The sequence below is a fragment of the Microbulbifer sp. 2205BS26-8 genome, assembly GCF_030731025.1.
In the GTDB taxonomy this organism is placed as follows: domain Bacteria; phylum Pseudomonadota; class Gammaproteobacteria; order Pseudomonadales; family Cellvibrionaceae; genus Microbulbifer; species Microbulbifer spongiae.
On the sequence record NZ_JAVAMR010000010.1, the window covers coordinates 1 to 57,671 of the forward strand.

The 57,671-nt window shown below is 56.7% G+C and carries 47 protein-coding genes, 3 tRNA genes and 1 pseudogene (1 of these 51 running past the window's edge); 24 read left to right on the plus strand and 27 right to left on the minus strand.

Features of this window, described 5'->3' with window-relative positions; all coding sequences use genetic code 11:
• Window positions 1–399: 399 nt before the first annotated feature.
• From ubiM to Q5Y71_RS05245, 12 genes are all read left to right on the plus strand, one after another.
• Complete coding sequence (gene ubiM, locus Q5Y71_RS05190) at window positions 400–1,566, plus strand: 5-demethoxyubiquinol-8 5-hydroxylase UbiM (protein ID WP_306040649.1); 1,167 nt, start codon at window positions 400–402, stop codon at window positions 1,564–1,566.
• A gap of 337 nt (window positions 1,567–1,903) precedes the next feature.
• Window positions 1,904–1,980: transfer RNA gene (locus tag Q5Y71_RS05195), tRNA-Met, on the plus strand.
• Between the two features lie 41 nt (window positions 1,981–2,021).
• Window positions 2,022–2,098: transfer RNA gene (locus Q5Y71_RS05200), tRNA-Met, on the plus strand.
• A 39-nt stretch (window positions 2,099–2,137) separates the two neighbouring features.
• Window positions 2,138–2,214 (plus strand) — tRNA-Met (locus Q5Y71_RS05205).
• A 134-nt stretch (window positions 2,215–2,348) separates the two neighbouring features.
• Window positions 2,349–2,813 (plus strand): ribosome maturation factor RimP, encoded by a 465-nt coding sequence (gene rimP / locus Q5Y71_RS05210; RefSeq protein ID WP_301414648.1) that lies wholly within the window; start codon window positions 2,349–2,351, stop codon window positions 2,811–2,813.
• A gap of 43 nt (window positions 2,814–2,856) precedes the next feature.
• The gene (nusA, locus tag Q5Y71_RS05215; RefSeq protein WP_306040650.1) at window positions 2,857–4,359 is read left to right on the plus strand and encodes a transcription termination factor NusA; all 1,503 of its coding nucleotides are present in this window, start codon (window positions 2,857–2,859) and stop codon (window positions 4,357–4,359) included.
• A 63-nt stretch (window positions 4,360–4,422) separates the two neighbouring features.
• Window positions 4,423–7,176: a translation initiation factor IF-2 gene (infB, locus tag Q5Y71_RS05220; RefSeq protein ID WP_306040651.1), complete on the plus strand. Its 2,754-nt coding sequence runs from the start codon at window positions 4,423–4,425 to the stop codon at window positions 7,174–7,176.
• A gap of 94 nt (window positions 7,177–7,270) precedes the next feature.
• Window positions 7,271–7,669: a 30S ribosome-binding factor RbfA gene (gene rbfA, locus Q5Y71_RS05225; protein WP_301414645.1), complete on the plus strand. Its 399-nt coding sequence runs from the start codon at window positions 7,271–7,273 to the stop codon at window positions 7,667–7,669.
• A gap of 2 nt (window positions 7,670–7,671) precedes the next feature.
• Entirely contained in the window at window positions 7,672–8,613 is a 942-nt protein-coding gene (gene truB, locus Q5Y71_RS05230) for a tRNA pseudouridine(55) synthase TruB (protein WP_306040652.1), read from the plus strand.
• Window positions 8,614–8,758: 145 nt separating this feature from the next.
• Window positions 8,759–9,028, plus strand: coding sequence for a 30S ribosomal protein S15 (rpsO, locus tag Q5Y71_RS05235; RefSeq protein ID WP_091386577.1), 270 nt, complete (start codon window positions 8,759–8,761; stop codon window positions 9,026–9,028).
• 257 nt (window positions 9,029–9,285) lie between these two features.
• On the plus strand, window positions 9,286–11,412 hold the full coding sequence (pnp, locus tag Q5Y71_RS05240) for a polyribonucleotide nucleotidyltransferase (protein WP_306040654.1): 2,127 nt from the start codon (window positions 9,286–9,288) through the stop codon (window positions 11,410–11,412).
• 135 nt (window positions 11,413–11,547) lie between these two features.
• On the plus strand, window positions 11,548–12,201 hold the full coding sequence (locus Q5Y71_RS05245; RefSeq protein WP_306040655.1) for a hypothetical protein: 654 nt from the start codon (window positions 11,548–11,550) through the stop codon (window positions 12,199–12,201).
• 92 nt (window positions 12,202–12,293) lie between these two features.
• On the opposite strand, the pseudogene Q5Y71_RS05250 reads toward Q5Y71_RS05245, so the two are convergent.
• Window positions 12,294–12,984: pseudogene (locus Q5Y71_RS05250) on the minus strand (IS6 family transposase).
• Window positions 12,985–14,173: 1,189 nt separating this feature from the next.
• Here Q5Y71_RS05250 and Q5Y71_RS05255 point away from each other — a divergent pair.
• On the plus strand, window positions 14,174–15,142 hold the full coding sequence (locus Q5Y71_RS05255) for a zinc transporter ZntB (protein ID WP_306040656.1): 969 nt from the start codon (window positions 14,174–14,176) through the stop codon (window positions 15,140–15,142).
• Window positions 15,143–15,375: 233 nt separating this feature from the next.
• On the opposite strand, the gene panB is transcribed toward Q5Y71_RS05255, so the two are convergent.
• The 9 genes from panB to dksA form a co-directional block, all read right to left on the minus strand.
• Entirely contained in the window at window positions 15,376–16,188 is an 813-nt protein-coding gene (panB, locus tag Q5Y71_RS05260) for a 3-methyl-2-oxobutanoate hydroxymethyltransferase (protein ID WP_306040657.1), read from the minus strand.
• Between the two features lie 5 nt (window positions 16,189–16,193).
• On the minus strand, window positions 16,194–16,877 hold the full coding sequence (locus Q5Y71_RS05265; RefSeq protein ID WP_306040659.1) for a deoxynucleoside kinase: 684 nt from the start codon (window positions 16,875–16,877) through the stop codon (window positions 16,194–16,196).
• Between the two features lie 108 nt (window positions 16,878–16,985).
• Window positions 16,986–17,462: a 2-amino-4-hydroxy-6-hydroxymethyldihydropteridine diphosphokinase gene (gene folK / locus Q5Y71_RS05270; RefSeq protein WP_306040660.1), complete on the minus strand. Its 477-nt coding sequence runs from the start codon at window positions 17,460–17,462 to the stop codon at window positions 16,986–16,988.
• Window positions 17,462–18,841, minus strand: coding sequence for a polynucleotide adenylyltransferase PcnB (pcnB, locus tag Q5Y71_RS05275; RefSeq protein ID WP_371876999.1), 1,380 nt, complete (start codon window positions 18,839–18,841; stop codon window positions 17,462–17,464). The genes folK and pcnB overlap by 1 nt, the downstream gene beginning before the upstream one ends.
• Before the next feature lie 1,339 nt (window positions 18,842–20,180).
• A complete protein-coding gene (locus Q5Y71_RS05280) occupies window positions 20,181–21,572 on the minus strand; it encodes a sigma-54 dependent transcriptional regulator (protein WP_306040661.1) in 1,392 nt (463 codons plus the stop codon).
• Between the two features lie 127 nt (window positions 21,573–21,699).
• The gene (locus Q5Y71_RS05285; protein ID WP_306040662.1) at window positions 21,700–24,660 is read right to left on the minus strand and encodes an ATP-binding protein; all 2,961 of its coding nucleotides are present in this window, start codon (window positions 24,658–24,660) and stop codon (window positions 21,700–21,702) included.
• Complete coding sequence (locus Q5Y71_RS05290; RefSeq protein ID WP_169337099.1) at window positions 24,650–24,826, minus strand: hypothetical protein; 177 nt, start codon at window positions 24,824–24,826, stop codon at window positions 24,650–24,652. Before Q5Y71_RS05290 ends, Q5Y71_RS05285 begins: the two co-directional genes overlap by 11 nt.
• 131 nt (window positions 24,827–24,957) lie before the next feature.
• Window positions 24,958–25,830: a tRNA glutamyl-Q(34) synthetase GluQRS gene (gene gluQRS / locus Q5Y71_RS05295; RefSeq protein WP_306040668.1), complete on the minus strand. Its 873-nt coding sequence runs from the start codon at window positions 25,828–25,830 to the stop codon at window positions 24,958–24,960.
• Window positions 25,831–25,908: 78 nt separating this feature from the next.
• Window positions 25,909–26,346: an RNA polymerase-binding protein DksA gene (dksA, locus tag Q5Y71_RS05300; protein ID WP_306040669.1), complete on the minus strand. Its 438-nt coding sequence runs from the start codon at window positions 26,344–26,346 to the stop codon at window positions 25,909–25,911.
• Window positions 26,347–26,603: 257 nt separating this feature from the next.
• On the opposite strand from dksA, the gene sfsA reads away from it, so the two are divergent.
• Window positions 26,604–27,302 (plus strand): DNA/RNA nuclease SfsA, encoded by a 699-nt coding sequence (gene sfsA, locus Q5Y71_RS05305; RefSeq protein WP_306040672.1) that lies wholly within the window; start codon window positions 26,604–26,606, stop codon window positions 27,300–27,302.
• A 24-nt stretch (window positions 27,303–27,326) separates the two neighbouring features.
• On the opposite strand, the gene Q5Y71_RS05310 is transcribed toward sfsA, so the two are convergent.
• The 4 genes from Q5Y71_RS05310 to Q5Y71_RS05325 form a co-directional block, all read right to left on the minus strand.
• On the minus strand, window positions 27,327–27,671 hold the full coding sequence (locus tag Q5Y71_RS05310; protein ID WP_306040674.1) for a Rieske (2Fe-2S) protein: 345 nt from the start codon (window positions 27,669–27,671) through the stop codon (window positions 27,327–27,329).
• An 82-nt stretch (window positions 27,672–27,753) separates the two neighbouring features.
• On the minus strand, window positions 27,754–28,809 hold the full coding sequence (locus Q5Y71_RS05315) for a S1C family serine protease (RefSeq protein ID WP_306040676.1): 1,056 nt from the start codon (window positions 28,807–28,809) through the stop codon (window positions 27,754–27,756).
• 202 nt (window positions 28,810–29,011) lie between these two features.
• Complete coding sequence (gene htpX, locus Q5Y71_RS05320; RefSeq protein ID WP_301414630.1) at window positions 29,012–29,896, minus strand: protease HtpX; 885 nt, start codon at window positions 29,894–29,896, stop codon at window positions 29,012–29,014.
• A 202-nt stretch (window positions 29,897–30,098) separates the two neighbouring features.
• Window positions 30,099–30,383 carry a TfoX/Sxy family protein gene (locus Q5Y71_RS05325; RefSeq protein WP_301414629.1) on the minus strand — a complete coding sequence of 95 codons (285 nt, stop codon included), beginning with the start codon at window positions 30,381–30,383 and terminating at the stop codon, window positions 30,099–30,101.
• A gap of 245 nt (window positions 30,384–30,628) precedes the next feature.
• Between Q5Y71_RS05325 and Q5Y71_RS05330 the strand changes: the two genes are divergently transcribed.
• The 4 genes from Q5Y71_RS05330 to Q5Y71_RS05345 all read left to right on the plus strand — a co-directional run bounded on the left by Q5Y71_RS05330 (window position 30,629) and on the right by Q5Y71_RS05345 (window position 32,828).
• On the plus strand, window positions 30,629–31,345 hold the full coding sequence (locus Q5Y71_RS05330; RefSeq protein ID WP_306040679.1) for a M15 family metallopeptidase: 717 nt from the start codon (window positions 30,629–30,631) through the stop codon (window positions 31,343–31,345).
• A complete protein-coding gene (locus tag Q5Y71_RS05335; protein ID WP_306040681.1) occupies window positions 31,339–31,488 on the plus strand; it encodes a hypothetical protein in 150 nt (49 codons plus the stop codon). The genes Q5Y71_RS05330 and Q5Y71_RS05335 overlap by 7 nt, the downstream gene beginning before the upstream one ends.
• Window positions 31,489–31,553: 65 nt before the next feature.
• Window positions 31,554–32,312: a serine O-acetyltransferase gene (cysE, locus tag Q5Y71_RS05340; RefSeq protein ID WP_306040752.1), complete on the plus strand. Its 759-nt coding sequence runs from the start codon at window positions 31,554–31,556 to the stop codon at window positions 32,310–32,312.
• Window positions 32,313–32,327: 15 nt separating this feature from the next.
• Window positions 32,328–32,828, plus strand: coding sequence for a hypothetical protein (locus tag Q5Y71_RS05345; RefSeq protein ID WP_306040683.1), 501 nt, complete (start codon window positions 32,328–32,330; stop codon window positions 32,826–32,828).
• A 115-nt stretch (window positions 32,829–32,943) separates the two neighbouring features.
• Here Q5Y71_RS05345 and ppa read toward each other — a convergent pair whose 3' ends face one another.
• A complete protein-coding gene (gene ppa / locus Q5Y71_RS05350) occupies window positions 32,944–33,480 on the minus strand; it encodes an inorganic diphosphatase (RefSeq protein ID WP_306040685.1) in 537 nt (178 codons plus the stop codon).
• Between the two features lie 160 nt (window positions 33,481–33,640).
• On the opposite strand from ppa, the gene Q5Y71_RS05355 reads away from it, so the two are divergent.
• The 6 genes from Q5Y71_RS05355 (at window position 33,641) to Q5Y71_RS05380 (ending at window position 43,912) form a co-directional block, all read left to right on the plus strand.
• Window positions 33,641–35,014 carry a glutamine synthetase family protein gene (locus Q5Y71_RS05355; RefSeq protein WP_306040687.1) on the plus strand — a complete coding sequence of 458 codons (1,374 nt, stop codon included), beginning with the start codon at window positions 33,641–33,643 and terminating at the stop codon, window positions 35,012–35,014.
• A gap of 169 nt (window positions 35,015–35,183) precedes the next feature.
• The gene (locus tag Q5Y71_RS05360; RefSeq protein WP_306040689.1) at window positions 35,184–36,599 is read left to right on the plus strand and encodes an aldehyde dehydrogenase family protein; all 1,416 of its coding nucleotides are present in this window, start codon (window positions 35,184–35,186) and stop codon (window positions 36,597–36,599) included.
• A gap of 293 nt (window positions 36,600–36,892) precedes the next feature.
• Window positions 36,893–38,077 carry an iron-containing alcohol dehydrogenase gene (locus tag Q5Y71_RS05365; protein WP_306040691.1) on the plus strand — a complete coding sequence of 395 codons (1,185 nt, stop codon included), beginning with the start codon at window positions 36,893–36,895 and terminating at the stop codon, window positions 38,075–38,077.
• Window positions 38,078–38,141: 64 nt separating this feature from the next.
• On the plus strand, window positions 38,142–38,720 hold the full coding sequence (gene msrA, locus Q5Y71_RS05370; protein WP_306040693.1) for a peptide-methionine (S)-S-oxide reductase MsrA: 579 nt from the start codon (window positions 38,142–38,144) through the stop codon (window positions 38,718–38,720).
• Window positions 38,721–39,044: 324 nt separating this feature from the next.
• A complete protein-coding gene (locus Q5Y71_RS05375) occupies window positions 39,045–40,778 on the plus strand; it encodes an SLC13 family permease (RefSeq protein ID WP_306040694.1) in 1,734 nt (577 codons plus the stop codon).
• A 614-nt stretch (window positions 40,779–41,392) separates the two neighbouring features.
• On the plus strand, window positions 41,393–43,912 hold the full coding sequence (locus tag Q5Y71_RS05380; protein WP_306040696.1) for a TonB-dependent siderophore receptor: 2,520 nt from the start codon (window positions 41,393–41,395) through the stop codon (window positions 43,910–43,912).
• Between the two features lie 234 nt (window positions 43,913–44,146).
• Here Q5Y71_RS05380 and Q5Y71_RS05385 read toward each other — a convergent pair whose 3' ends face one another.
• From Q5Y71_RS05385 to nuoC, 12 genes are all read right to left on the minus strand, one after another.
• Entirely contained in the window at window positions 44,147–44,605 is a 459-nt protein-coding gene (locus Q5Y71_RS05385; protein ID WP_306040697.1) for a hypothetical protein, read from the minus strand.
• 84 nt (window positions 44,606–44,689) lie between these two features.
• On the minus strand, window positions 44,690–46,231 hold the full coding sequence (locus Q5Y71_RS05390; protein ID WP_306040698.1) for an NADH-quinone oxidoreductase subunit N: 1,542 nt from the start codon (window positions 46,229–46,231) through the stop codon (window positions 44,690–44,692).
• Complete coding sequence (locus Q5Y71_RS05395; protein ID WP_306040700.1) at window positions 46,228–47,826, minus strand: NuoM family protein; 1,599 nt, start codon at window positions 47,824–47,826, stop codon at window positions 46,228–46,230. The genes Q5Y71_RS05390 and Q5Y71_RS05395 overlap by 4 nt, the downstream gene beginning before the upstream one ends.
• Window positions 47,823–49,661, minus strand: a complete 1,839-nt coding sequence (gene nuoL / locus Q5Y71_RS05400) for an NADH-quinone oxidoreductase subunit L (protein ID WP_306040702.1) — start codon at window positions 49,659–49,661, stop codon at window positions 47,823–47,825. Before nuoL ends, Q5Y71_RS05395 begins: the two co-directional genes overlap by 4 nt.
• Before the next feature lies 1 nt (window position 49,662).
• Window positions 49,663–49,980: an NADH-quinone oxidoreductase subunit NuoK gene (nuoK, locus tag Q5Y71_RS05405; RefSeq protein WP_301414615.1), complete on the minus strand. Its 318-nt coding sequence runs from the start codon at window positions 49,978–49,980 to the stop codon at window positions 49,663–49,665.
• Window positions 49,970–50,494, minus strand: coding sequence for an NADH-quinone oxidoreductase subunit J (gene nuoJ, locus Q5Y71_RS05410; RefSeq protein WP_306040704.1), 525 nt, complete (start codon window positions 50,492–50,494; stop codon window positions 49,970–49,972). The genes nuoK and nuoJ overlap by 11 nt, the downstream gene beginning before the upstream one ends.
• 86 nt (window positions 50,495–50,580) lie before the next feature.
• Window positions 50,581–51,099: an NADH-quinone oxidoreductase subunit NuoI gene (nuoI, locus tag Q5Y71_RS05415; RefSeq protein WP_301414611.1), complete on the minus strand. Its 519-nt coding sequence runs from the start codon at window positions 51,097–51,099 to the stop codon at window positions 50,581–50,583.
• A gap of 40 nt (window positions 51,100–51,139) precedes the next feature.
• Window positions 51,140–52,096, minus strand: a complete 957-nt coding sequence (gene nuoH, locus Q5Y71_RS05420; RefSeq protein ID WP_306040705.1) for an NADH-quinone oxidoreductase subunit NuoH — start codon at window positions 52,094–52,096, stop codon at window positions 51,140–51,142.
• A 7-nt stretch (window positions 52,097–52,103) separates the two neighbouring features.
• Window positions 52,104–54,950: an NADH-quinone oxidoreductase subunit NuoG gene (gene nuoG, locus Q5Y71_RS05425; protein WP_306040706.1), complete on the minus strand. Its 2,847-nt coding sequence runs from the start codon at window positions 54,948–54,950 to the stop codon at window positions 52,104–52,106.
• Window positions 54,951–54,992: 42 nt separating this feature from the next.
• Entirely contained in the window at window positions 54,993–56,267 is a 1,275-nt protein-coding gene (nuoF, locus tag Q5Y71_RS05430; RefSeq protein WP_306040707.1) for an NADH-quinone oxidoreductase subunit NuoF, read from the minus strand.
• Entirely contained in the window at window positions 56,245–56,811 is a 567-nt protein-coding gene (gene nuoE, locus Q5Y71_RS05435; RefSeq protein ID WP_306040708.1) for an NADH-quinone oxidoreductase subunit NuoE, read from the minus strand. Before nuoE ends, nuoF begins: the two co-directional genes overlap by 23 nt.
• Before the next feature lie 146 nt (window positions 56,812–56,957).
• Window positions 56,958–57,671, minus strand: the 3' end of a protein-coding gene (gene nuoC, locus Q5Y71_RS05440; RefSeq protein ID WP_306040711.1) for an NADH-quinone oxidoreductase subunit C/D. The gene runs 1,092 nt beyond the window's last position; the window shows 714 of its 1,806 coding nt (coding positions 1,093–1,806); its start codon lies off the right edge, out of view — the gene reads right to left on this strand; it ends in the stop codon at window positions 56,958–56,960.

Consider the following 57,671-nt stretch of genomic DNA (forward strand, 5'->3'; position numbering starts at 1 on the left):
ATCCTCTACTTCACCAAGCTGCACGGGGGCTTCTGCAACGGTAGTAACAGGACAGCGCTGTTCAGCTGCGTATGAAGAGTTGGATGCAGCTTAAACTGACTGGAAAAGCTGTCTTGCCAATGGGGTCCACTTAACTGGTTCAATATCCTGTACGCATTGTATGCGCGAATAGTCACTGTGCCCTGGGCGTAGTAACTGTGGTTATTGGCCCTTAAGTAGGTAAAAGGGTGAGATGAATGGAGAAGTCTGTTGATCTGCCACAGAGTCTACCTGTTTCCTGATCTGCGTCAGTACCCGGTATTATTCCTTTCTTTAAGGTCCCCTGCAGCTCGGCGGCTGCAACCGAAGGCGCCAGTGTGGAAAATGGTTTGGCGGTGGGCTTGTCGCCAGGGGGCAGAAATGTTGCAAGCAGATGTGGCAATTGTTGGGGCCGGGCCTGCGGGGCTGGCGTTGGCGGTGGCGCTGGCCAGGCGGAATTGCCGGGTAGTATTGCTGGAGCGCCAGAGCGAGCAGCATGTGCTCAGTCCCGGTGATGACGGGAGAGAGATTGCACTCACCCATAAGTCTGTGCGGATATTGGAGAGTCTGGGGGCCTGGCAGCGGCTGCGCGACGATGAGATCGGCATACTGCAATCCGCACAGGTTGTGGACGGATACGCCCCGGCCAGTTTGAATTTTGAGACCCGCGGCTGCGGGCCCCTTGGATTTATTGTCTCTAATGCAACTCTGCGCCGGGTACTCTGTGAGGTGGCACGGGAGCACAGTAATATCCAGCTCCACAGCGGCTGTACGGTAACTGGTACCAGGCAGGAATCGGACCGGCGTGTGGTGTGTTGTGGGGAGGGCGAAAGTATTACTGCGGGACTGGTGGTGGCGGCGGACAGCCGTTATTCCGAGGTGCGGCGAATGGCCGGTATCGGTGCAGATATGCGCGACTTTGGTCGCGTGGCGATTGTGGGGCAGGTGCGCACTGAGCGGGCGCACGATGGTATCGCACGGGAATGTTTTCGCTATGGTTCTACCCTGGCGCTGCTGCCCTTGGCGGAGAGTCACACCGCCTCGGCAGTGGTGACCGTGCCTGCCAGTTGCGCTGAGACGATTATGCAGTTGAGTGATACAGCGTTTGCCGCCCGGGTGCAGGCGGAGAGTGTTTCGCAGCTCGGCGGAATCGAAGCCTGCGGCCAGCGTTACAGCTATCCACTGGTTGCCGTGTATGCACACCGGTTCCATGCCGAGCGCTTTGCCCTGGTGGGGGACGCCGCCGTGGGTATGCACCCGGTGACGGCGCACGGCTTTAATCTCGGGCTTGCCGGTGCGGACACCCTGGCGCGGCAGTTGCAAGGAGTTGCGCGCCTGTACCAGCCCGCGCGGCTCGGTCGCGCACTGTCTCGCTATCAATTCCAGCACCGCTTGGAGTCCCGCCCGATTTACTCAGGAACCAATCGGGTGGTGGACCTGTTTACCAATGATCGCCTGCCCGCAAAATTGCTGCGTAAGGCAGTGCTGCGTGTGAGTAATCACTTCCCACCAATTCGCCGGGCTATTGTGCATCAGCTGACGCGCTAAAAAGGACGTTGACGGAAAGGCTGTATCAGGTCTGCAGGTTTTCAGAAAGCTAAAAAGGCAGTAGCCGGCAGCGGCGGGATCGGCCCTGCGCGAGCCGGTGTGATGATGGCTCGGTGTGGGTAGCCAGCGGTGGAGAAGGGCCCCTTGCGGGAATTTCTTCCTTTTCTATACTGATCTGCGGAATAGGGAAAGTGGCTTCCCGGCCAGAGTAAAAACAAATGCCAATTACGGCTTGACTCACTTGGGCCGCAGCCCTAGAATTCGCAGCCTCTTGAGTGGTTGGGTCAGCCCCGCCGCAGGGAAACCAAGATTGCCAGGCTTTGTTTCCTGGAGTTGTTGCGGGGTGGAGCAGCCTGGTAGCTCGTCGGGCTCATAACCCGAAGGTCGTAGGTTCAAATCCTGCCCCCGCTACCAATTTCTTCTTGATACAATGGCTTTGAATGCGCATGTATTGTTGCGGGGTGGAGCAGCCTGGTAGCTCGTCGGGCTCATAACCCGAAGGTCGTAGGTTCAAATCCTGCCCCCGCTACCATCTCGCCTGATACAAAGGCTGTTAATGCGTATTCGTTGTTGCGGGGTGGAGCAGCCTGGTAGCTCGTCGGGCTCATAACCCGAAGGTCGTAGGTTCAAATCCTGCCCCCGCTACCAAATTTGCATTCGCGTATACTGACTGCGCGAATGTGCGGTCAAAGCCCCGTCAGGGGCTTTTTCGTATCTGCAAAGAAAATTGCAGAGGTTTTCGAAGTGGGCCGTAGGCCCATTTTTTGTATGTGGTGACGTGGATGGCGGGCAAGCGCGAATTGCTGGAAGACCTTTTGGCGCCGGTGGTGGCATCGCTGGGGTGTGAGCTTTGGGGTATTGAATACCAGACCCATGGACGAAATGCACTGTTGCGTATCTATATCGACTCTGAAAACGGCATTGCCGTGGAAGACTGCGAAAAAGTAAGCCGCCAGGCCAGTGCAGTGCTGGATGTGGAAGACCCTATCAGCGGTCGGTATACGCTTGAGGTCTCTTCGCCGGGACTCGACCGTCCCCTGTATACCCTGGAGCAGTATGCGCGTTTTGCCGGCGCCCAGATCGAGGTCCGCCTGCGATTGCCCCTGGCTGGCCAGCGCAAATGGCGCGGTCTGCTGGCCGGTATAGAGGGAGATGAAGTGGTGCTGCGTGTGGACAGCGAAAATGAGTATCTGCTGCCAATCGACAGTATCGAAAAGGCAAATATTATTCCCCAATTTACCAAGTAACCTGTTAGGCGCCTGAACTCAGGCGATTTTGAGGCACAGTTACATGAACAAAGAGATCTTGCTGGTAGCCGAGGCGGTATCCAACGAGAAGGGCGTTGACCAGGAGATTATATTCCAGGCCATCGAAGCGGCACTGGCAACGGCCACCAAGAAACGCTACGACGAAGATTCAACCATTGAGGTGATCATTGACCGCCGATCCGGCGACTACGAAACGTTCCGCAGTTGGGAAGTCGTGGATGACGATACCCTGGCCGAACTGGGTACCCAGTTCACCCTGGAAGAAGCCCACGAGAAAGATCCGCAACTGGGCGCCGGCGATTGTTATCGCGAGCAGGTGGAAAATGTAGAGTTCGGCCGTATCGCCGCACAGACTGCCAAGCAGGTGATTGTGCAGAAAGTGCGCGAAGCCGAGCGCGCCAAGGTTGTGGATGAGTACCGCGACCGCGTTGGCGAAATGGTGAGCGGCACTGTCAAGAAAGTAACGCGTGATTTTATTGCCGTGGATCTCGGCAATAACGCCGAGGCGCGCCTGCCACGGGACCAACTGGTCGGCCGTGAGATCTTCCGTTTGGGAGACCGGGTGCGTGCCATTTTGCTGGAAATCCAGCCGGAAGCCCGCGGCCCGCAGCTGGTGCTGAGCCGCTCCTGCCCGGAGATGATTATCGAGCTGTTTCGCATCGAAGTGCCGGAAATTGCTGAGCAGGTGATCGAGATCAAAGGTGCAGCCCGCGATCCGGGCCTGCGCGCGAAGATTGCAGTGACCACCAACGATGGCCGTATCGATCCGGTGGGCGCCTGTGTGGGTATGCGCGGTGCACGTGTACAGGCGGTATCCAATGAGCTGTCCGGTGAACGGGTGGACATCGTGCTTTGGGATGAGAACCCGGCCCAGTTTGTCATCAATGCCATGGCGCCGGCGGAGATTGAATCCATTGTGGTCGACGAAGACACCAGCGCCATGGATGTGGCGGTGGCCGAGGAAAACCTCGCCATGGCCATTGGCCGCAGTGGCCAGAATGTGCGCCTCGCCTCTGAGCTGACCCAGTGGCAGATCAATGTCATGAGTTCCGATGAGTGGCAAAGTAAGCAGAAAGCGGAATCCAGCTCCATCATGCAGGTGTTTATCGATCGCCTGGATATCGATGAAGATGTGGCCACGGTACTGGTGGATGAGGGTTTTACTTCCCTCGAAGAGGTGGCCTATGTGCCTATCGAGGAGATGCTCGAGATCGAAGGCTTCGATGAAGACATCGCCGAAGAGCTACGCGCCCGTGCCAAGGACTCCCTGTTGACCCAGGCGCTGGCCTCCGAGGAGAAGCTGGACGCTTCCGAGCCCCAGGAAGACCTGCTCACGATGGAAGGTATGGAGCGTCACCTGGCCTTTCAACTGGCGAGCCGCGGCATCGCCACTATGGAAGACCTGGCGGAACAGGCGGTGGACGACCTGCTCGATATCGACGGTCTCGACCAGGAGCGCGCTGCGGCGCTGATTATGAAAGCGCGTGAGCCCTGGTTTGCCGATGACAGCGGTGAGCAAACCTAGGTGCACAGGCACAAGACAGACAAATAAGTACCCCCTCCGACCAAGTGACTTTTAGGAGAGAGAATGGCCCAAGTAACAGTTAGCGAACTCGCCAAATCGGTAGGTGCCACCGAAGACCGTCTGCTCAAGCAGATGAAGGAAGCGGGTTTGTCTCACACCTCTGCGAGCGCGGTGGTGTCAGATGAGGAAAAGCAGGTCCTGCTCAACTTCCTGAAAAGCAGTCACGGGGAGCAGGGTGCCAGCCCGCGCAAGATCACCCTGAAGCGCAAGACCACCACGACGCTGAAAACCGGCTCCGGCACCGGCCGCAAGACTGTGAATGTGGAAGTGCGCAAAAAGCGCACCTATGTAAAGCGTCCCCAGGCCGATCTTGCCGCGGAAGCCGGCGAGAGCAGCGCTGCCAAAGCGGAGCGGGAGGCCCAAGCAATCGAGCAGGAGCGACTGCGCGCCGAGGCGGAAGCGGAAGCTGCCCGCCTTGCGGAGGAAGCACAGCGCAAAGCCGAGGCGGAAGCCAAAGCCGAAGCTGAAGCTAAGGTCGCCGAGCAGGCGGAAATTTCGCAAGACACAATAGAGGACAACACTGCACAAAGTGTGGTGAAACAAGCGGAGCCCGCGGCACCGGTTCGCTCCAGCTATGTGGATGATATCGAAGCCATGCGCATCGCCGCGATGGAACGCCGCAAGCAGCAGGCCAAGCAGGAAAAGCTGGAACTCGATGAGAAAAAAGCGAAAGTAGAGGCTGAGCGGCAGCGCACCGCACAGAAAAAAGCGGAGACCGCCACCAAGGCCAAATCCGCGAAAACCGATGAGGTGAAGCCGTCCCTGCGCCGCAAGCTGGAGGCTGTGCCGAGCGATGACGATCGCACTGAGGAGCAACCGCGCAAGCGTCGAGGTCGCCGTTCCAAGTCCGGTCCGAAGAAATCCAGCAAGACCGCTCTGTACGAGCAGGCGCTGGAAGTGTTTGAAGAGGATGAAGCGGAGAAGCGCAGTACGCGCTCCCTGTCCCGACCCACCCTGACCATTAAACCCACCCACGGCTTTAAAAGGCCCACGGCGAAGCAGGTATACGAAGTGCAGCTGGGCGAAACCATCACCGTTGGTGAACTGGCCAAACAGATGAATGTGAAGGCCGGTGAGTTGATCAAGCGCCTGATGAAAATGGGCGAAATGGCCACCATCAACCAGAGCCTGGATCGCGAAACCGCGCAGCTGATTGCCGAGGAAATGGGGCATGCAGTGGTCATGCGCTCCGAGAGTGAACTGGAAGAGCGCCTGGTGGCAGAGTCCCAGGCCCAGGAGGGCACTGAGGTTGCACGAGCACCAGTGGTTACCGTCATGGGGCATGTAGACCACGGTAAAACCTCCCTGCTCGACTACATTCGCAAAACCAAAGTGGCCTCCGGTGAAGCCGGCGGGATCACCCAGCACATCGGCGCTTACCGTGTGAAAACCAACCAGGGCGAGATCGCTTTTCTGGATACCCCGGGACACGCCGCCTTTACCGCCATGCGCGCCCGCGGCGCCCAGGCTACCGATGTGGTGATCCTGGTGGTTGCCGCCGATGACGGTGTCATGCCGCAGACAGAGGAAGCGGTGAATCACGCCCGCGCTGCCGGTGTACCGCTGGTGGTGGCGATCAACAAGTGTGATAAGGAAGCGGCCGATCCGGACCGCGTAAAGAATGAACTGGCTGCAAAGGATGTGATCCCGGAAGACTGGGGGGGCGATACCCAGTTTATCAATGTCTCCGCGCACACGGGCCAGGGCATCGATGACTTGTTGGAGGCTGTCTCCCTGCAAGCGGAGATTCTGGAGTTGAAAGCCAGGATCAATGTGCCGGCCACCGGTGTTGTGGTGGAATCCCGCCTGGAAAAGGGCCGCGGCGTGGTTGCTACCCTGTTGGTGCAAAACGGCGAGCTGAAGCGCGGCGATATCATTTTGGCAGGCCAGAGCTACGGGCGCGTGCGCGCCATGACCAATGAGCACGGCAAGCAGGTGAAGGAAGCGGGCCCCTCCACCCCGGTGGAACTGCTGGGCCTGGATTCAGCCCCAAATGCCGGAGACGAATTCCTGGTCGTGGCGGATGAGCGCAAGGCCCGCGAAGTGGCCGAACAACGTGCGCACAAAGAGCGCCGGGAGCGTATGCAGCGCCAGCAGACCGCCAAGCTGGAAAACATGTTTGCGAATATGGAAGCCGGTGAGAAGAAGGTATTGCCGGTTGTGATCAAAACCGATGTGCGCGGCTCTCTCGAGGCGATTCTGGGCGCATTGGCGGATATCGGCAACGAAGAAGTGTCTGTCAATGTGGTGTCCAGTGGGGTCGGGGGTATTGCCGAGAACGATATCAATTTGGCCCTGACATCCGGCGCTATCGTACTGGGCTTCAATACCCGTGCCGATGTTGCCGCGCGCAAAGTGGCCGAGACTGAAGGGGTGGAGATTCGCTATTACAGCGTGATTTACAACCTGCTCGACGAAGTGAAGCAGGCCCTGTCCGGTATGCTGGAGCCCGAGGTGCGCGAAGAGATCGTGGGGATTGCCGAGGTGCGCGATGTGTTCCGCTCGCCGAAGTTCGGCGCCATTGCCGGCTGTATGGTCACCGAGGGTACCGTATACCGCAACAAACCGATCCGCGTACTGCGGGATAACATTGTTATCTACCAGGGTGAACTGGAGTCCCTGCGCCGCTTCAAGGACGACGTGCAGGAAGTGCGCAACGGCATGGAGTGTGGTATCGGGGTGAAGGACTACAACGACGTAAAGTCCGGCGACCAGATTGAAGTTTACGATATCATTAAAGTTGCCCGCGAACTGTAATACTCGCCGCCCGGATGAGATGAATCGCAAACCCGCCCGGCCACTGCCGGGCGGGTTTTCCTGTCTTTAAACCGCCATCCCCTATAGGTACAAAATGGCAAGAGAATTTCACCGTGCAGATCGCGTTGCCGATGCCATGCGCCGCGAGCTGGCCCAGCTGATTCAGCAGGAAGTGCGCGACCCGCGCCTGGGTATGGTCAATATCAACGACGTTGCAGTCAGTCGCGACCTGACTGTTGCCAAGGTCTTTGTCACATTTGTGGGCGAGGATGATCCCAGCCAGATCAACACCTCGATGAAGGTGTTGAACAAGGCTGCGGGTTTCCTGCGCAGACTGCTGGCGCACGCGATCCAGATGCGGGCTATTCCGCGTCTGCAATTCCACTACGATGAAACCTCTGTGCGCGGACAGGAACTTTCCACATTAATTGATAAAGCGGTGCTGGCCGATCGCAAACACCGCGACGACAATAGCGACGCTGGTGAAGATTGACGATGGGCCGCAGACCGAAATGGGGCCGGCCGGTACACGGCGTGCTGTTATTGAACAAGCCCGCCGGCATCACCGCCAGTCATGCCCTGCAAAAAGCCAAACGACTCTTCTTTGCCAACCGCGCGGGGCACACCGGTGCGCTGGACCCAATGGCAACCGGTGTACTGCCGGTCTGTTTTGGCGAAGCCACCAAGTTTTCCCAGTACCTGCTCAATGCCGACAAACGCTATCGCAGCACCTTCTGCTTCGGCATGAGCACCACCAGCGGTGATGCCGATGGCGATGTGCTGGAAACCAGGGATGCCTCGGGCCTGACTGAGCGGGATGTGCTCAAGGCCATGGCGGAGTTCCGCGGTCTTATCCGGCAGGTGCCCTCCATGTTCTCTGCCCTCAAGCACAAGGGCCAGCCGCTGTACAGGCTGGCGCGCCAGGGGATTGAGGTGGAACGGGAGGCGCGTGAAGTGAAGATTTTTGAATTTGAGTTGCTGGGTTTTACGCCCGGCAAACAGCCCCGTGCCGAGGTGGTGGTGCACTGTTCCAAGGGGACCTATATTCGCAGTATCGCCGAAGATCTGGGCCGGGCCCTGGGCGTTGGCGCCTATGTGGCGGCACTGCACCGCAGCGCGGCCGGCCCCTATGACGAGGCTGGTGCAGTGACGCTCGATGCGCTTGCCGAAGAGCGCGGCGAAGGCAAAGCAGAAGAGCTGGACTATCATCTGCTACCGGTGGATTCCCCCGCCTCTTCTCTGCCGAAACTCACCCTGCCGAACGACTCCGGCTACTATGTGCGTCAGGGGCAGCCGGTAATGGATTTACAGGTCTATCGTGTCGGTGCAGAAGGTGATATGGTGCGCCTCTTCCTGGAAAGTGGCGATTTTCTGGGCGTAGGAGAGATTACCGACGACGGGTGCGTTGCCCCGCGGCGTCTGGTAACGGGCACTTGAGCGGCACTCGCTGTATCGGTGAAAACCGGTGGCGCTGCGCGTGAAGGTGTCCGGGCGGGCTTGCCCGCGATAGCGATTAGCTGGTCTGTAAATATGCACGGGCCAGCCGGATCTTTGAAAGCATATTACGATGAGGTCACACGTTATGGCACTGACTGCCACTGAAAAAGCAGCCATCCTGAAAGAGCACGGCCAATCCGAAGGCGATACCGGTTCCCCGGAAGTCCAGGTAGCCCTGCTGACAGCCAATATCAACAAACTGCAGGGTCACTTCTCTGCGCACAAGCAGGATCACCATTCCCGCCGGGGGCTGATCCGCATGGTAAATCAGCGCCGCAAGCTGCTGGATTACCTCAAGCGCAAGGATCTGAGCCGTTACGCACAGCTGATTGCCAAACTCGGCCTGCGTCGCTAAGACCCTGGAAAGCCCGCCTCTGGCGGGCATTCTTTTTCATGCATACTGAAAAGTGGCGCCTTGTCACTTTTCAGAAGTGACGCTGCACAGTCTCTCAGGCATTGTCGAGCTGTCGTGCGGCACCTGTGCCGGCCATCCCGGCCGGTGGCGGTACGCCCCCGTACCACCCTGGGCAAAGGGCTTGGAACCTGCGCCCGGGCAACCATTGTAGGGGTTACTGGAATGGGCCAGTAACCGTAAGGAAATAGGAAAAACTAGTGAATCCAGTAAGCAAAACCTTCCAGTACGGACAGCATCAGGTCACCATCGAGACCGGTCGCATCGCGCGCCAGGCCACCGGTGCAGCCCTGGTGACCATGGGTGAAACCGTTGTCCTGTGCACCGTTGTCGGCGCCAAGGAAATGAAAGCCGGACAGGACTTCTTCCCACTGTCTGTGCACTACCAGGAAAAAGCCTACGCGGCCGGCAAGATTCCCGGCGGCTTCTTCAAGCGGGAAGGTCGCCCGTCTGAAAAGGAAACCCTGACCTCGCGCTTGATCGACCGCCCGATTCGCCCGCTATTCCCCAAGGGCTTTATGAATGAAGTACAGGTGATGATCACGGTCCTGTCCGCGGAGAAGGATATGGACCCGGATATCGCCGGTATGATCGGTACATCTGCAGCACTGTCGGTATCCGGTATTCCCTTTGCCGGCCCGATCGGCGCTGCGCGCGTGGGCTACACCCAGCAGGATGGTTATCTGTTGAATCCGGGTTACAGAGCCCTGAAAACCTCCGAACTGGAGATGGTGGTAGCGGGTACCAAAGACGCTGTGCTGATGGTGGAGTCCGAAGCACAAGAGCTGCCGGAAGATATTATGCTGGGCGCTGTGCTGTATGCGCACCAGGAAATGCAGGCCATTATCCGGGTTTGCGAAGAACTCAAGGCGGAAGCCGGCAAGCCCCAGTGGAGCTGGCAGCCACCGGTGGAAAACACCGAGCTGAAAGCCGCCCTGGAGAGCCAGTTTGCCGGCAAGGTTGCGGAAGCTTACCGTATCATCGACAAGCAGGCCCGCAGCGCCCGTCTGGCTGAACTGCGCAGTGAAGCTGCCGAAGCACTCTCTAGCGAGGAAATAAGCGCAGATGAGGTAAAAGGCGCCTTTGGCAAGCTGGAGAAGCAGCTGGTGCGCGGTTCCGTGGTGCGCGGCGAGTCCCGCATCGACGGTCGCGACAACAAGACCGTGCGCCCGATTACTGTGGAAGTGGGTGTACTGCCGAAATCCCACGGCTCTGCCCTGTTCACTCGCGGTGAAACCCAGGCTCTGGTAGTGGCGACTCTCGGCTCTACCGGCGATGCCCAGATCATCGATGCCCTGGAAGGTGAACGCAAAGACTACTTTATGTTGCACTACAATTTCCCCCCTTACTCCGTTGGTGAAGCGGGGCGTGTAGGTGCTACCGGTCGCCGCGAAATCGGTCACGGCCGCCTGGCCCGCCGCGGGATTGCCGCTGTGCTCCCCGATCCGGACAGTTTCCCTTACACCGTACGCGTGGTTTCCGAGATTACGGAATCCAACGGTTCCAGTTCCATGGCCTCTGTGTGTGGTTCCAGCCTGGCACTGATGGATGCCGGCGTGCCCCTGAAGGCGCCGGTGGCCGGTATCGCCATGGGCCTGGTGAAGGAAGATGAGGGCTATGCGGTACTGACTGACATTCTCGGTGATGAGGATCACCTGGGTGATATGGACTTCAAAGTGGCCGGCACCGCTTCTGGTGTGACCGCACTGCAGATGGATATCAAGATCGAAGGGATCACCGAAGAGATTATGGAAACCGCCCTGGAGCAGGCCCTGCAGGCGCGCCTGCACATCCTTGCGGAAATGAACCGGGTGATTGACTCCTCCCGCGCCAGTGTGAACGAGAATGCGCCGCGCTATGCGACCCTGAAGATCCATCCGGACAAAATCCGCGATGTGATCGGCAAGGGCGGTGCGACGATCCGCTCTATCACCGAAGAGACCGGCGCCTCTATTGATATTGAGGATGATGGCACCATCAAGGTCTTTGGCGAGGATGGCGAGAGCCTGGAAAGCGCAGTGACCCGCATTGAGGAAATCACCGCGGAAGCCGAGATCGGGGCGATCTACGAGGGCACCGTGGTGCGTATTGTGGATTTTGGTGCGTTCGTTAATTTCCTGCCGGGCAAAGATGGCCTGGTACATATCTCACAGATCGCCGAAGAGCGTGTGAATGCGGTGACCGACTATTTGAGCGAAGGCCAGAAAGTGTTTGTGAGGGTGCTCGACGTTGACCAGCGCGGGCGTATCAAGCTATCCATCAAGGAAGCCAACGCCGATCGGGCGGCCGCCGCCGAGACAGCGGGACAGGGCAGCGGCGAAGTGTGAGTCTGCAAAGCTCGCAGGGAACCCGGCCTTGTGCCGGGTTTTTTTATGGCTTTTGATACAGGGGGAAGGGCCGGGGCATGGTCCCGTGCCCACAGATTTTCAGCTAGAATCTGGGCAAAAACAGGGAGACTAACCGTGCACAATCTTTGGCTTCTGGACCTGATGCTCGGTCTCACTGCCCTGTTGCTTGCCAATCAGTATTGGTATTTGACTCGCGCGCAATTTCAGTCGGCGGCTCTGATGCTGGTTGCTGCTCTTGCCCTTATTGCCCTCGCCGCGATTGCGGGCGCCTACCGCTACGGTATAGACCCCGGCGTGACTGAACTGCACCGGGCACTGACCCGTCTCTCCGGCTACGCCGCTTTCCTGCTCATCGGCATCGGCCTGCTCTGGGTGCGCCTGGGTTTGCGCTGGGGAGCAGACAGTCGCGCGCCGGCTTATGTGGTGGTGGCGGTGGTGCTCGCATCATCGATCGGTCTCGGAGAAAGCGGCCTGCTGGCGCCCCGGTGGGTAGTCGATCTGTACTCGACACTGGGCCTGCTGCTGTGGCTGCTGGTGGCGTTACTGGAATGGGTTTCGCCGCGCCGGCTGAGCCGCACACAGGCTTTCGTGCTGGGTGGCGGCGCTGTACTGGTGGCTGTTAACGTATTGTTTGTCGGCACCGGTGCCAGGCAGCTGCTGGGCCTGGCGCGCACCAACTGGTTCCATCTGCTGTTGGCTATTTCGGTATTTTCCCTTTTGAGTGCGCGTCCATTGTTTACCCGTACTGCGGACGGGCGACGGGCTTGAGGCGTTTGAAAAAGCGTGGATGACAGGGCAGGTAAGCTGGTTCTGTCGCAAACTTCTCGTTTGCCAGAAATACACCTATGGCCTGGACGCAATTATTCTGCGAGCGCCATGAATTGTTGATAGGTCGGGATACCCTCTTGGTTCAGCTGCCCTTTGCGAATCAAATGGCAGTTTCGATACCATCAATTGTGGCCTGAGCTGAATGAAACGCCTTGAAACCCATCATTGGCTTGGTTATCCGTTTAATGAATCGGTGATCTTGTTCAATGATATTGTTCAGGTATTTGACTTGCAGGATATCAATGAGCAAGAACCAGAAGCTGAAGAGGAACAGGCAAAAATTTATGTTTTTCAGTCCTGCTAGGTTTGCTCCGCTTTTATCCATGACTACTTTTTCAGGCAAGCCATTATTGCCGATAGCTCTATCAAAAAAGGCCGTAGCAGCCTGCTCATCTCGAGCTTCAGACAACATAAACTCAATGGTATTGCCGTGTTTATCAATGGCTCGATACAAGTAGACCCACTTACCTTTGACTTTGATGTAGGTCTCATCCATTCTCCACGAAGTAGCTACGCTACGCTTTTGTTTTTGCGCCTGTTCTGCAATCAGCGGAGAGTAGCGGACAACCCAGCGATTGATTGTGGCGTGAGCAACGGTGACGCCGCGTTCCTGCATGATCTCTCAAAGGTCTCGGTAAGAAACCGAATAACGCACGTAAAAAAAAAGACTGCGTACAGGATCACATCTTTTGGGTAGTGGGTACCTTTAAAATTGATCAAAATTCAAGCACTCAAAGCTAAGATTAAGAAAATAGGGTGTCTTTTTACTAGAGAAGCAAGGAGAGTACAATCTTTGCAACAGAACCCTTTGCTACAGCACCCCTGGCAAATGCACTCTGCTTGAAACCCGTCCAGGCCGGGTTTGCAGTGCCTTGGTCGGCCTTTCCTGGCCAGTGGTGCCACTAACGGGGGAAAGGCCGCAAGCGGGTTTTGGCTGAAAGCATTCACCCCAGGTGAAGCACTGAAAAACAAGATGCTCTTTAGAGGCGAATTGATACGGTGGTGGCTAAAGTTGCGCAATGGTCGATGGTGGCTTTGTAGCAACCGATAGTATGCAGTTGGCATTACCGATGAAGTCAAAGCTAACCATACCCTTTACTCCGGTGATGGCCAGCTTGTTTCTTGATTGATAGATATCCCCCTCCCTCCGCAATCAGGATGGTTGCAATACCCAGGAACACTATAAACTGATGTGGTGAACGCCTTCTGCCAGAGCCGGAATCACCCCCCAATAAAGCCGAGATGCCCACTTCCATTTCGGGTACAAATTGCAAGAACCACCATAGAAAAAAATGGAAAGAACCGTTACGCAACAGAATGTGTGCCATATGCCCGCAGCGTTTTAAACGGTATTTTAATAATCCAGTGGCTTGTATACATTCCTCTTTGGGTACACATAAGCCGGTCAGGAAACTGTAACAGCACCGAACCGGAAGGTAATAGCATGCCTGAGGAGCGGTTTCTGCTGAAATCCATCAGTTGCTAAGCCCTGGAACTCAAGGTGCTTCTATCGGGTCTCACCTGCCGGCCCTATATTCCCCGGCCCGCCTTTGTATTGAGCTGTGATCCTCTCCATCAACAACAGATCACCGATTAGTTTCAGCGTGAAATTTTGACGCTTATTTGCTCACCCTGGCCAAGCAGTCGACATAGCATCTGGTCAAGTGTTTATAAAGATTTTCAGGGCCGGATTACAGTGGTGTCCAAAGGGTATCTCTGAGTTCCAATCATACCTCTATGGGCAGGGCCGGTAGCAACCTGCGGCTGTGACGAAGCCGCTGGAGCCACTCCGGCTCCAACGGATATCACGTTTGGCGGCACTGGAACAAAATGGCGCTGGATTAAAACAACCTAACGCTTCCCCTTAGGTGTGCGCAGTCTTGGGAGGCGTTGTGAAGGCAGGCATATACCAGTGGAAGCGGAACAAGTTCATGCAACCCTGCTTGATCGAAAGGGCTCAGGGCGGGAAATGACCTGGCCTGAAGTGGAGGCCTGGCATCCTGGCCAGGGAGTGCTGTGGCTCCACTTTGATCGTGCTGAGGAAGCGGTCGTGCAGTGGATACGCACTGACAGCGGGCTGGCGCAAATCGTGGTGGAAGCCCTGCTGGCGCGACCGATGCGGCCCCGCACTCTCAGAGTGAATGACGGGCTCTTCCTGGCCCTGTGCGGGGTGGACCCAAAACACAAGTCGCGCCGAGAGGACCGGGTCTCGATCCGAGTGTGGGTAGAGGAAAATCGCGTTATCAGTACCGGCAAACGGCGCCTGCTGGCAGAGGAGGACCTGATAGCCCGTTTGGAGAGTGGCTGTGGCCCCCGGGGCGCCGCCGCGCTGGTGGTCTCCCTGGCGGATTTACTGGTATTGCGTATGAGCGACCGGGCCGAGGAGTTTGAAGAGGGGGTGGATGACCTGGAAGACCAGCTTCTGGAGCGCGGAGGGGAGGGCCTGGGAGTGAACCTGGTGCAGTTTCGCAAGAGAACGATTGCACTGCGCCGTTACCTGTGCCTGCAAAGAGAGGTACTGTCGCGCATGCAACAGGAAGCTATGCCCTGGTTCGACGAGGAGAGCCATGCTTTATTGGGTGATGTCAACGAGCGCCTGCAGCGGAATATCGATGATATCGATACCGTGCGCGAGCGCGCTGCGATTGCCCAGGAGGAAATTCTGAGCCGCAATTCCGACCAGCTCAACAGCCGTATGTACGTATTGTCTGTAGTCGCCGCTATATTCCTGCCCCTGGGATTTTTGACCAGCCTGTTTGGTATCAATGTCGGCGGTATTCCCTGGGAAGAATCCGCCGGTGGTTTTATCGCTTTCTGTGTTTTACTGGTGGTGGCCCTTGCGGGGCAATTAGTTTTCTTTCACTGGAAGAAATGGCTGTAGCACTTCTTACACGGAAGTCGGCGCACTGTGGGGGTAAAGGTTGTCACCACCAGCCTGGGGCCCGTGTTTCAGCCGGGATGCCGAAAATGCCTTACTCCAGAGGATGACACTGGCTGGCGGGGGCAGGAATTTTTCAAACAGACAGGCTGCCCAGGGCGCTGAACCTGGCGGGTCCCGGCTCAAGCCGATGTGCACTGTGGTGATGCCCAGGTCCGGAGGTCATTCCCGCCGTTTTATTTGAGGATGTGCGGGTCGCCGGGGAAGAGGCCGAGTTTGACGTCTTCTGCGTATTTGCGCAGTGCACCAGGAATATCCTCGGCTTCCACCAGAAAGTTTTTGGAGAATTTTGGCGGTTGCTCGGTGAGGCCGAGAATATCGTTGATAACCAGCACCTGGGCGTCGGTGTTGCGTCCGGCACCGATACCGATGGTGGGTATGGCAACCGATTCGGTGATGTTTTTGGCCAGGGTTGCGGGAACACACTCGAGCACCAGCAGGTCGGCACCGGCCTGGTCCAGTTGGATGGCATCATCCAGGATTTGTTTGGCGTGTTCGGCGTCGCGCCCCTGCACCCGGTAGCCCCCCAATTTGTGTACAGACTGTGGGGTTAGGCCCAGGTGGGCACAAACCGGAATACCGCGGTCAGTGAGCATCTTCACGGTTTCGGTAAGCCAGGCGCCGCCCTCAATTTTTACCATATGGGCACCAGCCTGCATGATACGGGTGGCGTTGGCGATGGCCTGCTCTGGTGTGGCGTAGGTCATAAACGGCATGTCGCCCATAATCAGGGACTTCTTGTTGCCCCGTGCCACCGCTTCCACATGGTAGATCATCTGCTCCATGGTCACCGGTACGGTACTGTCATAGCCGAGTACGGTCATGCCGAGGGAATCCCCCACCAGTACCGCCTCAACACCAGTCCTTTGGGCCATGGTGGCCATGGGGGCGTCATAGAGTGCAACGACAGTAAATTTCTCTCCCTGTTCTTTCTTTTTGCGCAGGGTCTGAGCTGTGACGAGCCGTTCTAATTCAAAGGATGCATACATAAGCCTTAACTCCCCGGATTGTAATAGTGTCGGCCGTTGGTGACAGTGAGCAGGTACTCGACCAGCTGGCGGTAATCTTCTGGGTGATTGGCAAAATCGATTTCCTCACTGTTGACGATAAGCAGAGGCGCCCTGTCGTAGTGGTGGAAAAAGCGGGTATAGGCTTCGTTGAGGGTGGCCAGGTATTCGTTGCCGATGGCGCGCTCTGCAGGGATGCCGCGATTGCGGATACGGTTTTGCAGTAACTCCAGGGGCGCTTGCAGGTAGATCACCAGGTCCGGTCTGGGTGCTTCCAGAGTGAGGTGCCGAAATACCTGCTGGTAGAGTGCGAGTTCATTTTTATCCAGGGTCACCTGGGCAAACAGCTGGTCTTTTTCAATCAGGAAATCCGCTACCCGGACCGGTTCAAAGAGGTCGTTCTGCCGCAACGCCTGGATTTGCTGGGAGCGCTGCAGAAGAAAGTGCAGCTGGGTCGGCAGGGCCGCACCTTTGGGATCGCGGTAGAAACGTGCGAGGAAAGGGTTTTCCTCCGGCCGCTCCAGCAGGGTGTCATAATTGAAGGTGGCGGCCAGCTTCTTCGCAAGCGTGGTTTTACCCACGCCGATATTGCCTTCTACGGCGATAAACTTGGGCAATGGCTTGCCCGGCAGGCTGAACTCACCCGGCGTTTCGCTGTTTTCGATAACCACGTATACGATTCCTAAGGCTGGGACGTCTTCCCCCGGTGGGCTACAGGCGCAAAAGTACTATCAAGTGGGGCGCGCAGTCGAGTACTTTTCAGGGGTCGGGGTGGTCGATCAGATTTTCTGCAGGCGATTGTGTGGGCAGTGCTGCAGCAGCTGTGCCAGTGTTTCCCCTGTGGGGAGTCGCAGATTGGGTGACAATTCGGCCAACGGTACCAGAACAAAGTTGCGTTCGAACATACGGGGGTGCGGCACCTGCAGGCGCAGGCTGTCAATGTATTGTTCGCCGAACAGCAGTATATCCAGATCCAGGGTGCGCGCTCCCCAGCGCAGGGAACGCTCGCGCCCGTGGGCCGCCTCGATGGCCTGCAGTTGGTCGAGCAGGGGCAGGGGGCAGAGCCCTGTGCGCAATTCTGCGACCGCATTGATGTAATCCGGTTGCCCGCTTGGACCAAGGGGCGCGCTGCGATAGAAACCGGAACAGCGCAGCAGTTGGCTTTGCGGCATATCAGCCAGTGCCACCAGGGCATTGCGCAGTTGTTTCCTGGGCTGCGCCAGGTTGCTGCCGAGCCCGAGATAGACAGTGTCCACTAGCCGGTTGTCCGGGGTTTGCGGTGGCGCCCACCGCGGGAGCCGCGGCCGCGATGACGGCTACCGCCATTGCGCTGCAGTTTGCGTACCATTTGCTGGCGCTGTTCGTCATCGGCCTGTTGGAACTGGGTCCACCACTGACCGAGTCCGGCCTCAATCTCACCGCACTCTTCGCGCAGTAGCAGAAAATCGTAGGCAGCGCGAAATCGGGGGTGTTCCATCATGCGCAGGGCACGGCTGCCACTACGCTGGGGCAGGCGGTATTGCAGGTCCCAGATTTCGCGCATGGGAATGGAGAAGCGTTTCGGGATGGCGGTGTGTGCCAACTGGGCACTTGTGATCTTTTGCGCAGCTTGGATCAGTGCCGGTACCGGAGGCGTTCCCTTCTCCACCAGCTTCTGCTGTTCCGCGTTTACCGCCGGCCAGAGCAGGGCTGCATACAGAAACGCAGGGGTGACCCGCATATCCGCGCAAATGCGCTGGTCGGTATTGCGCAGGGCTTGCCGGGTCAGCGCCAGGGCCGTGGGGCTGTTGCCGAGTTGGACGGCATTGTCCGGGAACAGATGCGGCCACAATTCGTAGCGTCGCAACAGTTCAAAGGTACTTTCACCCTGGCCGCTCATCAGCAGTTTTAGCATTTCGTCGAAGAGGCGGGCGGGGGCGATATTGCGCAGTAGTGGTGCCAGCTCCTTCAGGGGGGCCGCAGTTTTATTTTCTATGCTGAAGTCCAGTTTGGCGGCGAAGCGCACCGCGCGCAGCATGCGCACCGGGTCTTCCTTATAGCGCGTAACCGGTGTGCCAATCATGCGGATCAGGCGCCTGTCAATATCCTCTACACCACCGGTGTAATCGTGGATGGCGAAGCCATTGGTGGTGTAGTAGAGGGCATTGACGGTAAAGTCCCGGCGCTTGGCATCGCTTTCCAAATCTCCGTACACATTGTCTCGCAGCAGCATCCCGTGCTCCGATTGCCGGGCATTGTGCTCTTCACCATCTGTGTGGTGACCGCGGAAAGTGGTCACTTCTATGACTTCGCGACCAATACGGGCATGCAGGATACGGAAACGCCGCCCCACAATACGTGCGCCCCGAAACAGTACCTTGGCCTGCTCCGGGGTGGCATCTGTGGCGATGTCGAAGTCCTTGGGGTGGCCGCCGAGGATCAGGTCACGCACCCCGCCGCCGACAATAAAGGCTTGGTAACCCGCGTCCTGCAGGCGCTTCATAACGGTCAGTGCTGCACGGCTGATGTTTTGCCGTGAGATATTGTGGTTGTTGCGGGTGATGACCCTGGGGCCTTGCTTGGCCGGCTTGCGCCAGCGCTTCATACGAGTAATCAAATTGTTGAGCATACGGCTGTCTGTCTCGACTGCTGCCATTCGTGGATGACCGGAAAAACCCTGCTGCGCTTTGGCCACACGGCAGTGGGGGCAGGCTCTGTGCCCATGCTTTCCCACCCAGGAACCTGGGGGGTGGGGATACTGCTGGTCCTGTAGCCCCGGGCTGGCCAGGGTTGAAGTACAAATTCAGGCGCTCAAGTGGCACCTGTCTCCAGCGATCTGGATTTGCGGGCGCGATTCTAACATACCCTATGGAATGCACCCGCAATCTGCGGGTGTCGGGCATTTTGACAATGAAAATGGGAACTATTACAGCTTGGAAGATCCGGAAATCCTTCCCTGGCCAACGGGAAAATATACCCAGAGGCACAGGCATTTTTTTTATAGGGTTGTCTGTATCAGCAAACTGCGTCTTGGCTCCTGTCTGCACACCCGGTGCCGGGTTGCTGTGCCGTTTGGGCATTGCTTTTGTATCCGCACTTGACCGTACAAACAGTGGCATGTCGCCGCAGGCCAAAAAATAAGGCATGCGACCTGAGCTGAATGCAAGCGGGACAGCCATACGAAGAAGGGCCCGATAGCTCTGCGTACCCTGAGTGCCTGTGAAGATTGCACACCATTGCCCTGTAGGTGTAGCACTTATGTCAATGGCATAAGACCCGAGACCTGGTCCAGAAAACCCCATAAAAGTCCGCTCAGTAGGCTTGGGTATCCAGCAATGGTGGTACACAGCCCAATGACATGGTGGCGTGCACTCATCAGGAAAGTTGCTGGTAGACGGGGTGGAGGAAAGATCTTCTTGCGAGAAATGGGACTGGCAGAACACCTTCAGAACAACTGGTGACTGCCCGACCGAATGAGAATCAGTCTTATTTTCTTTATGAAGGTAGCGGCTTCCTTGCGCTCTCAATTTGCAGTCAAGCAAACACCCTATCCCAGGTACAATTCAGTCAGTTTCAACGCGCTTGTTGTTCTTCTTTTTTAGGATTTTTTCTTATTATTTATTGTTGTTGTTGCGGTTTTGGTCTCTCATTGCTCTTATTGTCGACCGCCCCATTATTGTTATTGTGTTTTGCCCACTTATTGTGAGTTGTTTTAGGGCCTGCAACGGCCATTTATTTTTATTGTTAGCCGTTTTCAATTTTTGTATCAAGAATAAAGCACTTTATGTGCCAACTTTAAAAAAATCTTATAAATCAACAAGTTAAAACATTTACATATTTTCACGGAACTTTTCACGGACTCTTCGCGTTACGGAAGGTGCGGGAATTGTTACTTGTGGATGGGTTGGGTAACACTTGCCTCAGTCAGCCTTGGCCGGGCCACGGCTGCCGGCGGGGGGAAGAGGAGGGGACTCTGAAGCGGATGGGAAAGAGGGTCAGGCCTCGGCGACGGCGCTGCGACGGGTCTTCTTGCGCGGAATCCCCAGTTTCTGCCGCCGCTCCCACAGGCACTTGCGACTGACACCCAGCTTCTTGGCCAGCTCGGTCTCACTCATGGTGTCCTGGTGTTCAATCACAAAGCGGGCGAAATAGTCTTCCAGGGACAGGTCCTCGCGGGGGTCTGTGTGCAAGCTGCGAGGGCGTGTTGAGCCCCTGGCCTCTTCCACGGGTACCAGGTCGAGATCAATATCCAGAATTTTATGATCGATTTCTTCACTACTCCTGTCGGTGAGAATCACCGCGCGCTGGATCGCGTTCTCCAGCTCCCGCACGTTGCCGGGCCAGGCGTAGGTGGTGATCGCCTGGATGGCCTCAGGGGACAGGCGCAGAAGCGGGCGCTCAATTTTTTGGCAAAATTTTTCCAGCAGGTGCTCTGCCAGTGCCAGTATGTCCCTACCGCGCTCCCGCAGGGGGGCGAGGGTTATCTGCACCACGTTGATGCGATAGTAGAGATCTTCACGGAATTTGCGATCCGCTGCCAGCTGGCGCAGGTTGCGATGCGTGGCTGCTACCAGTCGCACGTTCACCTTGCGCGATTCAATCGAGCCAATGGGGCGCACCTCTCCCTCCTGTATTACCCGCAGCAGGCGCGCCTGGGCCTCCAGGGGCAGTTCACCGATTTCATCGAGGAACAAGGTGCCGCCATCCGCGGCAGCTACCAGTCCTTCACGGGCACTCTGTGCCCCGGTAAATGCGCCTTTTTCGTAACCGAACAGTTCCGATTCGATCAGGGTTTCGGGGATGGCGGCGCAGTTCACTGATATCAGCGGTTTGCCGGCCCGGTGACTCTCCTCGTGGATTGCGCGGGCAACCAGCTCCTTACCGGTGCCTGTTTCGCCATGTACCAGCACTGTGGCATCGGTAGGAGCCACCTTGTGGATGCGGCCATACAGCTCACGCATTACCTGACTGTTACCAATCATGCCGGCGATGGCGTTGGTACTCTCTTTCTCCGCCGGGGCCTGGATGCGGCTCTGCTCGGCTTTGCCGATCACCCGGCGTATGGTGGTGATCATCTCGTCGTGATCGAAAGGCTTGGCGATGTAGTCCGCGGCCCCCATGCGCATGGAGTCCACGGCGGACCTGAGGCTGGCATAGCTGGTCATGATCAGCACGGGGATATCGCCGGCTGGCTTGAGTAAATCGGTGCCGGGTGCACCGGGAAGGCGCAGGTCCGAGATGATCAGGTCTACCGTGTTCAGGCGATACTTGTTGAGTGCTTCCCGAACGGAACCCGCCTCACTGACTTTGTAGCGGTGCCGCTCCAGAAGCTTGCGCAGCGCCGTTCGAATAATGGCTTCATCTTCGACGATCAGGATGTGGCTCATGTGTTACGCCTGGTTACAAAATACTCAGCAAGCGCCTAGTTTTACCTGTGCGCCGTTTCTATGCAACTCAAAAACGCAGAATTGAAGTGCATTTGCACAAAATTTAATCGTTTTGAGATTCCTTTACTTACCCCGCCAGGGGTAGCTGTACAATAAACTTTGCACCGCGTCCAGTTTCTTTATTGGCCGGACTGACCAGTTCCAACTGCCCACCATGCTCCTCGATAATGCTGTACACCATCGCCAATCCCAACCCGGTGCCCACTCCGGGCTCCTTGGTAGTGAAGAAGGGCTCGAGGATGCGCTCACGGTGCTTTGGGGAGATTCCCGGACCTTCATCGGTGATCGAAACACAGGCGCTGTTCCTGGAGATATGGCCTTCAATACGGATATGGCCCCCGTCGGGGCTGGCGTCACGCGCGTTGCTGAGCAGGTTGATAAATACCTGGATCAGACGCTGGTTGTCGCCGATGGCGATCAGGTCTTCCGGCACGGCGTTATCGAAGCGCACTTCCGTCTTGTCCCGCTGCAGCGACAACAGTTGTACCGCCTCCTGCACACAGGCATAAAGATCCACCGGAGCCCGTTCACTCTCCTGGCTGCCGGTGTGGGAGAAGCTAACCAGTGAGTGCACAATACGGCTGATACGCTGGGTCTGGCTAAGGATCTGGTCGGCGGTCTCCAGAACTTCCGGCTTGTCGCAGTCAAACTGGAGATTCTGTGCCAGGCAGGCGATACCGGTGACCGGATTGCCCACCTCGTGGGCGACACCGGCAGCAAGGCGGCCCACCGAAGCGAGGCGTTCACTGTGCATCAGCTCCTGTTCCAGAACCTGTGTCTCGGTAATATCTTCCAATAAAAGCATCTGGGCATCGCCGCGCTCGTTGTGGGTGCGGTTGTTGCGGTCGCGTTTTTGCCGAGTCTTGTGCAGGTTGAGCCAGTGGCTGTTGCCTCCCAGGTTGACCTGCTGTTTGAAGCGACTGGCATTGGCAGACTGGGCGAACTCTGTCAACAGGCCGCGCCAGGGTTCGGTCAGGTAATCCAGTTTGGAACCGATCACCCCGCTGGCAGTGATGCCGGTGAGGTCCTGCATGGCGTAGTTCCACAGCAATATCTCGCCGTCGCGGCCGAGTGAGCAGGCGGCCATGGGCAACTCTTCGAGCATCTGGCGGTGGTATAGGCGCAGATTGTTGAGTTCTGCGGCGAGTCCGGTGAGTTGGTGTTTGTAGCGTCCCAGGCGCGTCTCGATCAGGTGAATATCTTTATTGGCCGGTTGATCACCGTTCTTGAAGGGAAAGTGGCGGTCGATGATCTGCCCGGCCAGTACCCGCCCCAGCAGTCCCGAAAGGTTGGCTTCCAGCCGGTTGCGCAGCTGGCGCAGGGCGTAAGGGCGCCGTTCATTGTCCGGCAGGTTGAGCTGGCTGAGGGCGCGCTTGACCTCCAGGTTGGCGGTGGCTGCGCCGAGGCTTTCCGCCAGGCGCAGGCGAAAATCTGCGGCGGACTCCACATCGAGCCCCAGGCGCAAGGCCTGGGCGATGGTGTCATCGCTGCACAGGTCGGCGGCGTACTGTTCCAGGCTGCTGGCGCGGGTAAACAGCGACAGGCAGGCGAACAGCAGTATGTTGGCGCCCAGTGACAGGGTCGTGATCTGGGTCCAAATGGACATCCCCAGGGGTATCCGTATTGAAGTACCGGGGAGGACGATACCGGTCAGGCCGAGGATTGACGGTAGCAACAGGCAGCAGCCCCAGATCAGCATGCCCGCGAGCAGGCCGCCAATAAAACCGCGGCGATTGCCCCGCGGCCAGTGGATAACCGCAAAGATACCCGGCAGGAACTGCAGGGAACCGATAAATGCCAGCAGGGCCAGGTCCGACAGAGACAGGCGGTTGTCCAGCAGCAGATAAAAAGCAAAGCCGGCAACGAATAGCGCGGCAATCAGGGCGCGGCGCAGCCATACCAGTTGCCGGTACATGTTGTCCTCTGAATGCCAGCGGGTGCCCGGCAGCAGCCAGTGGTTCATCACCATGGTGGAGAGTGCCAATGTGATCATGATCAGTGCGCCGGTGGCGGCGGAAAGACCGCCGATAAACGCGAGCGCGGTGAGCAGTGCGGAGCCGCTGGTGCGGGGTACCGCCAGGGAGAAATACTGCACGGGCTCTGCCACGCCCAGGGCAAAGCCCGCCCACATGATTGGAAAGATCGGCAGGGCCATCAGCAGCAAAAACAGTGGGAAGCCCCAGCTGGCGGTGTGCAGTGCCTGCTTTGTTGGGCGCTCGGCGACACTCAGGTAGAAGATGTGTGGCATGGCTACGGCTGTGGCGATAAAGACCAACAGCAGCGTGTGCGAAGAGCCTTGGTCAATGGGGGTGTAGAGCCGCTGCTGCATGTCACTGTTTTCCAGCAACCACTGGTCGAGGCCGGCGAAGCCGCCGAATACACCGAACACCGCGTAGCCCCCAACGGCGGTCAGGGCAACCAGTTTAACCAGGGATTCCAGTGCCATGGCGCTGGCCAGTCCTTCCCCGCGCTCGTGGGTGGCGCCGTACATGCTGGTGAACACTGCGAGCAACACACAGTAGAGGAAGGCGATCAGGTTTTTGCTGGACACGTTGCTGTCCGGCAGGGCCAGGGCCGTGACGCTGTCATCGGACAACAGGGCCAGGGTCTCCGACACCGCCTGAATCTGCAGGGCCACCAGGGGCATCAGTGCCAACAGCATAAACAGTGTGGTGAGGATACCCGCCTGACGGCTATGGTAGCGGAATACCAGCAGGTCCGCGGGAGAGTACAGCTGGTAGCGTTGGGCCAGTCGCGCCAGGGGTTCCAGGGCCACCGGGGCGAACAGGAACATGGCGCCGGTGCCCAGATAGTAGGCCAGGACGCCGTAACCGTATTGCCAGGCCAGGTCGACAATGCCATAGAAGGTCCAGGCGGACAGGGAGACCCCCAGGGAGAGCACGTACACCAGGGGATGGCGCACCCAGCGCGACGGCATCCAGCCCTTGGATGCGGCAAAGGCAACAAAGAACAGGATGGCGATATAGGCGACGCCCACAAGGGCGATATGGGCTATTTCAAAGCTCATTCGATTTGCGCCTCCACTGGATAAAAATCGCCAGCAGGATCAGGACAAACCAGAGGATAAAGGGCCGGTACCAAGCGCCCACGGGGTTGATCATCCAGGTAAAAATGGTGGGGGAAAATACATAACCCACCAGCACGAGCAGAATCAGCAGAGTGCGGTTGCTCATAAGTCCCCTTGGAAACCCGCTTTGAAGTAGAAATACGCAGTTGCCAGGCCAGCTAATTATGCGCAGGGGTAAACCGGCTGTTGCCTGGGGCCGAGCATGACAGGCATAAAAAGGGTAATTGTCAACGCAATTCAGTGCAATTGCCGGTTGCGTCTATCGATCTGGTGGCGCTGCCAGTGGGCTGTGGCCCAGTTGAGAATGATTTCCGGCCTCTCCTGCGCCAGGGAGTCGGGCACATGAAAGCCGAGAAACGCCAGCGCGGCACAGAGATTGCCCGTTGCATTGGCATCATCGACAGCCGGGGCGTGATTTTGTTTGCTCAGCTTTTTCCGGCCTCCCGGTCCCATCACCAGGGGCAGGTGTCCGAATACCGGCGGTGCGGCGGAGAGTGCCCGGAACAGGCGTATCTGCGCACCGGTAGTGTCGAGAAGGTCCGCACCGCGCACCACATGGGTGATGCCCTGGGAGAGATCGTCAACCACCACGGCCAATTGATAGGCGTAGAGGCCGTCGCGGCGCTTGAGAAGGGTATCGTCGCGAATGTGCTGGTACTGTACTCCGTGCCAGATGTCCACAAAATGCTCTTCGCTGCCGGCACATACCAGGCGTAGGGCACAGGTACCCTTGCCGAGGTTTCCGGTGCGGCAGTTGATGTTGTCGTGCCCGCCACTGCGGCGAATCCGGCTGCGCGAGCAGTAACAGGGGTACAGCAGCCCCTGTTCATGCAACTGCTGCAGAGTATCCTCATAGAGCGGAGAGCGCTTACTTTGCCAGGCAACGGTACCGTGCCAATGCAAGCCGTGGGCTTCCAGGGTTTTCAGGATGCGGGTAGCGGCTCCTGGTTCTTCGCGAGGGGGATCCAGGTCCTCCATACGCAGCAGCCATTGACCGCCGTGGGCCCTGGCATCGAGGAAACTGCCGAGTGCGCACACCAGCGAGCCAAAATGCAGGGGGCCGCTGGGCGAGGGCGCAAAACGGCCAATATAGGGGTGAGCACTATCCAAAGTGATTGGCGGTGGCCCCGCAGACCGCCCTACCGGGCCGGGAGACCTCGGGCGCTTCGGGTTGCTGCCGGTTGGAAATTAACCGGAAATCTGCCGCTCCTTGATTTCCGCCAGGGTTTTGCAATCCACACATAAGGTGGCGGTGGGGCGCGCCTCCAGGCGGCGGATACCAATTTCAACCCCGCAGGCTTCGCAGTAGCCGTAGTCCTCCTGGTCAATCAACTCCAGGGTGGCATCAATTTTCTTGATGAGCTTGCGTTCGCGATCGCGGGTACGAAGCTCCAGGCTGAACTCCTCCTCCTGACTGGCGCGGTCGGCGGGATCGGGAAAGTTGGCAGCCTCGTCTTTCATGTGGGAAACGGTGCGGTCCACTTCCGCCATGAGCTCGGCTTTCCAGGCCAACAGCAAGTTGCGGAAATGCTCCTGCTGCTTCTCATTCATGTACTCCTCGCCCTTGGCTTCATGGTAGGGCTCAAAGCCGTGCAGAGAATCGGTGCTCGCAGCAGTTTTGGGCATAATCGGTGCCTCTCTTTCTATACGGGCCCCCGATAATGGGGGCGATACCACCAAATTCAATCTAGCCCAGACCGCAAACGTTTTGGGTGATGCGTTTATCACCGGTCAAAACAGCTGAGGTGGCAGGCTAATCCTTGCCTCGGTTGCCGATATCCCTCGGTGACCGAGAGCGTGGAAGCTATCAAATCTGCGCGATTCGCGCTACAAATAGTTGTCTGCTATTTTGTGGCGTTTAAAAGTACAGAAAAGCTTGGCCTGTGAAGTTTACCCCTCCGCTACAAAAGGCAACCCTGTTGCGACGCTACAAGCGTTTCCTGGCCGATGTGGAATCCCCGGAAGGTGAGGTTTTCACCATTCACTGTCCGAATACCGGTTCCATGAAGAACTGCTGGATTGTGGGAGGCCCCTGCTGGTACTCGGATTCCGGCAATCACAAGCGCAAGTATCGCCATACCCTGGAGATCACCGCCACGCCCGAGGGTGCCCTGGCGGGGGTAAATACCGGGCGCGCCAACGCCCTGGTGGAGGAGGCTGTGCTCGCCGGAACCATTCGCGAACTGCAGGGCTACGAGTCCCTGCGCAGGGAGGTGCGCTACGGCGAAGAGAAAAGCCGGATTGATTTTCTCTTGTCCGGCCGCGCCGGCGTTTGTTACGTCGAGGTGAAAAATGTCACCCTGGCAAAGGGGCGGCGGGGCTTCTTTCCCGATGCGGTCAGCGTCCGGGGCGCCAAACACTTGCGGGAACTACAGAAGCTGGCCGAGCGTGGCGTGCGCACGGTGCTGTTCTACTGTGTGCAGCACAGTGGCATTGAGAGTGTGGAGGCGGCGCGGGAAATTGATCCCGGCTATGCAGAGGCACTCGATAGTGCGGTGTCTACAGGGGTAGAAGTACTCGCCTACAAGGCGCGACTGAGCGCGGGGGAGATAACCCTGGCGGAGAGGCTGCCGCTTACCTGAGTGTCTCGCTCGATTGGGGCTGCTTTATTCCGGCAGCAGGACGTAGAGCCCGTCCTGGGCATACTCCACCGGTACCGGGGTCAGGGCATCGCCGCTACAGGGACCGGCAATGCACTCACCGGTTTCAATCAGGAACAGGGCACCGTGGGACGCACACTGGATCAGTGCGCCGTCTGGATCGAGAAACTGGTTTTTCTGCCAGTCGAGATTAATGCCTCTGTGCGGGCAGATATTACTATAAACATATATTTCACCCCCTTTCATCACTGCGAACACATTGTCGGTGCCGGTGGTGTTGTCGCCAAGGGAGAAGCCCTTGGATTGCCCTTCGCTCAATGCATCGTAGCGGCACAGGAAGTATTTCTGCATACATATCCGACTCTTGGGGGTAGTGGTCCATTGTGGCACAGTCCGCCAGTTGGGACCTTCTGCGCACAGGCTTTACTTGCCGTTACCGGGGCGCGGCGAGTGTAATGGCGGTGTAGCGTATGATGCCATCGCGCATGACCCCGAGGGTGACCTCATCCCCGGCGCGGTGTTTTTCCAATGCGTTGAGAAGATCGTCGTAGCTGCGAATGGGCTGGCGCTCCATTTCCACAATCACGTCCCCCAGTTGCCAGCCGCCCTGGCGGGTGCGGTGGATACCGCGCAGGCCGGCTTTTTCTGCAGGCATCCCCGGTGCTGTGCGCAGTATCGCCACCCCTTCGAATCCGTAGCGATTGTTCCATTGGTCAGGCGCGGACTCAATGCCGAGAACTGGGCGTACCAGACGGCCGTGTTTGATCAGTTCCGGTACAATTTTCTTGACCGTATCAACCGGAATGGCGAAGCCGATACCCACGCTCGCGCCACTGGGGCTATAAATGGCGGTGTTGACACCGATCAGGCGGCCCAGGGAGTCCAGCAGCGGGCCGCCGGAATTCCCCGGGTTGATGGCGGCGTCGGTCTGAATCACGTTGCGGATGGTGCGGTTGTTGGTCGCTTCAATCTCGCGCCCAAGGGCGCTGACCACCCCGGTGGTCAGGGTGGTATCGAGGCCGAAGGGGTTGCCGATGGCGAGTACCTTGCGCCCTACCGACAGGTTGCCGGACGTACCTGCCACCAGCGGCTTCAACAGTGCTCTGGGGGCCTCGATCTGCAGCACCGCGAGGTCTTTTTCCGGCGCCGAACCCACCAGCTTTGCCGGCCATTCACTGCGGTCCTGCAGGGTGATGGTCACCTTGCGCGCCCCCTCAATCACATGAAAATTGGTGACTACATGACCGTCTTGATCCCAGATAAAGCCGCTGCCGGCGCCTTTGGGCACTGCGTGCAGCCGCAGGGTTCTGCGATCGCGCACCAGGGTTTCATTGGTGACATACACCACCGAGGGGCTGGCGAAATTGAACACCTGCATGGTGTTGCGCTCGTCGTCGGTGGCAAAGTCCTGTACCTGCGCAAACAGCGGGGCAGCGAAACAGAGTAGTAACGTGAAGAGGGGGGCTGTCAGTGTGTTCAGCGGTGTCATGGATGGCAGTTTTTGTTTTGCGACCGAGGGGGTAAGTTTACCGTGCCCGCAGCAGAGGCGGGAAGATCTGACTTCTGCTTCAGCTGTGTTTATTGCCAGGGTGCCTGGCCCGACCCGGGTCGATGCCCGGGTCCTGTGGGCCGAAGCTCTGGCAGGTGCTGAGGGTAGCCTCCAGGCGACGGGTTCGGTTTGTTACTCGAAGCTATTTGCGGAAGTTTTGCAGTGCGAGGATGCGGTCGGTCAGGGGCGGATGAGTGGCCATCAGTGCGCCCATATTGCCGAAGATACCAAAGGCTTTCATATTGCCTGGCAGCGGTTGCTCATGGCCCCGCTCGGATTCCACCTTGAGTGTCTCCAGGGCGGCGATCATGGCGTTGGGGCCGGCCAGGGTGGCGCCGGCATGATCCGCCCTGTATTCCCGGCGACGGCTGAACCAGGCCACAACCATCATGGCGAAAAACCCGAATACAATATCCATCACGATGGAAGTGATGTAGTAGCCGATGCCCAGGCCCTGTTCATTGCGCAGTATCACCCGGTCCACAAAGAAACCCACCAAGCGCGCAAAGAACATGACAAATGTATTCACCACCCCCTGGATCAGTGCCAGGGTCACCATATCGCCGTTGGCTACATGACCGATTTCGTGTCCGATCACTGCCCGCGCCTCTTCGCGCCCAAAGCGCTGTAACAGTCCGGCGCTGACAGATACCAGAGCGTTGTTGCGGTTCCAACCGGTGGCGAAGGCATTGGCCTGGGGCATGGGGAATATACCGACATCTGGCATGCCGATACCGGCTTTGCGCGAGAGTTCCCGCACGGTTTCCACCAACCACTGCTCATCGGCGCTGCGCGGTTCGGTGATCACCTGGGTGCGGGTGCTCATACGTGCGATGGTCTTGGAGAGAAACAGCGAGATAAAAGAACCACCAAAGCCGAACAGGGCGCACAGGAGCAGCAGGGCACCCAGATTCAGGTCTACCCCGTTGGCCTGAAGGATGCCCCCGATACCAAAAATATTGAAAATAATGCCAACCAGGACCAAAACAGCCAAATTGGTCAGCAAGAATAGCCCAATGCGCAACATCGGTGCTCTCCTTCTGAGTTGTTCACAGAGAAGTTTAGATAGCGCCGGGTAGGGCGTATACCCACAGGGAGACAAGCGGACCCGGACCCTAAACTACAGGCAACTCTACCCAGTTGCGCCAGCTTTTCAAGGGGCAAAACCCAATAGAGCGGGGGTGGTCTACCGCTTGACAAGGCATATGAACTGAGGACTGTCTGTTAAACTATTCGGGGTTTTGCGTGGCGAGCAGCCGGTCGACTTCGCTGGCCAGTTGCTGCTTGAGGTTGGGGTCCAGGTCGTTCCAGTGCACATCCATCAGCGCGCCCTGCAGGGCGTAGAGCATGACTCTGGAAGCGTTGATGCCACGGTTGCGAATACTGATAAATGCCTCTACCGGGCCTATGCGGTGCAGATCGTCGTAGGAACGGATACCGATAGAGTGCAGAATATTGACAGAGGCCAGGCCCAGGTTCTTCAGTTTCAGTAGTTCTGATTGGCTCGGATGCATTCAGTTTTCCCTACTAGGTTTAACGTCCAGGTAATGCGATCACTCCCTCAATCGCGCGACTGAACTTAACATACTTCAACGCTCCGCCAATAAACATTATTGCCGACGCACAGCGGACAGCGTCTGTTACACCTCCCGGCAAAGACTGGCGGACCCGCATATTTTGGGACCCCCTTGGGTAAAGTGGGCAGCGGAGTTTGTTTACTTTAGCCCGCAATGTAAAAATAGGCTGCTATGGAACACTAATGTTAGACGTATCTCTTCGGCGTATCCTCTTTGGTCTCGGTGATACGCATGTCATCCTCGATCCCGAATCCGGGCAACTGCTGCACCCCGAGGCCCTGGTGGCCTTCCAGCGCCTGTGCAGGGATGCCCGGGATGCGGGTTTCGCCCCCCGGGTTGTCTCCGGTTTCCGTGACTTCAAGCGCCAGCGCACTATCTGGAACAGCAAAGCTCAGGGGGTGCGGCCGGTTCTCGACAGCCGCGGGTTGGCCTTGGACATTTCTCGCCTGGCGCCGAGGGATCTGGTATTTGCCATCCTGCGCTGGTCTGCACTGCCCGGTGCTTCCCGCCACCACTGGGGCACGGATTTCGATATTATCGATGCTGCTGCAGTACCGGAGGATTATCGCCCGCAACTGACACCACAGGAAGTGGCCAGCGATGGGGTTTTCGGCCCCTTCCACCAGTGGCTGGATACGCGTATTGCCTCAGGTCGGAGTTACGGCCTGTTTCGCCCCTACGCCAAGGACTTCGGCGGCGTAGCCCCGGAGCGCTGGCATCTCAGCTATGCACCATACGCCTGGGAACTGCAGCAACAACTTACACCGGGGCGCTTGGACGAACAGCTGCGCCGCAGCAATCTGGCCCTCTGCGACACGGTGTGTGAGCAGCTCCAGGAAATCTATACGCGCTTTATATGGGTCCCGGATCACTGTTACCCAGGATTTTCACAGTGCTGAGGCGAGCGGTGTTTATTATCTGGTCCACCGGTTCTGATTACCGGGGGCGGTGGTTGCAAGTGCCCGCTATCCCTGCCAAGCTGCGCTGGCAAAAGGGTCCTGACGTACGCACCCGCTACAGCCTGAGGGACATTGTGGAATAGTGGATACAAAAGGCGGGAAGTTTATTATCAATAGCCAAGCCAATCCCCGTGATGTGTGGGGCTCCATGCGCGCGGAGGCCGCTGCAGCGGCCAGTGGCGAGCCGATTCTGGCGAGCTATTTCCACAATACCATTTTGCGCCACCGGTCTCTCGAGCACGCCATTGCCGACCAGCTTGCCACCATCCTAAACCACAGTGCCCTGACGGCTGCTTCCCTGCAGGAAGTGATCGCCGCAGCCCTGCAAAGCGATCCCGAGATCGCCCGTTGCATGCTCGCCGATATTTGTGCCTGGTACGACCGGGACCCAGCCTGTAACCAGTACCTGATTCCCTTTCTTTACTTCAAGGGCTTCCACGCCCTGCAGTCGCACCGGATTGCCCACTGGCTTTGGCAGCAGGGACGCTCCACCCTGGCTCTGTACTTCCAGAGCCGGGTATCGGAGCAGTTCTCTGTGGATATCCACCCGGCGGCGACATTTGGCAGCGGTATCATGATCGACCACGCGTCCGGGCTGGTGGTGGGGGAAACCTGTGTGGTGGGTGACGACGTTTCCCTCCTGCACTCAGTCACGCTGGGTGGCAGTGGTCGCGGTTCGGGGGATCGCCATCCAAAAATCGGTCGCGGAGTGATGATCGGTGCGGGTGCCAAGGTACTGGGGCCGGTACGGGTGGGGTCGGATGTGAAAATTGCCGCCGGTAGCCTGGTGTTGCAGGATGTCCCGGACCACACTACGGTGGCGGGGGTACCGGCGCGCCCGGTTGGTGGCCGAACCGGGGAAGCCCCTGCCTTTACCATGGATCAGACCCTGGACCCAGATGTATAACAGAGGGATCAAGGGATGCCAGAAGCCACGTACAGTCTGATCTTTCGCGGTGACCTGATTGAAGGATTTACCGCCAATGAGGTAAAAACCCGTATGGCCCGCCTTTTCAAGAGCCAGGCACAGTCTGTTGAGCATCTGTTCAGTGGGCGACCGTTAATTTTGAAAAAAGGGCTCAGCCGCGCCCATGCTGAGCAGTTCCAGGTCACCCTTGGCAAACTCGGCGCGCAGGTGACCATCAGAAATGAATGCAGCGGCGAAACTATCCAGGTTGGCTCCGCAACCAAGTCACAACCCGCTGACGGGCTTAATACCTCCACTGTGCAGGCACCCAACTGGACGCTCGCGCCAATGGAGGGGAATCTGGTCAGGGATCACGAGCGCAAGGAGGTGGCGCCAGTGCGGGTTTCTGTGGGGCATATCAGCCTGCGTGCAGCGGAGGGCTTCCTGCTCGATGAAACGGAGCGGGACCGGGGCGAGATCTTACCGGTACAGGTTCCGCAGTGGGATATCCATTGAGCAATTCTGACGCGGCACTGTTACCCTGGCGAGATGCAAATCACTACCGGCTACGGGCCGGTAGTGTTGTCTTTATCCCAACGTTTATTTGCCGGGGCAGTCGGCAGCGGCCCGCTCAGCCTTCTTTTTTTTGGTAGCGCTCGCGAGAAGCCAGCACCTCTCTGCGCGCAGCTTCCCTATTGGCCCAGCCTTCCACTTTCACCCACTTGCCGGACTCCAGTGCCTTATAGTTCTCAAAATAGTGCTCAATCTGCTTGATCAACAGCTCCGGCAGGTCGCTGATTTCCTCAACATGATCATACAGCTTGGTGAGTTTGCTGTGCGGTACGGCCAACAGTTTGGCATCAACACCAGATTCGTCGGTCATGTTCAGCACGCCGACCACACGAGAGCGGATAACGGCACCAACCATGACCGGATAGGGTGCTACCACCAGCACGTCCAGGGGGTCTCCGTCTTCAGACAAAGTCTGGGGTACATAGCCGTAGTTGGCCGGATAGAACATCGGGGTGGCAACAAAGCGATCTACAAAAACTGCGTCCGAATCCTTGTCAACCTCATACTTTATGGGATCGTGGTTGGCAGGAATCTCAATGATTACGTTGATATCGTTGGGCAGGTCAATTCCTGCGGGGATTTTGTCGAAGCTCATTGCTGGTCCTGACTGGGTAAATGGAAAATTTTGGAGCGCGGATTATATACGCTGGTCAACCGTGCGGAAAGCTGCGACCTTCTGGCAATGCGTTGGCGTCGAAGGCGTTCGGCGGGTCTATCCTGTAATGCATTGATAACAACAATGGGGCAGACCCGTCATGGTAAAAGCTCGGGAGGTAAAAACCCTGCAGGAGGCCCGCGCAATTGTGGAGAGGCGCGGTCTCAGTCATGTCAAAGTGGGCCTTTTCGATATCGACGGAGTATTGCGCGGCAAGTATATGAGCCGTGACAAATTCTTTTCCGCACTGGCTAAAGGCTTTTCTTTTTGCGATGTGGTGCTGGGCTGGGATGTGAAAGACCAGCTCTACGACAATGTCCGCTACACCGGCTGGCATACGGGCTACCCGGACGCACCGGTACGTATCCTGCCTCACAGCTGTCGTGATGTTCCTTTCGAGGACAATATGCTGTTGTTTTTGGCGGAATTTGACGGTCGTGCCGAGGCATTGTGCCCGCGTGCAGTTCTGCGCCGAGTGGTGGAACGCTGCCAAGCCATGGGGTTTGCGCCTTTTGCGGCGCTGGAGTATGAGTTCTTCCTGTTTGATGAAACGCCGGAATCGGTACGCAGCAAGGGCTTTCGCAACCTCAAACCCTTCACTCCGGACTGGTTTGGCTATTCGGTACTGCGCAACTCGGTACATTCGGGACTCTATCGGGAAATCCTCGATCTGGGTGAGCGCATGGATTTCCCGCTGGAAGGGTTGCATACGGAGACGGGTCCGGGGGTTCTGGAGGCGGCCATCGCTGTGGATAGTGCCGAGGCAGCGGCGGACAAAGCCGCTCTGTTTAAAACTTTTATCAAGGTGCTGGCCCAGTGCAGGGGCCTGATGGCGACTTTTATGTCCCGCTGGTCCAGTCACTATCCCGGACAGAGCGGCCATATTCACTTATCCCTGTGTGATACCCGCAGCGGGGACTCCGTCTTCGTCGATTCGCGTCAGGCCCAGGGTATGAGCGAGACCATGTGCCAGTTCCTCGCCGGGCAGCAGCGCCTGATGCCGGAATTTCTGGCACTGCTCGCTCCCACAATAAACAGTTATCGCCGCCTGGTACCCGGCTTCTGGGCACCCACCGGTGCCAATTGGGGTGTGGAAAACCGCACCACCGCCCTGCGCGCCATTCTGGGCAATAGCCAGTCCCAGCGTATTGAATACCGGCTGGGTGCCGCTGATGCCAATCCCTATCTGGCTCTGGCTGCCGCTCTGGGTTCCGGCCTTTACGGCATCGTGCAGCAGTGGCAGCCCAGTGACCCCATTGAAGGCAATGCCTATGCGCTGGCCCCGCAGGCCCAGCAGGCACTGCCCACTACCCTGTGGGATTCAGCGCAGAGTCTGAAAAAATCCCAGGCGGCGCGCGAATTGTTCGGCTGCGAGTTTATCGATCATTTTGCTGCGAGCCGGGAGTGGGAGGAGCGTGAGTACCGGCGACATGTGAGTGACTGGGAACTGGACAGGTATTTCGAAATCATCTGATCCGGAATAGTGATGCGCGTCCTATATCCGGTGGTGAACCCGGTTACAGGCCAGTGCCGAGCAGAAAAATGCCAGTTGGACGATGTTTTCGCACCGACAGTTTTCCGGTGGCCAAGCGTTGGGTTGGGGAGAGCTATCGCGGTGCAAATAAAAAAAGGGTTTTTTGAGCATGCGCTATCTGCAATGTATTTCACCGATTGATAACAGTGTGTATCTGGAGCGGGCTCTGGCTGGCGAAGCGGAAATTCGTGTGGCCCTGGACAGAGCAGCGTCTGCCCAGCGGGCCTGGCGACTGACACCAATAGCCGAACGCATCGCCGTAGTGCATCGGGCGGTGGAATGTTTCTGTGATCGCAAGAAGCGCCTCGGCGAGGAACTCTGCTGGATGATGGGGCGCCCCATTCGATACTCAGGGGGGGAGATTGACGGTTTTGCCGAACGCGCCTGCACCCTGGCGGATATTGCCGAGACGGCTTTGACAGATATCCCATTGCCGTTCAAGCCGGGTTTCACCCGTTTTATCCGTCGCGACCCCCTGGGTATTTCCCTGGTCATCGCCCCCTGGAATTATCCCTATTTAACCGCGGTGAATGCAGTGGTGCCCTCTTTGCTGGCGGGCAATGCGGTTATCTTAAAGCACTCCGCACAAACCCCCCTGTGCGCCGAGCGTATGGTGGAAGCTTTTCGGGAGGCGGGGCTTCCCTACGGTGTCTTCCAGTATCTGCATCTCGATCATCCCTGTACCCAGCGGCTGGCGTGCGCCGGGGAGATCCAGCATATCGCCTTTACCGGCTCAGTGGATGGCGGTGCGGCTATAGAGCGCAGTGTGGCTGGCCGTTTTGTGCAGCTGGGTCTGGAGTTGGGTGGCAAGGACCCCGCATATGTGCGCGCGGATGCCGACTTGCAACTGGCGGTTGAGTCAATAGTGGACGGGGCCTATTTTAATTCCGGGCAGTCTTGCTGTGGCATTGAACGGGCCTATGTCCACGAGCAGCTATTCGACGAATTTGTCGCGCGTGCGGTCGCCATCATACGTCAATATCGTCTCGGGCATCCGCAGGACCCTCAGACCACTCTGGGGCCATTGGTGTGCGCAGCAGCAGCCGACAGGGTGCGGGTACAAATCGATGAGGCGGTGGCAGAGGGGGCTCAGGCGCACTTGCAAACTGGTGATTTCCCAATGGATCAGCGCGGTACTCAGTATATGGCGCCACAGTTACTCACCGGGGTGCGGCATAAGATGCGGGTCATGCGCGAGGAATCTTTTGGACCGGTGCTGGGAGTGCAAAAAATACATGACGATGGCGAGGCGCTGGAACTGATGAATAACAACCGGTATGGGCTCTCTGCAGCGCTATTCAGTCGCGATGAAGGGGCTGCCCTAATGATTGCAGATCACCTGGAAACAGGTACGGTTTTTCTGAATAGGTGTGACTATCTGGACCCGGAGCTGGCCTGGAGCGGCGTAAAACAGTCGGGCAGGGGGTGCACGCTGTCCCGTATCGGTTTCGAGCAGTTGACCCGGCCCAAGTCGTTTCATTTTAAAACCGGCAAAGAGGAAGGGCGGAAGGGCAGTTTGCTGTGAGATAACGTGGATGAGGGGGGGATTGAAGCAATTTTTTTGCTCTCCCTGAAGTTAAAGGCCGGGGAATATTCTGTTGAGGGCAGAGCATTAGATTCCAAATGGGCGCCTTTTTTTGTCCAGGGGAAAGTGGGGAATCAGGTGTGTAGCCGCAGTTGGACTGCGCTAACTGCATTGGTATTTGTATTCCCACCGGGGATTATTTTTGGACGACATGCCATTGACCTGTAAAGCTGATTGCTCATGAACGATCATTTGCAACCTGTTCAAAATCAGAGAAGCCATAAGGGGGTGATGTGGATCAATACCGGGTAAATTGGCATTATCCCACGACTATCTGGGTAGGGCCCGGCAGGGTGGCGGAGCTTGCCAGTGCCTGCACAGAACTTAGGGTAAAGCACCCACTGCTGGTAACCGACCCCACCCTCGCCGGGCTGCCCCTGATTGAGCGTGTACGCAATCTCTGTGTTGACAGAGGTTTGAACCTTGAAATTTTCTCAGCCATCAAGCCTAACCCCAACAGTGAAAATATTGATTGTGGTGTTGGGCTGCTGCGAAAAAAAAACTGTGATGGGGTGATAGCTTTTGGCGGTGGCTCTGCTATAGACGCCGGCAAGGCGATTGCCCTGATGGCCGGGCAGCGCCGACCGATTTGGGATTTCGAGGATGTTGGTGATAACTACAGGCGTGTAGATACGAATGGTATGCTGCCGGTGATGGCGGTACCCACAACTGCGGGGACCGGCTCGGAAGTGGGGCGGGTGGCGGTCATCACCGATGAAAAGGCACAGGTCAAACGCCTGATTTTTCACCCGCAACTCCTGCCCGATATTGTGATCCTGGATGCGGAGCTGACTCTGGGGCTACCGCCCGGGATCACCGCGGCCACGGGAATGGATGCACTGTCCCATCATCTCGAATCCTACTGTTCACCCATGTATCACCCCATGGCGGAGGGTATCGCTCTGGAGGGGATGCGCCTGATCAAGAAATATCTGCCAAGAGCCTATACAACCGGTACTGATCTGGCCGCGCGCCAGCAGATGCTGGTGGCTGCCAGTATGGGCGCTACCGCCTTCCAGCGCGGGCTGGGCGCGATCCATGCGCTGGCACATCCCCTTGGCGCCCTACATAACAAACACCATGGGTTGCTCAACGCGGTGTTGATGCCCTATGTACTGGTGGCCAATCGCCCGGCCATCGAGGCACCCATGGCGTGTCTGGCGCGCTATCTGCAACTTGCCGATGGGGCGCCGTATGGTAGTGGGTTTGAATCGGTGCTCACCTGGGTCCTCGGGCTGCGCAAACAGTTGGGGATTCCCCATAGCCTCGCTGATATCGGCATAGGTACCGCCAATGCCGATACAATAGCTCAGATGGCCGCTGTAGATCCCTCCGCCACCAGCAATCCCATATCGTTTGGTGCAGAGGAATATCGCGAAATTTTTCTGCGCGCCTGCGTGGGCACTGTCAAACTGTAAGAGTTTTCTCCTCTGCGTCGACAGAAGAGTATCGATCAACCGGACATATCATTAGGATTCGACTATGCGCGGTATCTTTGCCCTATTCATGCTTCTGGCTGCCACCCTTGGCAGCGCCCAGGAATCCTCCAATATCCGCACCGCCGTCTTTGCCGGCGGCTGCTTCTGGTGTATGGAACCACCCTACGACAAGGTGAATGGTGTGCTTGAAACCACCTCCGGCTACAGTGGGGGGCATGTGAAGAACCCAACCTACGACCAAGTCTCTGCGGGGGGTACCGGTCACGCCGAGGCGATACAGATAACATACGATGCCAATAAAGTCAGTTATTCCGATTTGCTCAGGATCTTTTGGCATAATATTGATCCTTTCGATGCCGGTGGCCAGTTCTGTGACCGGGGAGGTCAGTACCGCAGTGAGATCTTTTACAGTAATGAGCAGGAAAAGGAGCTGGCGGAAGCGAGCAAGAAAAAAGTGGAAGCGGAGTTGGGTAAGAAAGTGGTGACCCAGATACAGCCCGTCAGCACCTTTTATCCCGCTGAGGCCTACCACCAGAACTACTACCAGCGCAACCCTCTGCGCTATAAATATTACCGCTTTCGCTGTGGACGGGATCAGCGTTTGAAGGCGGTTTGGGGGTAACGCGCAGACTGGTTATGGCTGTTTGGTCCGGTATGCCTGAATTGATTTGCCGCCCTTGAGAAATCTGTGCAACTGTGCGTGATGATGTGCCTTTTGGGGTTGTCCCCTGGCCTGTTGCGGGTCTCAGAGAGTAATCCGGCAATTTGCCGGGCTCCCGGGTGGCTTGTGTGCTAGCAGAGAGGAGATTGCTTCTCTCTGGTCTTGATGCCGATAGTGGGCTTGCCGGCTTTGATGCTCTTCTGTTGCCTGGTGGGAGGGGGAGCTTTTCTTCCGATCCGGGAATACTTATCCTTCGCATGCTCTTTTGCCGGAAGTGAAGAACCCATGACCCTGAGTGCACTGATTGTCGCCGGTATTTTTTTACTGGTCCTTTTTTCCCTGATTTTTACCCGTATCCGCCCCTCTCAGGTGTTCGCTTCGGCTGCTGTTGTCTGTTTTCTGACCGGCTTGGTGCCCGCGGAATCGGTGCTGCAAAAAGCGGTCAACCCCGGTCTGGTCACCCTGGTTGTGCTTCTTCTTACCTCCTTGGGGCTGGAGAAAGCCCGCTGGCTGCGCAGTATCTCGGATGGATTGATTGGCGGTTCACTGAGAGGCAGTTTGCTTAAGTTGACCAGCGCAACCGCTCTCAGTTCTGCGTTCTTAAATAACACTGCTGTAGTTGCCGCACTGGCTTCCAGTGTCAAAGCGCAGAGGCGCCACCCACCCGCTAAGTTGCTATTGCCACTCTCCTATGCGGCAATACTCGGCGGCACACTGACACTGATTGGGACCTCCACCAACCTGATTGTGAACAGCTTTGTGCTGGACCGGGGAATGCCCGCGCTGGATTTTTTCGCGTTCCTGCCCATAGGTGCCTGTGCAACCGTCGTTGGACTTGGCGTATTACTGGTTGCCAATCGCTTGCTGCCCGAAGGCCCGGTCGATGAGGAGACTTTTGCACAGTACCTGTTGGAGGCCGAAGTGGCCGCCAACTCTCCCCTGGATGGCCGCAGTGTCGAGCAAAACAAGTTGCGACGGTTGGAGGCACTCTACCTGATTGAGATAGTACGCGGTGGACAGACGATCAGCCCGGTGGCTCCTACCGAGGTATTGCGCAACGGTGACAAGCTGATCTTCAGCGGGGATATACGGGACCTCGAACGCCTGAAGGATATCGAGGGCCTGCGCTTGTTCGCGTTTGAGGACGAAGCGCTGCACCTGGATTTGACCGAGGTGGTGCTTACCCCGAGTTCCACTATTATCGGTGAGTCATTGAAGAGTTGTCAGTTTCGCACACGATTCGATGCTGCGGTGGTGGCCATGCGCCGCGGTGGTGACCGCATTTCCGGAAAGCTCGGTGAGATTCCGCTTCAGGCAGGTGATGCACTGCTTCTGGCGGTGGGGCAGGATTTCAAACATCACCGCAATATTGATAAAAACTTCTATGTAATCAGTGGCTCACAGGTGCAGAGGCAGTTGTCTTGGCGGGATAGCTGGCTGCTCGGGGCAGGCTTTGCGGTGGTGGTAGCCGGTGCGGCTGTGGGGGTGTTTTCCCTGCTGAAAGGACTTGTGGTGTTACTTGGCTGCATGATTGGTCTGAATATAGTCTCCACCTCCGAATTACAGCGCCGATTTCCATTCCAGATCTGGATTATTATTGCCAGCGCCCTGGTACTGGCCGAGGCTTTTTCCGCGAGTGGTTTGGCGGATACCCTGGCATCGGGTATGCGTGCTACCCTCGAGGATGCAGGCCCCTCAGTGGGTTTGATCGCTATCTTTCTATTGACACTGCTGTTGACAGAGTTGATGACCAATAATGCTGCCGCAGCTTTGGTTTTTCCGTTGGCATGGGGCCTTGCAGAGAGCTTTGGCGTTAGTTGGATGCCCTTTGTAATGGCGGTGGCCTATGGTGCGAGTGCCAGTTTTTTAACGCCATTTGGCTATCAGACCCATTTGATCGTGCAAAACCTCGGCGGTTACCATTTGCGGGATTTTATGCGCTGCGGATTGCCTTTGACAATCATCTATAGTCTGACGGTATTAACGCTTTTGCCTCTGGTCTTCCCCTTCTACTCCTGAGATATTTTTCATGCGCCAGTGTGGGATTCACACGCTGGCTGTACTGGCAATCTGCATAGATGCAATACACGTAGGGCAGTCTTTTATTGAAACCTATTTTCTTTTTAGTGCTTTCTATCGCTGAAAGCGATTGCGCAGCCTGTTGCTTTTTCTCTGCCAGTTGTGCGGCTTTTGTTTGACAGCGAAGTCGAGCTCTCCGTTCCTCCCACTAGCTGTCCATAGGATGCCGCATAATTTCACTACGGGGATAGTTTAAATTACAGGGTACACGCCAGTCAGTAGTCGATAGTGCCCATTGCCGGTGTTGTACCCGCTTGGATAACTTTTTTTGCAGGAATAATCGGAATATTGATAGATAACTGTGCAAGGTAATTTGGGAGGCTCAAAAGTTAGGCAAAAATTTTTTATTTTGCAGAAATTTCCTTATGGCAAGATGATTTTAGAAAGAACAGTTTTTAGCAATTTGTTATTAAAGTGTTCTGGCTGCCAGTGTAATGATCCGTTAAAGTGGAATCTCTTCACACGGCGCTAACATGTACGCCGCGTGGGTTGGAGCATGGCCAGGGAGTTTGACTGGCGTGTAAGACAATATAGAGAACTAACAGGGTAGTTATATGAAAGAAAATAATAGGCGCTGGCTAACCATCTGTGGCGCTCCATCACTGCTGGCAATAGCCATTGCCGCATTGTCAAGCCCCGCTGTTGCACAGGAAACCCTTCTGGAGGAAGTCATTACCATCGGTACCCGTGTGGAAGGGCGCTCCGCCACAGATTCCGCCGCGCCCATTGATATCGTAACCGGTGAGGCGTTTGTCAATCAGGGGGATGGGGATCTCAACAACCTGCTGCGCAATATTGTGCCCTCTTACAATGTCAATACAAAGCCCATTTCGGATGCGGCTTCCATTGTGCGCCCGGCCAACCTGCGCGGCTTGCCGCCGGACAGTACCCTGGTACTGGTGAACGGTAAGCGCCGCCACCGCGCCGCTGTCATTTCCTTCCTTGGCAGCGGTGTCTCCGATGGCGCTCAGGGACCGGATATCTCCGCTATCCCCGCTATTGCCCTGAAGCAGGTTGAGGTGTTGCGCGATGGCGCCGCCGCCCAGTACGGCTCTGATGCGATTGCCGGAGTGATCAACTTCCAATTGAAGGATGCGGCCGAAGGTGGTGCTGTAGAAATGAAGCATGCAACTACTGCTGATCGGGATGGCGATCAGAACATGATAGCTGCGAATATTGGTTTGCCATTGACCAGCGCCGGCTTTGTGAATGTCAGTATGGAATATCGCGAGCAGGATGCCACCAGTCGCAGTGTGCAGCGCGATGACGCAGCGCAGCTGATTGAGAATGGTAATAGTTTTGTTGCCAGTCCGGCCCAAATCTGGGGCCAGCCGGAAGTGGATGATGATACCAAGTTCTTTGTCAACAGTGCCATTGAACTGAACGATGCCGTTGAGCTTTATGCCTTTGGCAACTATGCCAGCCGCTCTATAGACGGGGGTTTTTATTTCCGTAACCCTGAAACGCGCGAAGGGGTTTTTGCTACCAAGGTTCTGCGAGATGAAGATGGGGATGGGGTTCCTGAAGAAATACTCGTACCTTTAATAGGGGATCTTGATGCGAGTAATGGCATCGACGATTGCGAGGGCTTCACTGTTGCAGAGGCGCACGATAGTGATGAGTGCTTCTCCTTTACCGAAATGTTCCCCGGTGGCTTTACCCCCCGTTTTGGCGGAGATCTGGAGGATTACGCCCTGGTATTTGGCGTGCGCGGAGAACTTGCGAATGGTATCGGCTACGATGTCAGTGCCAGCAGGGGGCATAACCAGGTAGATTTTACTATCTATAACACCGTGAATGCGACATTGGGGCCGGATTCTCCCACTGCATTCAGCCCCGGTGGCTACGTTCAAAACGAAACCAATTTGAATATCGATTTGACCAAGGCTACGGAAATTGCCGCGAGAACACTCTACATGGCCGCTGGTTTGGAGTGGCGCGAGGAAGAGTTTAAAGTGAGGATGGGGGATGAGGCCTCCTGGGCAGTCGGTCCTTTGACCGAGCAGGATTTCCTGATCGGCTCCAACGGTTTCTCCGGCTTCGGGCCGGAAGTGGTCGGTACCTTCGACCGGGACAATATCGCACTGTACTCCGACTTCGAGTTGCAGGCCAGCGATAACCTGCGTCTCGGCGCCGCCCTGCGCTGGGAGGATTTCTCCGATTTTGGTGATACTTCCAATATCAAATTGTCAGGGCACTATGTTGTCAGTGATGTGCTGGCACTGCGCTCTACCATCAGTACCGGTTTCCGTGCGCCGACCCCCGGCCAGTCCAATATCACCAATGTCACGACGGCGTTTACGGATGGCAAGCTGGCAAATCGCGGCACTATTCCTCCGACAAATCCGATCGCAGTGCTCAAAGGGGGCAGGCAGCTTCAGCCGGAGGAGTCTTTGAGTATTGCCCTGGGAGCGATCGTTTCAGCAGGTGATTGGGACGTGACCCTCGATTTTTTCCAGATTGCGGTTACCGATCGCATTACACAGTCCGCCAATCAGGAACTCAGTGACGAAGAGCGTGCGCAATTGGTGGCCGATGGCATTAGCGGTGCCGACTCTCTGTCATTTTTCCGTTTTTATACCAATGATTTTGATACCAAAACCCGCGGTATCGATCTGGTGGCCACTTATCCGCTGGGAGATGCCACCGATTTGGGTTTCGCTGTGAACTGGACGGATACCGAGGTGACGGATTTCCGTCCAGAAACCATGGATGCCATGCGTCTCAGGCAGTTGGAAGACGGCCTGCCAAACCTTCGGGGCAATGCAACCCTTACCCATGCTGGAGACGGCTGGCGGGGCCTGGTCCGCCTGAATTACTATGGTAGCTATTGGGAGGCACACCTGGATGATTACAGCCTGCCCATTGATGCTGGAGATGAGTGGACGCTGGATGTTGAGGCGGCCTATGATTTCTCGGAGTCCCTGTCTTTGATTGCCGGTGCCGAGAATCTGTTGAACAATTATCCCGACAAAAATCCCTGGGCGGGTGTAGCCGGTGCCGAGTATCCGGAAACCGCTCCCATGGGCTTTAACGGCGCACTCTATTACGTGCGCGCACAATGGGATTTCTAAGGCCAGGTACCAGCCTCCCGGTAAACTGCTCTGGCGGACCCAGTCTGGGTCCGCCAGGTTGCCGGGGCAAAGGGCTGGCTATGGTAATACTAGCAATCAAACCGGACGGGGGATACCCGTTTGATTGCCACCTTTAATACAGTCCGCGCAAACGGGCGGGAATACATTTCTTTCAAGAAATCACACCGCCTCCGGGCCGGTGGCGAAAATTTTTTATGCCGCTTATTCGGCAGCTTACATATCCCATAGGGAGTTGGTGGCCATGGAGAGTGTGATGCGTTCCTTGTCCTGTATTTGCTTTAGATCCTCAAAGACTTCCTTCACCTCCATGGATTCTATCGCACCGTAGACGGCTTCGTAGAGACCGGAGAAATAGCGGTCCACTTCCCGCCCCATATTGTTGATTTCCCTGATGGTGGGGGGATCGCTCAAGGGCAGATGGCGAATAAAGTCCTGTGCACTCTCTTCATGGGTGTATTGCAGCCAGGTCTGCATGACTTTTTGCTGCGCTACTGTGCCATAGTTGGAGAGGTTTCTCGCCATACGCTGTTCGTGTTCCAGCATATGTTTCAATAGAAGCCCCGTTCGGTAGTCCTCTGATTTATTCAGCAGATCCTCGTAGAGCCTCGCCATATCCAGATGGAACTTTTCTGCGTCTTTTATAATCTCGAATGCCTGCTTGAAGGTTTTCATAAGCTTGCCCTTTGCTTGCTGGTGGCTTTTTATTGGGCAGGAAAAACAGGTCGTGTGCTTTTGCAGCCATACCCTTATGTATCGTTATAGTGCATTTATCCAGTTGATCAAGAGTTGTGGGAATACGCCAAACAGCAGCAGGGCTGCGGTTAGTACGACCAGTAACCACTGGCCGGATATTGCGATTTGTACGCTGCCGTTGGAGTCCGCGGAGAGCGTGGGATCGCGCTGTACCATGGTTAACAGCAGTCTCAGATAGTAGAAAAGCCCCAGGGCACTGCCGATCACAACCCCTGCCAGAAGTACCCACATCTGTCCCTCTACACCCGCGGTAAAGATATAGAATTTGCCGATAAAGCCGATGGTCAGAGGGATACCTGCCAGGGACAGTAACATGGCTGCGAGGCAGCTGGCCAGCCAGGGTGAGCGCCACAGCAGCCCCTGGTAAAAATCCCTCTGGTAGGGATTGAAGTCATCGGACGGTGGATTTTCCGGATACTCCCCTTTGAGAATCCTGTCTTCGACGGAATCCGCCACCAGGCCAATTACGGCAAAAGCCCCCAGTGTGGTGATGATATAGGCCACCAGATAATAGATAACGGCTTCGGTTCCGAAGGTGCTCTTGCCGATGATAAATGCCACCACCAGATAGCCGATATGTGCGATAGAGGAGTAGGCCAGGAGGCGCTTGATATTGGTCTGCATCAGCGCCAAGAGGTTGCCGACCAGCATGCTTGCGATGGCCATGATGGAAAGCAGGTTGATCAATACGGGACTTCCGTAGAGGTCCAGAGTGGTAAAGAAGCGCAGCAGGAATCCGATCACTGCACCTTTGCTCACAGTGGCAATAAGGGCAGTTGTCGGTGTCGGAGCACCCTGGTAGACATCGGGCGTCCAGATATGAAATGGCACCAGCGATAGTTTAAAAGCGACCGAGATTAAAAGCAGGGTAATTCCTGTGGCAAACAGGGCGGAGGTCTGTGCGAGTTCCGGCATAAGAGCGGCAATACCGCTGAAATCCAGCGCGCCGCTCGCGCTGTAGACCAGGGCAATACCAAACAGGCCGAGCGCTGTGGAAATAGCGGATAACAGCAGGTACTTGATCGCGGATTCCAGAGACTGTGCCTGCTCCCTGCCGGGAGATATATCACCGGTGACCGCGAAGCCCAGCATGGGGTACAGTGCCAGGCTGATCAGTTCGAGTCCCAGAAAGAAGGTGGCGAAATGGCTGGCGCAAACGAGTGTGGTTGCGCCCAGCATCGCCAGTAGCAGGAGTACGTAGAACTCTTCCGGATAACTGACAGGGTTTGCCTTCGGATTGCAGCGCTGGCGCAGGTAGCTATAGCCCATGATACTGACAGCCACTGCCGTCAGTAACAGCAATAGACAGAAAAACAGGGCGGTGTGGTCTACCAGCAGTAACCCGGTAGCCTGGACAGAACTGGCTCCGCCAGAGAGTGTAGCGTCAACCCAGAAACAGGAACCAATTGCGGACAGCAGGGTGATTAAAGTCGTTGCCAGTGCACCCCCGTGCCCGCGCCAAAAGGAAACCTGCAGTAGGAGAATGACAATGCCCGCACTCAGTATCAGTAGTGGCAGTATTGCGAAAAGTTCCTGCGCGCTCATGGAGATTCACTCTCTATTGGATGTGACTTTGCCCAAGTCTGTTCCTGGGAAATAAAGCGGGTGCCGATACCCCGATCTTCGGCATACTGCGCCCTGGCAGCTTCAATATATGATAGGGAACGGGCAACGGTGGGGCTGGCAATATCAAATACCGGTTGTGGGCGCAGGCCCAGCAGCACCAGCAACGCAGCGAGAGAGAGCAGGGCACAGGATTCCCGCAAATTCAGGTCCGCTGTAAGGGTCTGTTGAGAAAGTTTGTGGAGTCGCTGGTGCAGTCCGCCAAAAAACACCCTCTGCATCATGATGAGCGCGTACAGGGCGGCACCAACCAGACCTGTGGCGGCGAGGGCGGTAATCCAGTGATTGCTGCGAAAACTGCCCACCAACACCGTGAATTCGGCGATAAAATTCCCCAGTCCGGGGAGGCCCAGGGAGGCGACTGCGAAGAACAGCGCGATAGCGGACAGTTTGGGCAAAATAGACCAGACTCCGCCCAACTGCGCCATATCGCGGGTATGTAACCGGTGTTGCATGGCACCCACCAGGGCAAACAGGGCAGCGGTGCTGAGTCCGTGGGCGATCATCTGCATCACGGCCCCCTGTATGGCAATCGTATTCAGCGCATAGAGCCCGAGCAGAACAAACCCCATATGGCTGACACTGGAATAGGCCACCAGCCGTTTCATATCACGTTGTGCAAAGGCGAGCATAGCGCCGTAGATCACACTAACGGCACCAATGGTCATCGCCACCGGCGCAAATGCCACAGAGCTCTCGGGAAACAGAGGCAGGTTAAACCGCAAAAGGCCATAAGCACCGGTTTTCAGCAGAATAGCCGCCAGCAGGATACTGCCGGCCGTTGGCGCCTGGGTGTGGGCATCGGGCAGCCAGGGGTGGAACGGAAGCGCGGGTAACTTGACGATAAATGCCACGAAAAAGCCCAGCATCAACCAGTAGGCGGTCGCGGGTGCCAATTGGGCGCCGAGCAGGTCATTGTAATTGAAGGTCAGTTGCCCGGAATTACGGTAGTGGAGGTAAGCCAGTGCCACGATGGCGATAAGCATCAGCAGACTGCTGGCCTGGGTAAAAATAAAGAATTTGATGGCGGCGTAGAGGCGCTGTTCATAACCCCAGACTGCGATGAGAAAAAGCATGGGAATCAGCATTATTTCCCAAAAGAAAAAAAACAGGAAGAGGTCCATTGCCGTGAATACACCGACCACACCGGCGAGGGTCCACAGATAATTAAAATAGAAAAAGCCGCGGCGAAAACGCATATCGTTCCAGGTCATGACCAGTCCGAAAATCCCCATCGCCATAGTCAGAGCCAGCATCAGGAAACCCAAACCATCAATCGCCAGGTGAAAGCTGATTCCAAATCTGGGAATCCAGTTGATCTGCACACTATCCCACCAGGGGCCATTCCCGACCACTTGCGCCGCATCTGGAGAGGGCCAGTAACTGGCGAGTAGCAGACTGGCCAGCAGCAGACTGAGAAGGGCAATCCAGTGCCCGCCCCGCTGTAGATAACGCTCTGAAAGCCAGGCCAGTATGCCGCCAGCGAACAACAGGATAATGATTGCCATTAGTGTCATAGGGCCACCAAAAGTGCCAGAAATAGAATCGATCCCGCAGCAAAGGTTGCCAGGTACCAGCGCACCTGGCCGTTTTGTGAGGCGCTTAGTAGCATATTCAACTGTCGACTGAACGCGGCAGTACCTTTGTACAGCGCGTCGATAATATCGTTGTGATTCAGGCGCGAGAGCGTGTTAAATGGCCTTACCAGCAGGTGGTCGTAGAGCCAGTCGAAACCCCAGCCGCTGAACCAGAATTGCGTAACCCGGGAGCGCTGCTCGCCGGTCTTTTTTTCGCGCCGGAAGAGCTGCCAGGCTACGACCAGGCCAATCAGTGGCATGGCAATGGCCACACCTTCGACCCATGCCGCGGGATGCTTCTCTACGATAGTGCCGAATACTGCCTGGAGAGGCGGTGTCAAGAGTCCACCCAGCAGCGCGAGTGTTGCAAGAATGGCCAAAGGTATTGTCATTACCGGCGTGTTGGCATCTTTACACTGTATAGAGGCGGTCCCCTCAGTGCCGGCAAATACCAGAAAGAGTACGCGAAAAGTGTAGATACCAGTTATCAGGGCGCCGAGGACCCCCGCGAACCAAAGGCTGTTAAACCCCTCGTGAAATTCCCAGGCGCGCAGTAATATTTGGTCCTTACTGTAAAATCCGGAAGTCAAGGGCAGGGCTGCCAGGCAGGCGCAGCCGATGGTAAAGCAGAGACACGTAAAGGGAATTTTCCGGTAAAGGCCGCCCATGGAGAAAATATTTTGCTCGTGGTGCAGGCTCAGAATAACCGACCCGGCGGAGAGGAAAAGCAGTGCCTTGAAAAAGGCGTGGGTCATCAGGTGGAATATGGCCCCGGACCAGGCGCCCACACCCAGGGCTAGAAACATATAACCAATCTGGCTGATGGTAGAGTAGGCCAGCACCCGTTTGATATCACTCTGGGCAATGGCGCTGAATCCGGCAAGAAGCAGCGTGAGAGCGCCGACAGTGGCCACTGCGGTCATCGCCGTTTCAGAGAGTATATACAGTGGGTGCATACGGGCTATCAGATAGACACCTGCAGTGACCATGGTGGCCGCATGGATCAAAGCACTCACCGGGGTTGGGCCGGCCATGGCATCGGGCAGCCAGGTCTGCAGTGGCAGTTGTGCCGATTTGCCCACTGCGCCGCCGAGAAGCAGCAGAGTGGCAATCGTAATCATTTCCCGGTTTGCACCAGGGTCGTCCGCTGCTGTGATCAGCTGCGGGATATTGAGGGTCGAGAACTCATAAAACAGCAGGAACAGGCCAATGGCCATGGCGGTATCGCCGATACGGGTGACAATAAAAGCTTTGCACGCGGCGGTGCCGTTGACAGGGTCTTTGTACCAGAAGCCGATCAGCAGATAGCTGCAAAGTCCTACGCCTTCCCAGCCCAGGTAAAGCAGTACCAGATTATCGGCCATCACCAGAATCAGCATGGCAAAGATGAACAGGTTCAGGTAGGCAAAATAACGGCGGAAATCCGGATCCTTGCGCATGTACCCGGCAGAGTAGAGATGAATCAGAAAACCCACGCCGGTAACGATCATCATCATTACCAGAGCCAGCCAGTCTACATGGAAGTTGATGCCGAGTTGAAGATCCCCCAGCTGCATCCACTGCCAGAGGGCAATATTGACCACAGCGGAGGGGGTCTGCCAAAAAACAGCGGCTGTTGCAACTGCAGTGCATATTGCCGCAATGCCGACACTGCCCACCCCGATCAGCGCGATCACGCTCTCCGGAGGTTCGCGGCGATAAAACAACGGGATACCTACCAGTATCAGAAAGCCAATCAGCGGTAGAAGTGGCACCCAGGCCAAAAGCCCCTGCATATTACCCTCTCAGGTCGTTCAGTTGATCGATATCGACGGTGTGTTTGCGGTGGTAGAACTGCAGTACCAGAGCGAGGGCTATGGCGACTTCTGCTGCCGCCAGTGTCACTACAAAAATGAACATCACCTGGCCATCGGCATTGCCCCAGTGGGCACCGGCAACGACGAACATCAGGGCCGCAGCATTGGTACAGATCTCGACACACATCAGCATAAAAATGACATTGCGCCGCATCATCAGCCCGGCCAAGCCCAGGCAAAAGAGTATCGAGGCCAAAAGGACTCCAGCCTCCAGTCCAGGTGCCGTCTCAATTGGCATTGCCGGATCTCCCTGTTTCTGGTTTTCGATGCCGGGCCAGGTGAAAGGCACCGACCAGTCCTGCCAGCAGCAGCATTGAAGCCAGCTCCACGGCGAGGACATAGTGACTGAAGAGGGCGATCCCCACTTGCTTGGGGCCTATATAGTGGAAAGTCTGATCTGCAGAGAACGGAGCACTGCTGATTAATAAAATCAGCTGAATCAGCAATAGCGCGGATAGCAGGGCCGGTCCAATCCAGGTATTGGGCTGCAGCCAGGCCCGTTCCTGGGCCACGGTGGAATCTCCCTGGTTGAGCATCATGATGACAAATATGATCAGCACCATAATGGCACCGGCATAGATAATGACTTCCAAAGCTGCAGCCAGGGGGGCGCCATACTGGTAAAAAATAACAGCCACGGCCAGCAGGGAAGTGACCAGATACAAAAGTGCATGTACGGCGTTGCGGTGAAAAATCACCATCGCGGTAGAAAGTACCGCTACTGCCGCGGTGAGATAGAATAGGTAATTCACGAAAACCCTCCCACTGTAATGAACATCAGCTGGTATTTTTCACCCCAAAATGAAAATCGTTATTTTTTCCAGGGTTTGATGCCGTATTATAAATTGAGGCCCTTTATGTCCACTGGCTCGGCTTCATTTTGTGCCTCGCCTTTCTCTTTACCGCTGATTGCCTTGCCCGCTACCTGATAAAAACTGTAATCGTGATATTTCCCCGGGCCGTTGATCAACAGGTCTTCTTTTTCGTACACCATATTTTGCCGGTCGTATTCACACATCTCGAAATCCGGTGTCAACTGGATTGCATAGGTGGGACAGGCGTCTTCACACAGGCCGCACATGATGCAGCGCGAAAAATTGATACGAAAATAGGCCGGCCGCCAGCGCCCGTCCGGGTCTTCAGTTTTTTGTAGGGAGATGCAGTCCGGTGGGCAGGCCACGGCGCAGAGGTTGCAGGCCACGCAGCGTTCATCTCCGTCGGGGTCCCGGGTCAAGATGATCCGCCCGCGATAGCGTGGGGCCAGATAGGGCTTTTGGTCTGGATATTGTACTGTGACATTGCGCCGAAACAGGTGCTTGAATACCAGCCACAGGCTGCGTACTTGGCTCGCGATCATCTTGTTCCTCCCGCCGGTTTTTCCTGGGGTTGGCTGGTGCCTAGGCGATCCATAATAGTATCCCTGCGGTGACGAGCAGATTAATCAGTGAAAAGGGCAGCATGACTTTCCAGCCGAACTTCATGAGCTGATCGTAGCGGGGGCGAGGCAGGGAAGCGCGCAGTAAGATAAACAGGGCCACCAAAAACGCGGTCTTCAGGCAAAACCAGACAATGGGAGGCAACCAGGGCCCGTGCCAGCCGCCCAGAAACAGCGTGGTGATCAGTGCTGAGATCAGGATGACGGCGAGATATTCACCCACAAAAAACATGCCGAATTTCATGCCGGAATACTCGGTGTGAAATCCGGCGGTAAGCTCGTGTTCCGCCTCGGGAAGATCAAACGGCGTGCGCCGGCTCTCTGCGATTCCGGCGATAAAAAATACAATAAACCCAAGGAACTGGGGCAGGATAAACCAGTAGTCCGCCTGGGCGTCGACAATATCCCGCAGGTTGAAGCTGCCGGACAGCATCACGACACCCATCAGGCTCAGTCCCATAAACACTTCATAGGAGACTGTCTGGGCGGCGGCGCGCAAGCCGCCGAGCAGGGCGTATTTGTTATTGGAGGCATAGCCACCGAGAATAATGCTGTACACGGCAATGGAACTCATGGCGAGCACAAACAGTAAACCAATATTGAGATCTGTCACGCCGATACTGGGGGACATGGGTACGACCGCAAAGGCGATCAGCATGGTGGCCATCACCACGGTGGGTGCCAGTACAAACACCGGAATATCTGCAAAGCGTGGGATGAAGTCCTCTTTGAAAAAGAGTTTGATCATATCGGCGACGACCTGCAGGGTACCGGAGGGGCCTACCCGATTGGGGCCGGGTCTGTCTTGCCAGAATCCCAGCAGGCGCCGTTCCCCCCAGGTAAGTATGGCCGCCAGCAGTACTGTGACGATCAGGACACCGAAGATATTCAGCAATGTGATCCAGAGTGGTGTGCTCATCGGTCTTTCAGTCCTCAATGCCGGTGGATGTTGCAGCCGGGCGCAGGGAAGCGTATGCGGGTAGTATGGGGGTCAGGGTTTCGAGGCCCGGAAACCCAAAAGGTACGCCCACGCTGCCCGCCGGCATTGCGGGTGCTGAGCGCGCCTCAGCTCGATAGGTGCCGCAGCTGGTCACCAGTTCGATCGGTTGCCCGTCGTGGATACCGGGTATTTTTGCCGCTGCCAGATTAATGAGCACAAAGGGCGATTCAATCGCTTCGGAAATACACATCGACTGGTTGCTGAGTTCCCCGGAGCCAAACAACCGGTAGACCGGCTGCATTTGTACGGGGTTGGGGATGTCCGGTAATTCCCGTGTTGCTGTTCCCATTGCAGGCGCAATCCATTCGGGCATCGGGTGTTCCGGCCGTTTGATGGCCAGGCCGGAAGGTCCCCCCTTGCGTTCACCGCCGATCTGCTCCTGAAATTTATTGATGGCTTGATTGGAATTCCAGCCCGGGGACCAGATATTGGCCTGGAGCAGTGTTCTGTCAGGATTGTGTATGCCCTCCATGCTGAAACTCATGGGAGCATCCGGGTCCTGGAGGGGAGGCCCTTCCGAGACATGTTCTTGTGCATGCACAGCTGTGCGGCCACTGTAACGAACACCCTGGCGGGCGACTTTCAGCCCATCGATACGGTAGTTTTCATCCGGCCCCAGTACACTGAGGACTTCTAAGGCGCTGAACTCCCTGGCGATGGCTTCACTGAGGTCGGTACTGTGCTTCCAACAGGCGATTTGCGACAGTGTCTCGGATTTTTCCGTACAGAATGCCGCCGCATCTACCAGCCAGCGCCAGCTTTCCTGTATAAAGCCTTTGCCTTCATAAATTGCGTAAAAGCGCTGGGCCAGCCCGTTGCTGTTGACAAATGTCCCCTGGGATTCCGCCGTAGCGGCTGCGGGAAAAATCCAGTCTGCGCGCCTGGACGTGGAGTGGAACAGCGTGTCTAGGACTACGACTTCATCAATGTGCTCAAACAAGTCTGCAAGGGATTTTCTATCCAGGCGTCTGTAGAGGTCATTCTCCAATACAATCAGGGTAGTGGGCACTTCATTCCGACCCTCTTCCCTGAGCGTTTGCAACAGTTGCTCAAGATAACCGCTTTCCCCGCTAAAAAACTGGGTGTGCCCCAGACTGTTGGCTTCATCACAGGCCAGGTACAGCATAACGGGCGCTGCTTTTTGTTCGCTCAGGGTAGTGGCGATTTGCGCTGTGGCACGCAATATCTCAGTGTTCCTGCTGGAGGTTCCCGAGACAATCAGTGGATTTTTGGCTTTGCGGAGTATTTCTGCGGTGTGTACAGCGATTTCCCGCTGGTGTGGTTCCAGCCCGGCCGGTATGTTTTCCGGGTTGGAAAGCAGGGGGGGGAGGGCCCGGGCAAACTGTACGACTTTTTCCGCTGGCATAAACAGAGCGGTGGAGGCTATGTCCTCTAGATCCGTGAGCTCTGTTCCGGCAAAAATAATCGGGCTGTGGTCCCCTTCCAGCTGTCGGACAGAAGCATCCTGCCAGAGGGGAATTTTGAGCGACTGTGCCTGTTGTTTTTGGCGATTGCGGGCAGCTTGTCGTATTGCCAGGGAGATGCGCGGTGCCGTGTTATAGATATCTTCAGCAACAATTAACACTGCGTCGGCGGCCTCAATCTCCGGAGTGCTCGGGCACAGGACCCGGTTGTCACTCTGGATACTATTGACCAGATGAAGTAGCGCCTGATCTCTTTGATTGAGACCGGAGAAGAAATTTTCCCGACCCACCAGCTGCCGCAGGGCGAAATTATTTTCCAGGGAGCTGCGCGGCGAGCCGATGCCGAGGATGTGTCTCCTGTTGCCTTGAGCTTGCGATATACGTTGTGCCAAATGCAGGAGCGCTTTTTGTGGGGCGACTTCCCTGTGCAGCTGATGGTCATTTTCTGCCGTGGAGCTGATAACCGCTTCGTGCCGGGCTGAGAACACTTTCTCAATACGTGTCGCGCTGTTGATGTATTCATAGCCGAAGCGACCGCGATCGCAGAGGAAATAGCCATTGATATCCCGGTGATAGAGGTTGATCACCCTGCGCAGAATCGGCTCGTGTCCGTTGCCGGGTTCCCGTGCACCCGGAGCGGTATTACAGCCCACTGCGCAGTGTTCGCAAATCGAGGGTGCGGTCTGCAGGTCCCATTTGCGCACAAAGTGCGCACTGAAGGTTTTATCGGTAAAGACCCCGGTGGGGCAGACTTCTACCAGGTTCCCACTAAAGCCATTTTCCAGCCGCCCCTCTTCCCTGCGCCCGAAATACACCTGATGATTCCTGCCAAGTGCCTGAAGATCTGTCCCGCCGGCATAGTCTTCGTAGAACCGCACACAGCGATAGCAGGTAATACAACGGTTCATTTCGTGGTTAATAAAGGGCCCCAGATACTGGTTGCGATGGGTGCGCTTGGTGCCGCGGTAACGTCGCATCGTGTGCCCGGACATTTCTGTCATGTCCTGCAGATGGCACTCGCCGCCCTCTTCACAGACGGGGCAGTCGTGCGGGTGGTTGATCATCAGGTTTTCGATAATGCTACCGCGAAACGTTTCTGCGGCGTCGGCGCCGATACTGTAAATGGCGCCGTCGCGGATGGGGGTCATACAGCTCATGATCAGGCGGCCACCCTGATCCTCTTTGTCCTTGTATTCGATCATCGCGCACTGTCGGCAGGCACCGACGGAGCCCATTGCAGGATGCCAGCAAAAATAGGGAATATTGAGACCCAGAGACAGACAGGTGCTGAGCAGGTTCTGTTCTCCATCGACCTGATATTTCTCGCCGTCAATCGTAATGGTTGGCATTGTCAGTCCGTTATTGTTGTATCACCCGGGTTTTGGTCAACGCTACCGGTAGGGGCAGCGGTGTTGTTTTATATGGTTGAAGAAATCCTGTTCAAAACGTACCAGGGCACTTTGTAATGGTTCCGCGGCTCCGGGCGCGAGGGCACAGAAAGTATTACCGGGGCCTATGCGTTGGCACTGTTCGCGCAGCAGATCGAGGTCCTCGGAACGCCCTTCGCCCGCTTCGATACGCTGCAATATTTTTACAATCCAGGGCAGCCCGTCGCGGCAGGGGGTGCACCAGCCACAGGATTCACGGGCGAAAAACTGGCAGAGGTTCAGCACCAGTCCCACCGGGCAGGTCTGGTTGTCGAGCACAATAATGGTGCCGGTACCCATACGGCTGCCTGCCCTGCCGATCACGTCGTAATCCATCCGCAGGTCCAGGTGCTCGGGACCGAGAAAATCCGTGGAACCGCCGCCCGGCAGAAGGCCCTTCAGCCGCAGACCGTCGTGCATGCCGCCGGCATGCTGTTCGATGATTTCCCGGATAGGCGTACCCATGGGTAACTCCCAGGTACCCGGATTCTTGACATTGCCGCTCACACCAAACAGCTTGCTGCCGGCATCCTCTCCGCGCCCGAGCCCCCGGTACCATTCAACCCCGAATTCCACCAGGTGGGGAATATTGCAAAATGTCTCTACGTTGTTGACCACGGTGGGCTTCCCCCAAAGCCCACTGACCTGGGGGAAGGGCGGCTTTGCCCTGGGAATCGCGCGTCGGCCTTCCAGTGCGTTCAGCAGAGCGGTTTCCTCGCCACAGATATAATTCCCGGCGCTGCGATGTACGAAAATTTCCAGGCTGAAGCCGCTGGCGCTGATATCGGTACGGAGAAACCCCTGCGTTTTTGCCTCCTCAATGGCATGTTCCAGGCGCTCTGCGGCCAGGTGATATTCACCCCGGATAAAAATGTAACCGATGGAAGCGCCGATGGCGTAGGCGGCAATAGCCATACCCTCAAGCAGGAGATGGGGATCGCGCTCCATCAGCAACCGGTCTTTGAAGGTACCCGGTTCCATTTCGTCAGCGTTGCAGACAATAAACTTCTGTTCGGGCGCATCTGCTCCGCGGGGAACAAAACTCCACTTGAGGCCGGTATTGAATCCCGCACCACCGCGCCCGCGCAGGCCACCGTCTTTGACCAGGTCAATAATCTTGTCCGGCGCCATGGTGTGGGCTTTGCGCCAGCCCTCATAGCCCCCGTTGCCCAGGTAGCGCTTGAGATCGGCGGCGACATTCTGATCGGTGACATTTTTAGTCAAGGGATTGATCAGCATGGTATTTCTTCTTTTTTTTGATCAGATTCTCTATGGCAGCTTCATCGAGATTCCGGAACATCTCTTCACCGAGCATTAACACCGGGGCCTTGTCGCAGTCTCCCAGACAGGGGGCTTCCAGCAGGGTGAAGATGCCGTCTGCAGAGGTTTGCCCAGGCTCGATTTTCAAACGCTCGTAAATGTGTTGTTGCAGGCGGTCACAGCCCTTAATCCAGCAGCTGGCACTTTTGCACAGGTAGATGACCTCCTTGCCCACGGGCTGGCGAAAGATCAGCTGGAAATAGGTGGCCACAGATTCCAGTTGTGCTGCGGGAACATCCAGGTAGGCGGAGATCGCCTGTAGGGTGCCATCGGAAATCCAGCCGCGATATTTCTGGACGATTCTGAGTGCTTCCAGTCCCACAGCAGACTTGTTCTCGTAGTGAGAAGCTTCGCGATCGATTTCCGCTTTTTCCTCGGCTGTGAGGTCGCCGGGCATGTTTTCTGGGTTCGCGCTGCTGTGCTCCATTACTTCAATCACTTCCGGTTCTAGTAAGCTGGACATATATGCTTCCTCGGCCGACTTCGGGGAGGCATATGTGAAGTGGCTGTGCCGCTGAAATTCACTGTGGCTGGGGCATAAAGCTCTCTCCTGTGCACTGGTCTCCTCCATTGTGATGGCGGCCTGGGCCGCGCACTTCTCTAAAGTTTCTACCGATCCACATCCGCCATCACAAAATCAATGCTGGCAATAATTGCTATCAGGTCGGCAATCAGCAGCCCCCGTGACACCAATGGAATCATCTGCAGATGCGGGAACGACGGGGTGCGGATTCGGGTGCGATATGAGACGGTACCGCCGTCACTGACAATCTGGTAGCTGTTCAAACCCTTGGTGGCCTCTATGGGAAAACAGACCTCGCCGGCGGGCATTACCGGGCCCCAGCTGTTATTTACAAAGTGTTGAATCAGTGTCTCGATATCCTGCATGGTGCGTCCCTTGCGCGGAGGGGTGGTCAGCGGATGATCGGATTTATAGGGACCTGAGGGCATGTTTTCCAGGCACTGGCGAATAATGCGCAGGCTCTGCCACATTTCGTCGACCCGCACCCGGCAGCGATCGAAACAGTCTCCACCATCGTAGCTGGGGATATCGAACTCGTACTGGTCGTAACCGCTATAAGGGCGTTTCTTGCGCAGGTCCCACGCCAGTCCCGTGGCGCGCAGGCCCGGCCCGGTCACCCCCCACTCCAGAGCTTCGTCGGTATCGTAGACGCCAATACCGCGGGTACGCCTTTGCAGCAGTTTGTTTTTGACCACCATGCCGTCGTAGTCGCGCAGGCGCGCGGGCATATAGTCGAGAAATTCCCGCAACATTTTGTCCCAGCCCTCGGGCAGGTCCTGGGCGACACCACCAATGCGAAA

Bases quoted from the DNA above. Each gene is read 5' to 3' on its own strand.
- Q5Y71_RS05390 (WP_306040698.1), bottom strand. From the start codon at position 46,231: ATGAGCGCGCAGGAACTTTTCGCAATACTGCCACTACTGATACTGAGT.
- nuoG (WP_306040706.1), bottom strand. From the start codon at position 54,950: ATGCCAACCATTACGATTGACGGCGAGAAATATCAGGTCGATGGAGAA.
- nuoF (WP_306040707.1), bottom strand. From the start codon at position 56,267: ATGCTGATCAATCCCTTGACTAAAAATGTCACCGATCAGAATGTCGCC.
- Q5Y71_RS05285 (WP_306040662.1), bottom strand. From the start codon at position 24,660: ATGAGCTTTGAAATAGCCCATATCGCCCTTGTGGGCGTCGCCTATATC.
- Q5Y71_RS05395 (WP_306040700.1), bottom strand. From the start codon at position 47,826: ATGACACTAATGGCAATCATTATCCTGTTGTTCGCTGGCGGCATACTG.
- ubiM (WP_306040649.1), top strand. From the start codon at position 400: ATGTTGCAAGCAGATGTGGCAATTGTTGGGGCCGGGCCTGCGGGGCTG.
- Q5Y71_RS05385 (WP_306040697.1), bottom strand. From the start codon at position 44,605: ATGAAAACCTTCAAGCAGGCATTCGAGATTATAAAAGACGCAGAAAAG.
- Q5Y71_RS05280 (WP_306040661.1), bottom strand. From the start codon at position 21,572: ATGAGCCACATCCTGATCGTCGAAGATGAAGCCATTATTCGAACGGCG.
- Q5Y71_RS05290 (WP_169337099.1), bottom strand. From the start codon at position 24,826: ATGAGCAACCGCACTCTGCTGATTCTGCTCGTGCTGGTGGGTTATGTA.
- ppa (WP_306040685.1), bottom strand. From the start codon at position 33,480: ATGAGCTTCGACAAAATCCCCGCAGGAATTGACCTGCCCAACGATATC.
- nuoL (WP_306040702.1), bottom strand. From the start codon at position 49,661: ATGCAGGGGCTTTTGGCCTGGGTGCCACTTCTACCGCTGATTGGCTTT.
- truB (WP_306040652.1), top strand. From the start codon at position 7,672: ATGGGCCGCAGACCGAAATGGGGCCGGCCGGTACACGGCGTGCTGTTA.
- dksA (WP_306040669.1), bottom strand. From the start codon at position 26,346: ATGCCCAAAACTGCTGCGAGCACCGATTCTCTGCACGGCTTTGAGCCC.
- Q5Y71_RS05380 (WP_306040696.1), top strand. From the start codon at position 41,393: ATGAAAGAAAATAATAGGCGCTGGCTAACCATCTGTGGCGCTCCATCA.
- rimP (WP_301414648.1), top strand. From the start codon at position 2,349: ATGGCGGGCAAGCGCGAATTGCTGGAAGACCTTTTGGCGCCGGTGGTG.
- Q5Y71_RS05345 (WP_306040683.1), top strand. From the start codon at position 32,328: ATGCCAGAAGCCACGTACAGTCTGATCTTTCGCGGTGACCTGATTGAA.
- rpsO (WP_091386577.1), top strand. From the start codon at position 8,759: ATGGCACTGACTGCCACTGAAAAAGCAGCCATCCTGAAAGAGCACGGC.
- Q5Y71_RS05360 (WP_306040689.1), top strand. From the start codon at position 35,184: ATGCGCTATCTGCAATGTATTTCACCGATTGATAACAGTGTGTATCTG.
- rbfA (WP_301414645.1), top strand. From the start codon at position 7,271: ATGGCAAGAGAATTTCACCGTGCAGATCGCGTTGCCGATGCCATGCGC.
- panB (WP_306040657.1), bottom strand. From the start codon at position 16,188: ATGTATGCATCCTTTGAATTAGAACGGCTCGTCACAGCTCAGACCCTG.
- nuoK (WP_301414615.1), bottom strand. From the start codon at position 49,980: ATGCCAATTGAGACGGCACCTGGACTGGAGGCTGGAGTCCTTTTGGCC.
- pcnB (WP_371876999.1), bottom strand. From the start codon at position 18,841: ATGGCAGCAGTCGAGACAGACAGCCGTATGCTCAACAATTTGATTACT.
- nuoH (WP_306040705.1), bottom strand. From the start codon at position 52,096: ATGAGCACACCACTCTGGATCACATTGCTGAATATCTTCGGTGTCCTG.
- Q5Y71_RS05355 (WP_306040687.1), top strand. From the start codon at position 33,641: ATGGTAAAAGCTCGGGAGGTAAAAACCCTGCAGGAGGCCCGCGCAATT.
- msrA (WP_306040693.1), top strand. From the start codon at position 38,142: ATGCGCGGTATCTTTGCCCTATTCATGCTTCTGGCTGCCACCCTTGGC.
- Q5Y71_RS05325 (WP_301414629.1), bottom strand. From the start codon at position 30,383: ATGCATCCGAGCCAATCAGAACTACTGAAACTGAAGAACCTGGGCCTG.
- nuoI (WP_301414611.1), bottom strand. From the start codon at position 51,099: ATGATCGCGAGCCAAGTACGCAGCCTGTGGCTGGTATTCAAGCACCTG.
- Q5Y71_RS05310 (WP_306040674.1), bottom strand. From the start codon at position 27,671: ATGCAGAAATACTTCCTGTGCCGCTACGATGCATTGAGCGAAGGGCAA.
- nusA (WP_306040650.1), top strand. From the start codon at position 2,857: ATGAACAAAGAGATCTTGCTGGTAGCCGAGGCGGTATCCAACGAGAAG.
- Q5Y71_RS05330 (WP_306040679.1), top strand. From the start codon at position 30,629: ATGTTAGACGTATCTCTTCGGCGTATCCTCTTTGGTCTCGGTGATACG.
- Q5Y71_RS05315 (WP_306040676.1), bottom strand. From the start codon at position 28,809: ATGACACCGCTGAACACACTGACAGCCCCCCTCTTCACGTTACTACTC.
- nuoE (WP_306040708.1), bottom strand. From the start codon at position 56,811: ATGTCCAGCTTACTAGAACCGGAAGTGATTGAAGTAATGGAGCACAGC.
- htpX (WP_301414630.1), bottom strand. From the start codon at position 29,896: ATGTTGCGCATTGGGCTATTCTTGCTGACCAATTTGGCTGTTTTGGTC.
- infB (WP_306040651.1), top strand. From the start codon at position 4,423: ATGGCCCAAGTAACAGTTAGCGAACTCGCCAAATCGGTAGGTGCCACC.
- Q5Y71_RS05375 (WP_306040694.1), top strand. From the start codon at position 39,045: ATGACCCTGAGTGCACTGATTGTCGCCGGTATTTTTTTACTGGTCCTT.
- cysE (WP_306040752.1), top strand. From the start codon at position 31,554: ATGCGCGCGGAGGCCGCTGCAGCGGCCAGTGGCGAGCCGATTCTGGCG.